This window comes from Shewanella psychrophila (genome assembly GCF_002005305.1).
Taxonomy (GTDB): Bacteria; Pseudomonadota; Gammaproteobacteria; order Enterobacterales; family Shewanellaceae; genus Shewanella; species Shewanella psychrophila.
Window position 1 is genome coordinate 1,960,830 of sequence record NZ_CP014782.1, and the last position, 57,671, is coordinate 2,018,500.

32 protein-coding genes (2 of these 32 cut by a window edge) are annotated in these 57,671 nt (G+C 45.7%); 17 read left to right on the forward strand and 15 right to left on the reverse strand.

Annotated elements, in window-relative coordinates:
* The 6 genes from sps_RS08650 to sps_RS08675 form a co-directional block, all read left to right on the forward strand.
* Window positions 1-1,728: the end of a non-ribosomal peptide synthetase gene (locus sps_RS08650; RefSeq protein ID WP_077752162.1), read on the forward strand. Its footprint begins 4,443 nt before the window's first position; the window shows 1,728 of its 6,171 coding nt (coding positions 4,444-6,171); the start codon falls outside the window, past its left edge; its stop codon occupies window positions 1,726-1,728.
* 62 nt (window positions 1,729-1,790) lie between these two features.
* The gene (locus sps_RS08655) at window positions 1,791-13,688 is read left to right on the forward strand and encodes a hybrid non-ribosomal peptide synthetase/type I polyketide synthase (protein WP_077752163.1); all 11,898 of its coding nucleotides are present in this window, start codon (window positions 1,791-1,793) and stop codon (window positions 13,686-13,688) included.
* Window positions 13,681-14,775 carry a Gfo/Idh/MocA family oxidoreductase gene (locus sps_RS08660; protein WP_077752164.1) on the forward strand — a complete coding sequence of 365 codons (1,095 nt, stop codon included), beginning with the start codon at window positions 13,681-13,683 and terminating at the stop codon, window positions 14,773-14,775. The genes sps_RS08655 and sps_RS08660 overlap by 8 nt, the downstream gene beginning before the upstream one ends.
* A complete protein-coding gene (locus tag sps_RS08665) occupies window positions 14,775-15,641 on the forward strand; it encodes a thioesterase II family protein (RefSeq protein WP_077752165.1) in 867 nt (288 codons plus the stop codon). Before sps_RS08660 ends, sps_RS08665 begins: the two co-directional genes overlap by 1 nt.
* The gene (locus tag sps_RS08670) at window positions 15,634-17,052 is read left to right on the forward strand and encodes a salicylate synthase (protein ID WP_077752166.1); all 1,419 of its coding nucleotides are present in this window, start codon (window positions 15,634-15,636) and stop codon (window positions 17,050-17,052) included. Before sps_RS08665 ends, sps_RS08670 begins: the two co-directional genes overlap by 8 nt.
* Window positions 17,049-18,707, forward strand: coding sequence for a (2,3-dihydroxybenzoyl)adenylate synthase (locus sps_RS08675; RefSeq protein ID WP_077752167.1), 1,659 nt, complete (start codon window positions 17,049-17,051; stop codon window positions 18,705-18,707). The genes sps_RS08670 and sps_RS08675 overlap by 4 nt, the downstream gene beginning before the upstream one ends.
* 111 nt (window positions 18,708-18,818) lie before the next feature.
* Here sps_RS08675 and sps_RS08680 read toward each other — a convergent pair whose 3' ends face one another.
* From sps_RS08680 to fabB, 4 genes are all read right to left on the reverse strand, one after another.
* Window positions 18,819-20,498 carry an ABC transporter ATP-binding protein gene (locus sps_RS08680; protein ID WP_237158099.1) on the reverse strand — a complete coding sequence of 560 codons (1,680 nt, stop codon included), beginning with the start codon at window positions 20,496-20,498 and terminating at the stop codon, window positions 18,819-18,821.
* 1 nt (window position 20,499) lies between these two features.
* Window positions 20,500-22,152: an ATP-binding cassette domain-containing protein gene (locus tag sps_RS08685; RefSeq protein WP_077752169.1), complete on the reverse strand. Its 1,653-nt coding sequence runs from the start codon at window positions 22,150-22,152 to the stop codon at window positions 20,500-20,502.
* A gap of 685 nt (window positions 22,153-22,837) precedes the next feature.
* Window positions 22,838-25,129, reverse strand: a complete 2,292-nt coding sequence (locus sps_RS08690) for a peptidase U32 family protein (protein ID WP_077752170.1) — start codon at window positions 25,127-25,129, stop codon at window positions 22,838-22,840.
* Between the two features lie 336 nt (window positions 25,130-25,465).
* Window positions 25,466-26,677: a beta-ketoacyl-ACP synthase I gene (fabB, locus tag sps_RS08695; RefSeq protein ID WP_077752171.1), complete on the reverse strand. Its 1,212-nt coding sequence runs from the start codon at window positions 26,675-26,677 to the stop codon at window positions 25,466-25,468.
* A gap of 222 nt (window positions 26,678-26,899) precedes the next feature.
* Between fabB and mnmC1 the strand changes: the two genes are divergently transcribed.
* Complete coding sequence (gene mnmC1, locus sps_RS08700; protein WP_077755610.1) at window positions 26,900-28,891, forward strand: FAD-dependent 5-carboxymethylaminomethyl-2-thiouridine(34) oxidoreductase MnmC1; 1,992 nt, start codon at window positions 26,900-26,902, stop codon at window positions 28,889-28,891.
* An 86-nt stretch (window positions 28,892-28,977) separates the two neighbouring features.
* Here mnmC1 and sps_RS08705 read toward each other — a convergent pair whose 3' ends face one another.
* Complete coding sequence (locus sps_RS08705) at window positions 28,978-30,252, reverse strand: sensor histidine kinase (protein WP_237158034.1); 1,275 nt, start codon at window positions 30,250-30,252, stop codon at window positions 28,978-28,980.
* A 39-nt stretch (window positions 30,253-30,291) separates the two neighbouring features.
* Window positions 30,292-30,957, reverse strand: a complete 666-nt coding sequence (locus tag sps_RS08710; protein WP_077752172.1) for a response regulator transcription factor — start codon at window positions 30,955-30,957, stop codon at window positions 30,292-30,294.
* 92 nt (window positions 30,958-31,049) lie between these two features.
* On the opposite strand from sps_RS08710, the gene sps_RS08715 reads away from it, so the two are divergent.
* Entirely contained in the window at window positions 31,050-32,333 is a 1,284-nt protein-coding gene (locus sps_RS08715; protein WP_077752173.1) for a DUF5666 domain-containing protein, read from the forward strand.
* Window positions 32,334-32,559: 226 nt separating this feature from the next.
* Here sps_RS08715 and sps_RS08720 read toward each other — a convergent pair whose 3' ends face one another.
* The 6 genes from sps_RS08720 to prmB all read right to left on the reverse strand — a co-directional run bounded on the left by sps_RS08720 (window position 32,560) and on the right by prmB (window position 38,247).
* Window positions 32,560-33,111, reverse strand: a complete 552-nt coding sequence (locus sps_RS08720; protein ID WP_077752174.1) for an RNA methyltransferase — start codon at window positions 33,109-33,111, stop codon at window positions 32,560-32,562.
* Window positions 33,108-33,377, reverse strand: coding sequence for a YfcL family protein (locus sps_RS08725; protein ID WP_077752175.1), 270 nt, complete (start codon window positions 33,375-33,377; stop codon window positions 33,108-33,110). Before sps_RS08725 ends, sps_RS08720 begins: the two co-directional genes overlap by 4 nt.
* Before the next feature lie 74 nt (window positions 33,378-33,451).
* The gene (locus sps_RS08730; RefSeq protein WP_077752176.1) at window positions 33,452-34,576 is read right to left on the reverse strand and encodes an ATP-NAD kinase family protein; all 1,125 of its coding nucleotides are present in this window, start codon (window positions 34,574-34,576) and stop codon (window positions 33,452-33,454) included.
* Window positions 34,577-34,691: 115 nt separating this feature from the next.
* A complete protein-coding gene (locus sps_RS08735; protein WP_077752177.1) occupies window positions 34,692-35,864 on the reverse strand; it encodes an MFS transporter in 1,173 nt (390 codons plus the stop codon).
* Between the two features lie 188 nt (window positions 35,865-36,052).
* Window positions 36,053-37,147, reverse strand: a complete 1,095-nt coding sequence (gene aroC, locus sps_RS08740; RefSeq protein WP_077752178.1) for a chorismate synthase — start codon at window positions 37,145-37,147, stop codon at window positions 36,053-36,055.
* Window positions 37,148-37,302: 155 nt separating this feature from the next.
* Window positions 37,303-38,247 carry a 50S ribosomal protein L3 N(5)-glutamine methyltransferase gene (gene prmB / locus sps_RS08745; RefSeq protein ID WP_077752179.1) on the reverse strand — a complete coding sequence of 315 codons (945 nt, stop codon included), beginning with the start codon at window positions 38,245-38,247 and terminating at the stop codon, window positions 37,303-37,305.
* Window positions 38,248-38,414: 167 nt separating this feature from the next.
* Here prmB and smrB point away from each other — a divergent pair, with 167 nt between their 5' ends.
* Window positions 38,415-38,945: an endonuclease SmrB gene (smrB, locus tag sps_RS08750; protein ID WP_077752180.1), complete on the forward strand. Its 531-nt coding sequence runs from the start codon at window positions 38,415-38,417 to the stop codon at window positions 38,943-38,945.
* 132 nt (window positions 38,946-39,077) lie between these two features.
* Here the strand turns inward: smrB and sixA are convergent, their stop codons facing one another.
* Complete coding sequence (gene sixA, locus sps_RS08755) at window positions 39,078-39,548, reverse strand: phosphohistidine phosphatase SixA (protein WP_077755612.1); 471 nt, start codon at window positions 39,546-39,548, stop codon at window positions 39,078-39,080.
* 297 nt (window positions 39,549-39,845) lie between these two features.
* On the opposite strand from sixA, the gene sps_RS08760 reads away from it, so the two are divergent.
* From sps_RS08760 to sps_RS08770, 3 genes are all read left to right on the forward strand, one after another.
* On the forward strand, window positions 39,846-42,635 hold the full coding sequence (locus sps_RS08760) for an insulinase family protein (protein WP_077752181.1): 2,790 nt from the start codon (window positions 39,846-39,848) through the stop codon (window positions 42,633-42,635).
* Window positions 42,636-43,077: 442 nt separating this feature from the next.
* The gene (locus tag sps_RS08765; protein ID WP_237158035.1) at window positions 43,078-47,388 is read left to right on the forward strand and encodes an EAL domain-containing protein; all 4,311 of its coding nucleotides are present in this window, start codon (window positions 43,078-43,080) and stop codon (window positions 47,386-47,388) included.
* Between the two features lie 146 nt (window positions 47,389-47,534).
* The gene (locus tag sps_RS08770; RefSeq protein ID WP_077752183.1) at window positions 47,535-48,095 is read left to right on the forward strand and encodes a hypothetical protein; all 561 of its coding nucleotides are present in this window, start codon (window positions 47,535-47,537) and stop codon (window positions 48,093-48,095) included.
* A gap of 810 nt (window positions 48,096-48,905) precedes the next feature.
* On the opposite strand, the gene fadJ is transcribed toward sps_RS08770, so the two are convergent.
* Both fadJ and fadI read right to left on the reverse strand, forming a co-directional pair.
* A complete protein-coding gene (gene fadJ / locus sps_RS08780; RefSeq protein WP_077752185.1) occupies window positions 48,906-51,032 on the reverse strand; it encodes a fatty acid oxidation complex subunit alpha FadJ in 2,127 nt (708 codons plus the stop codon).
* A 5-nt stretch (window positions 51,033-51,037) separates the two neighbouring features.
* Window positions 51,038-52,348: an acetyl-CoA C-acyltransferase FadI gene (fadI, locus tag sps_RS08785; RefSeq protein ID WP_077752186.1), complete on the reverse strand. Its 1,311-nt coding sequence runs from the start codon at window positions 52,346-52,348 to the stop codon at window positions 51,038-51,040.
* Window positions 52,349-52,766: 418 nt separating this feature from the next.
* Between fadI and sps_RS08790 the strand changes: the two genes are divergently transcribed.
* The 5 genes in view from sps_RS08790 to sps_RS08810 are tightly spaced (at most 2 nt apart) and all read left to right on the forward strand, a layout consistent with a single transcriptional unit that may run on beyond the window.
* The gene (locus tag sps_RS08790) at window positions 52,767-53,723 is read left to right on the forward strand and encodes an AAA family ATPase (protein ID WP_077755613.1); all 957 of its coding nucleotides are present in this window, start codon (window positions 52,767-52,769) and stop codon (window positions 53,721-53,723) included.
* Window positions 53,724-54,653: a DUF58 domain-containing protein gene (locus sps_RS08795; RefSeq protein WP_077752187.1), complete on the forward strand. Its 930-nt coding sequence runs from the start codon at window positions 53,724-53,726 to the stop codon at window positions 54,651-54,653.
* Window positions 54,653-55,177 carry a DUF4381 domain-containing protein gene (locus sps_RS08800; protein WP_077752188.1) on the forward strand — a complete coding sequence of 175 codons (525 nt, stop codon included), beginning with the start codon at window positions 54,653-54,655 and terminating at the stop codon, window positions 55,175-55,177. Before sps_RS08795 ends, sps_RS08800 begins: the two co-directional genes overlap by 1 nt.
* The gene (locus tag sps_RS08805; RefSeq protein WP_077752189.1) at window positions 55,171-56,175 is read left to right on the forward strand and encodes a vWA domain-containing protein; all 1,005 of its coding nucleotides are present in this window, start codon (window positions 55,171-55,173) and stop codon (window positions 56,173-56,175) included. Before sps_RS08800 ends, sps_RS08805 begins: the two co-directional genes overlap by 7 nt.
* Before the next feature lie 2 nt (window positions 56,176-56,177).
* Window positions 56,178-57,671, forward strand: the 5' portion of a protein-coding gene (locus tag sps_RS08810; RefSeq protein WP_077752190.1) for a vWA domain-containing protein. The gene runs 447 nt beyond the window's last position; the window shows 1,494 of its 1,941 coding nt (coding positions 1-1,494); the start codon lies at window positions 56,178-56,180; the stop codon falls past the right edge of the window.

A 57,671-nucleotide genomic window follows, 5' to 3' on the forward strand; every position in this document is an offset into this window, starting at 1 on the left:
CATCAGCTTGATAACAAGGCGCTCATCGCACGATCAAAAGATCGCTACCTGCCATTTCCATTGACCGAGGTTCAACAAGCCTATTGGATTGGACGCCAAAAAGGTTTTGCTCTGGGTGAAACCAGCTCTCAATTTTTTATTGAGTTTCGCGTGCAAGGGCTCGATGTGCACCGTTTCAATCAAGCAATGGATAAGCTGATTGAACGTCATGATATGCTAAGAGCCGTGGTTCGTAACCATCAACAACAGGTGCTGAGAGATGTGCCCTCATTCTCGCTTCGTTGTCATATGTTTGATGATCTCGATTGTGCAAAAGCCGATGACATTCGCAACGAACTCTCGCATCAGGTTAAAAACCCGGCCTACTGGCCGCTATTCAGTATCGAAGCCATTAAAGATACGGCCCATGAGACCCGCTTGTTTGTCAGCTTGGACAATATGATGCTCGACGGACTCAGCATGCAAATTTTCTTGTCTGAGCTGGAAACCTTCTATCAAGACCCGCTGGCACAACTTCCTGAGTTGGACATCAGCTTCAGGGATTATATCAAGCACCAAAAAGACCATGAACACTCAAATAAACACGCGCAAAAAGAGGGGAAAACATATTGGAAAAACCAGCTGGCCACGCTACCACCAGCGCCCAATCTCCCCATCCAGTCAGACCCGGCTGAATTGAGCAAGCCGAAATTCATCCGTTCGGCAGACACATTGTCACCAACACTGTGGCGCGCGCTCAAAGAGATGGCTGCGAGGCATCAGATCACTCCCTCGGCTATATTGATGTGCGCGTATGCCTCCACGCTGTCAGCATGGAGTGACAAGCAATCGCTGACCCTCAACCTCACCTTATTCGATAGACAAGAGATACACCCGCAGATCAATCAGGTAATGGGGGATTTTACCACTTTGCTCCTGCTCGCTTGGCACCCGGAAAACAGCTGGTTATCTAGCCTTAAGCGTCTACAAGGGCAGCTGGTGCAAGACTTAAAACACCGTGACGTCTCTGCGGTTTGGGTCATGCGCGAACTGGCGCGTCAACAAAACATAGCAAACACGTCAATGCCCGTGGTCTTCACCAGTGCGCTCGGCACTTCCGACGGCGATTTTATTGCCGATTCAGCTTGGTTTAAACCCGCTTGGGGCATTTCGCAAACGCCACAGGTTTGGTTAGACCATCAAGTCTACGAGTCATCTGGCTATCTCTGCTTAAACTGGGATGCCGTTGAAACACTGCTGCCACAACCACTATTGGATCAGATGTTCGGACAATATATCCAGCTACTAAAAACGCTGGCAGCTAATCCAGAATGCTGGCAAATGCCAGTGGAACAACTGATTGTGGCAGACAAGAACCTAACCCGTTTTGCCCCAGAGCCGACTCCGCCGGCATTCAGTCCAATGTGGGCGGGAGGAACTCATTGCGACCCAGCTACCGTCAACCAAATACGCGAAACATTTAACCAGCTCCTAAGCACCCCCATAGGAGAAAAAGACAACTTCTTCGATGCCGGTGCCAGCTCATTACAGCTTATTCAGTTACATGGGGCACTGCATAAAAAAGGGATGAATATTTCAGTCACAGATTTATTCGCCTATCCCTCGCCCGAGTCCCTTGCTGCAGCAGTGTCTGGTGCGGCCAAAACGTCACAACCTGATCACACGTTACAGGCAAGGCAGCAACGACAAGCCAATCGAAAAATAAGCCGCCGTCAACGAGTGAAGTAATTACAGACAGCATAAGCCGAGGGAGTTGTTATTCATCGGCGCAGAGCTCCAGAGGATTCAAAATGGAAGATTTAGCAAACATGTACGGCCACAGTGACCCAATTGCCGTAATTGGACTGGCGTGTCGATTTCCCAAAGCACCCGATGTGGAAACGTTCTGGCACAATCTGATGAATGGCATCACTGGTCAGTCATACTTTTCAGAGCAAGAGCTCAATGCCTCGGGTATCTCACCGAGCGTTTATCAGCGTAAAAATTTTGTGCCTAGCGGTGCTGTGATAGAGAAACCTGAGTACTTTGATGCAGGATTATTCGGTTATTCGCCTAAAGAGGCGCGTTCTATCGACCCACAGCAAAGGCTATTTTTACAAAATGTTTGGCATGCGCTGGAACATTCTGGCCATGCACCCACAGGGATCAAGGTAAAAACGGGCATATTTGGTTCAATCCGTACCAGTACCTACCCATCATTTAACGACTTCGATGTCACGCAAGTTGGTCAGGTTAAAGGCTTGCAGGCATTGATAGGTAACGACAAAGATTATCTTGCCACCCGGGTCGCGCATAAATTCAACCTGACAGGCCCCGCATTCACCGTTCAGACTGCGTGCTCTAGCTCTCTGGTTGCCGTTCACTTAGCGTGCGAAAGCTTACGTTCCGGCGAATGCAACATGGCCATCGCTGGCGGCGTTGCGGTGTCATTCCCACAAATATCAGGGTACGAGTATCAACCGGGAATGATCTTTTCATCCGATGGCTTATGCCGCCCATTCGATGCTAATGCCGATGGCACATTCGGCGGACACGGTGTCGGCAGTGTGGTGTTGAAGCGATTGGAAGACGCTTTGCAAGATGGCGACAACGTCCTTGCAGTGCTGCGTGGTAGTGCCATCAACAACGATGGTCAAGACAAAGTAGGATTCACGGCACCGTCTGTGAGTGGTCAGACACGGGTACTCTTAGAGGCCATCCATCTCGCTGACATTCAAGCAGACGATGTGGAGATGATCGAGGCACATGGCACAGGCACTAAGCTTGGCGATCCAATAGAGGTCACGGCAATCAAACAGGCTTACCAGCGTAATTCTCAGGTAAAAACCTGCTATTTGGGCTCAGTTAAAAGTAGCTTGGGTCATCTGGACACTGCGGCTGGCATAGCCTCTCTAATCAAAACCGTGCTCGCTGTATCTCGGGGGAAAATTCCTGCTTCTCTCAATATCACCCAAACAAACCCCGCCTTGCAACTCGATGATTCTAGTTTCAAGCTGGCCAAGGAGACGATCGATTGGCATAGCGAAACACGAACCGCCGCAGTCTCTTCATTTGGGATCGGCGGGACAAACTGCCACATGCTGGTGCAATCAGTCCCCAAGCGAGCGCAACTTGTGACCAACGGAACGACCTCGGCCTCAGATTTGAGTTTATTTATATCAGCAAATAGTGAAGCCTCATTACGAGATTTAGCTAAGGGTTACGGCAGCCTGTTGAAAAACAATGAGCACTTTGATGATGTAGCCTATTCAGCGTTAACCTCGCGGTCCACGGATTTGCCTTATCGACTGGCCGTGAACAACACCGCATCAGCAGCAGAAGCACTGATCCGGTTTGCCAAATCAGGACAAACATCGCCCAATTTGAACTGGAATCAGAAGCAAAAGTCGACCAAAGTCACCTGGTGTTTCACCGGCCAAGGGAGTCAATTCCCAGGGATGGGGCATGAACTCTACCTTGTTTGCCCGACATTCAAAGCCAGCATAGATACCAGCCAGACTTATTGCCAACGCGTTGGGGAGGCGCCGCTAACAGAGGTCATGTTTGGTGAACTAACGCACCTTCTTACCCGTACCGATCATGCTCAGCTGGCTATCGTGGCATTCGAAATCGCTATGGCCGCTCATTGGCAAGCCAAAGGGTTCGAGCCCAATATGGTCATGGGGCATTCCGTCGGTGAATTCGCGGCATGTGTCGTAGGCGGGTATCTCAGTCACCAGCAAGCCATTGAATTAGTCGCCGAGCGCGGGCGATTAATGCATGAATGTGCCCAACAAGAAAAAGGCGTCATGCTGGCAGTCTTCACCAGCGAAATAGAAACCCAATCCATCTCTGCCTTGGATGAACTTGATCTCGCCGCCCGCAATGGCTGCCAACATAGGGTGTTTTCTGGCAGCGCCGCTGCGGTAGAACGCGCAACAACAGCACTTGACGCCAACGGCATCAATTTCAGAACACTTGATGTGCCATGCGCGGCCCACTCCAGATTGTTGGATGATATGCTGATACCCTTCTCAGACTTTGCTGCAGACATCTCGGCTTCGGCAGGCGCTATCCCGCTGATCTCATCACTGACCGGAAAACTGCTTACGTCAGAAAACGCACTAACCAACCATTACTGGGCACAACATGTTCGCCAACCCGTGCAATTTAAACACGCGGTAGAGTCGGCGATTTCCCAAGGCTGTACCGTATTCCTAGAGATGGGCCCCACTCCCCACCTCACAGCCATCAGCCAACGAGAACACTGGCAACAAGACATTCGTTGGCAAGGCACGCACCAACACATGATGACAGCAGAAAAATCAAAGGCTGCCGTGCTGAGTACATTGTACGTCGCAGGGATGGATACCGACTGGCCATCACAGTTCAACACGATTGGCCATCAGTGCGAGCTGCCACTCTACGCCTTCGACGAACAAAAATATTGGTACCAAGCCGAGACAATCAATCCCGTTAACCACAACAAAGACAGCGAACTCACTCGAATTAATGAGCCGGAATCTGCCGCAGCAGGATACGAATTAATGCGCTGCAGCGCGATTGAAAATTTTGTTAAATCTTGTATTTCAAGCCATCGTTTTACGCTCAAAACGGTAATTCTAGGGGGGAGACTCCTGCCTCGTTATCGCCAAATAGTACTCGCGTTGCTAGATGTGCTTATCGACAACGGCTACTACAGCAACAATGGTAAGTGGTTTGTGCGCACCAATAAGCCACTTCCCCCAACAGACACCGCAGCCGAATGGTTAAGAGAACAGATACTGAAAATACCGAGTACCCCCCCTATTTCAATGACTGAAATCCGGTGCCTCATTCAAGCCTCGACCACATTAAAAGATAAATTAAGCAGTCTTGAACATATTCCAGCTCATGGTCACAACCACGTCGAAGAAGCCAATATTCTGCTGCACAATCCCCTGGGGGTAGCCAAAACGCAAGGTCGAAAACATGAACCTCAGCACACTGTAAATGATGGCCTTACCTATCAGGACTGGTCATCTCTGCCCCACCAGCAAGACTTGTTCGCTCTGATATCCCAGCAGCTCCCAGCCTTTACGCAAGAGAACAACGCCGAATGGGAAATATCGGTTTCAACTACGTTTTCACCCAATGAAGTCACTCAAGTCGCAGTCAACCGAATCTCTGGCATGTGGGGGCAGGCAAAATACCACCTACGAGCCAAATCAGCAAAAGGGGTCTGGCAATGGCTGGGCGACGCCTATACTAAAGATTTTAATTCATCAGTTGCCCTTAAGTTGTTGCCTTCTCCGCACAATCACTACGAGTGGCAATGGCAACGAATCGCCCCTTACACAGACAGCCAATCACAGACGATAAGCCCCCTTGATATTGAACAAGCGCTGTTAACCACAGGTGAAGTGCACCGTCTGAATTCACATCAAAGCTTGGTCACCTTGCCACAGGGCAGCTTAAGTCATGTCACGGCGCAAATGGCCAAAGCACTGAGTCGTGACTTTGACACGCTTTATGTACTCACCTCTGACACCATGCCTGTTAATTCAGGCGATGATATTCAACCAGAAAAATTTGCCTTGATGTCACTATTGAGAGTTGCACGGGCCGAGTACCCCACAAAGAAAATCTACTTGCTAGACGTCGATAACCACCATCCCGAGTTTATCTCAAGCGCCATTAAGCAAGCTCCTTTTAGCCTTTGTACTGAGCTTGCGTGTAGAGAAGACCACTATTTCTGTCCCAAAATCCTACCAGCAAAGGCATCAGACAGCATGATCCCTCAGCAATGGTTTACCACCCAAGGATGGCACTTAGTCACTGGTGGAATGGGCGGCATAGGACGCTTGGTCGTCAAATGGCTAGCCAGTTCAGGGGCCAAAAACATCGCCGTGTTGGGGCGAAGAGAGCACCCAGATTGGCCAGAATTTTGCTTACAAATGGCGACATTGGGCTGCACTGTCGACACCTTGATATGTGACATGTCGCAACAAGGCCAACTCGAACTCGTGCTAAGCCGTTGGCAGACCGAACTGCCGATCATTGGTGCTATTCATGCCGCAGGCACATCGGCACACGGTTTATTGGCGACGTGGGATCAGTCTGCAACAGAGGCATTGCTGCAAACGAAAGCCATGTCATTCACGGCATTGCATCAATGGTTAGAAGCACAAAATGCTCAGTACCTTATTGGATTTTCCTCAGCCGCCTCTTTAGGCGCACAGGGACAAGGTACCTATGCGGTTGCCAATGCCTATCTTGAGGGTTATACCCTCAGTAAGAAGGCAGCAAGCCACTGCCGCCTCATGAGCATTGGCTGGGGTGCCTGGGACAACATTGGCATGACAAGCAGCCAGAGACTGCTCGACAAGCTGAGCAAAGACGGCATGCACACTATAAGCCTGCAAGAAGGGTTATGGCACCTGAGCCAATGTTTCTTAAATGGCCAGTCAAATCCGCTAGCGATGAACATCGAAAACCTGCATCCAAATTTCTGCCGCTACTTCGCTGACAGTATCGCTCCCGCAATCCAAGTCGCGACATCGATAGTCCCCTCTACAGTTGCTGACAAAAACAATAACACGGCAACATCAGAGGTATCAGACTTACCGCTTTGGCTGGTTAATAGAGTGTGCTACCAACTTGGTATTGCTGAATCGACCACGGTCAGCGACGCTCAGGATCTGCTGCAATTAGGCATGGACTCGTTACAATTTATTGAGCTGAGCGCCGCAATTCAGAAGCAATTTGGCATTAAGATCAATGCAGATGAAGCTTACCAAGACCTATCCGTTGCTGGCTTGGCTTCACTCATCAATGAAAGGATGCGAAACGACGCTAGATCTGTGCCTGTTTTACGGTTCAAGATAGAAAAGCAAGATAAGCACCTGCCATTCCCGCTAACGCCAATACAGCATGCCTATTGGATTGGTAGAGAGTCTTGGATTAAATACGGCGGCATCGCCTGCCACGTCGTATTTGAGTGGGACAAAAATCTTAACCAATTCGATCCCGAGAAGTTTGAGAATGCATGGAATGCGTTGATTGAACGCCACGATATGCTAAGAATGACGATAACAGCCAACGGTGAACAAATCATTCAGGCTAACGTGCCGCATTTCACCATCTCCGAAACCAGTGTCAGTTCGCTACCGAAAAATGAACAGCGCTACGCACTCGATGCGATCCGACATTCAATGAGCCACGACGTTCGCCCCGCAGATGTATGGCCCTTGTTTGACTTACGATTCACCCGTATGTCAGACACAAAAATCAGACTTCATATGAATCTTGACCTGCTACAGTTTGATGTTCAGAGTTTCAAGATCATGATGGATGATCTGACGACCGCATATCAAGGCCTTGCTTTACCTGAGATGCCACTCACTTTTCGTGATTACGTGATGCACGAACAAAAGCTAAGGCAACAAGCAGACTGGCAAGCCTCATGGGATTATTGGCAACAGACTATTCCAAACCTGCCAACAGCCCCAAGGTTACCGTTGAACCCCAATTATGATAGCGAAAGCCCCCAATTCATCACACTTGAAGGCAAGCTGGATTCGACTCAGTGGCAAGGACTCAAGTCCCAGTGGCAGCAGTGGGGAGTGACCCCGTCAGCCGGTCTGTTGACCCTCTTTGCACACACACTCGCTAAATGGACCTCGTCATCAGATTTTACCTTAAACATGACCTTCTTCAACCGTCAGCCATTCCATGAAGATGTTGAGGGCATCATAGGTGATTTTACCTCCGTACTGCTGATGGACTTTATGCTGTCAGCGCCGTCCAGCTTGAAGCAACATATGTCTGAAACACAGGAAAAGCTTTGGAAAAGGCTGGGACACAGCCAGGTCAATGGTGTAGAAGTGATCCGCGAACTGGCTAAACACCTTAAGGCCTCAGGCAAAATAAGCGAACGAGAAGCGACGTTACCGCTGACCCCAGTGGTATTCACCAGCATGCTTGGCATGTCTATGGATGGGATGGACATAAAACAAGCCATGACCAGTCTGCTTGGCGATCCCGTTTACGTACTGAGCCAGACGCCACAAGTCTGGCTCGATCACCAAATAATGGAGGTCGACGGCGATCTCGTCTTCAATTGGTACTGCATGGAAGACGTGTTGGAACATGATGTGTTACACACCATGTTCGCCGACTATAACCAACAATTGACAGACGTGGCTGCAAATCAGTTATCGATGGGAAAAATCGTTTTATCCCCACAAACTAAAACGACACTAAGCCCCTCGCCCCTTTTACAGGCAATTACCCTACCGGAAATCACCGAAGAAACAGCCAAGGAGGTCACCGACGCGTGGATGAATATCGAACATCAAGCGCTGGTAGGGATCTGGAACACACTGCAAAACCATCAGCTATTTACAGTAGCAGGCAAACACTACTCACTCGAACACATTTATGCACAGTTAAATGTTGCGACTAAACACCACAAACTGATTGTTCTTTGGCTTGATCAACTCAGCCGCGAAGGCATGCTAACCCAAGATAATCACGGCTACCTATTTGGCGGCCAATTCCCCCCGCCACCGACAGCATCAATTCCACCGGCTAACTGGTGTCAGCGTTTGTCGCAGTATTTAAACGAAAGCATACGGGCTCACCCCGCATTGCTTGATGGCAGTAAGTCAGCATTAGAAATTTTGTTCAAAGACAGCGAAGTCACCGATTGCCTATATAGCTCCAACCCTTCGCTGCACATTCTGAACCAAAGTGCAGCCGAGACCATTAAGGCGATTGGCGGCGAATACCGACAAGGAATAAATGTACTGGAAGTGGGCGCTGGTACCGCCTCGACATCACAAGCGGTGCTGAACATCGCTTCAAATACCATCAAACACTACCAGTTCACCGATATCTCATTGGTGTTCCTACAAGAAGCTAAACAAACATTATCTGCCTATTCTCAAGTCCACTATGAGTTGTTCGACATCAACCTACCCGCCAGTGCAAGTGTGAAAGTGAAAGCAGGCTATCAGGTTATTCTTGCGGTCAACGTGCTTCACGATGCCACAGATTTGCCTAAAACGCTGAGGCAACTGCATGGGTTACTGGCTCACGGGGGGCAGTTGATCTTTATTGAAGCCACGGATCAATTTAGCCCAATGCAGTTGGCGACGGTGGGCTTTATTGAAGGGATTAATGCCTTCAATGATTTTAGGCAGCAGCAGAAAAGCGCGATGCTCAACTTGCCAGCTTGGTTAGCATTATTGTCAGAAAACGGATTCGTCCCCCAACTGGTCTACCCCAACACTGAGCATTCAGTGCTACGCCAACACTTGGTCGTAGCCAACAGCACCTCGGTGATCCAGCCTGAGCTTACCGCCACAGCTGATACCCTTGAACATGATATTCAAAGCCCAACTCTGGCGCTAAAAACCAATCCAGGCACGGCAGTAACTGTCGCGCAAGTGTGGTCTAAGATGCTCGACCGTGAGGTTGGGCAACAATGTGATTTCTTCCAGATTGGCGGTGACAGTTTGATGGCCACTAAGATGATTGTCGAGCTGAATCAGCAAGGTTTCATCCACGCTAGCTTACAACTGATATTCGAACATCCTGTGTTGGCTGATTTCTGTCTTGCTATCAACCCGACCACAGCTGAATCAGTCTCTATTGAGCCAGAGCTAGGCGGCTCAATAGAGACTGACATAGACACAGCGCCACACGATAACGAATACGCATTAACCCCACTGCAACATGCTTACTGGCTTGGAGAAAGTGATCTGTTTTCACTTGGAAATGGCATTGCCCATTTTTACGCGGAACTGGAGATCAAACACCTTGATCGTGAGCGATTGACTCTGGCATGGAATCAGCTGATCCGCAGCCACGATCAGTTACGTGGTGTCATTGATAACGGGAAATACTGTATCAGTAAAGACGTGCCTTACTATCAGCCGCAATATGTCGATCTCACCGCCATGGATAAAGCCAGAAAAGATCACTTTATCGGTGAAGCGAGAGGCCAGATCGTGGCTCAAGGGGTCCCGACCGACCAATGGCCGCTGTTCGATATCAACATATTGCAAACCGACATTGACACCTCACTGGTGCATTTGGTTGTGGATCTCGTCGTGGCAGACGGCAAAAGCCTAGGCACCTTATTCCAACAATTACAATCTCTGTATGAAGACCTATCTTCAGCTTTACCTGTCCCTCACATGACCGCCGCCGCGTATCTCCGTGAGTTGGAAAAAACCAAAGCCTCTGAGGGCTATCAACGCGCGCAGCAATATTGGTCACAAAGGATCCCAACCTTGCCCGAAGCCCCCACGCTTCCACTTGCTGACAGCCGAGATGAAGACTTATCTCAATGCGTGCTTACTCATCGCATTAGTCAACAAGAATGGGCTCAGATCCAAAGTACTGCATTGACCAATAATGTCCTGCCCTCCATGGCCATGCTCACGGCATTCTGTCTGGTGTTGAAAACATGGAGTGAGACTAAACACTTCTCGATCAACATTCTTCACAGCAATCGTCAGCCTATGCAGTCAGAGACGGTAGTGGGTAACCTGTCAACCACCTCAATGTTGGAAGTCGATGCCAAGGAAGATATGAACTTGAGTACTTTCGCTCATCAACTCCAACAGCGTATGACAGAAGACTTAGCCCACGCCAGTTTTGATGGTCAGCAGGTGCTAACGGAAAAAAACCGCCAAAATCGAAACTTCAGCGCAGGCATGCCAATAGTGTTTAACGACACGGTATCAATAGGTCAGAACAAGCCACTGACTATCGGTAAATTAAGGAGTTTTGGCGCACAAACACCACATGTTTATCTGGACTGCATGCTGATCGCCTCAGTGTGCGGTGGTATCGACATCAAATGGACGATTCAGGAGCATCACCTGAAACCTGGTGTATTCGATGCCATGTTTGAGGTTTATGTACAAACAGTACGTTCATTGCCATCAGCTAACTGGAATAGTCCCCTATGCCCACCCATGTCGATATCGCAAGTTACATCACGCCAGTTTGCGAATGCAACCAAAGCAGCGCTGACTTTAAAGACCAACAATGGCGGAGGTAAACCCGTCCAGACACTGTGCGACATGATCCAAAATGGGGTGACAGATTACCCTGATGATGTCGCCATCCAACAAGGTGATGTCGCACTGACTTACGCGCAAGTTTGGCGTTCATCCAACGCGTTGGCAGCGCAGATCTTAGCCTGCGAAGACGATCGCCCTTTGATCGCCATCGTGATGCATAAGGGCTGGGAACAAATCATCTCTGCCATTGCCATTTTGCTGGCAGGTAAAGCCTATATGCCTGTGGATGCGTCGTATCCAAGCAAGCGAATTGCGGAGTTATTGGTACAGAGTGATGTCTGCACTGTGATCACCCAACACCATGTTCCCACGCCCTCCGCTTGCTACCAAACTCTGGTACCCAGTCTGGATGCAAAAGCCCCCGGTGGCTTTACTGCTCCAACGATAGATCCAAGTGATATGGCTTACGTCATCTTTACCTCAGGATCGACGGGCAGGCCAAAAGGGGTCGTCATGGATCATCAAGCTGTCGTCAACTCTTTGCTGGATATCAACGCTCGAATTGGCCTCAATAACCACGACAAGGTCCTGGCTATCTCTGCGCTTAATTTCGATTTATCGGTCTTCGATATCTTCTCGACACTGAGCCAAGGGGCAAGGTTAGTCATACCCGAAATATCACCGGCGCAAGATCCAGAAGCCCTGGTTAGATTGGCAGCAAGCGCAGGGATCACCGTGTGGAACAGTGTCCCAGCCTTTGCTCAGTTGCTTGCCGATTGCCTGGAACACAACCAATCCAAGCTACCACAGCTACGCCACATCATGATGAGCGGAGACTGGATCCCCGTCAGTTTACCCGATCGTTTATTCAAAGTGACCCCAAACGCACAGCAGCTCAGCCTTGGTGGTGCGACAGAAGTGGCGATCTGGTCCATCAGCTACCCAATCAATAAAAGCTATGCCAACTGCACGAGTATTCCCTATGGCAAACCCTTATCCAACCAAAGGCTCTATATTCTGGATAAGGCATTTGCCCCCTGCCCAGACTGGGTTGCCGGCGAGCTTTACATCGGCGGTGATGGGCTGGCAATAGGCTACTGGCAAGATACTGACAAAACAGACGCTGCCTTCATCACACATCCACATAGCGGTATTCGTTTGTACAAAACCGGGGATTGGGGTCGCTACCAACTCGATGGCAACATTGAGTTTCTCGGCAGAAATGATCAACAGGTTAAGGTAAATGGATATCGTATTGAGCTCGGAGAGATCGAAACGGTGTTGCGTCAGTGTCCAGCCGAAAACCTGGGGACTCGCGTGCAGGATGCGATGGTCAAATCGATGACTCACCCCAGTGGTGGCATCAGGTTGATTGCCTATGTGGTGTATGGGAACAATGCCGCGGATAATAACCAGCATCTGCTTGATTATGTGCGAGGTGTCTTACCGCAATACATGTGCCCTTCGCAGATAGTCGCACTAGATAGCCTACCGCTGACGGCCAACGGTAAAGTAGATCGTAACGCCCTACCATCCCCACACTTTACCCCAAAGACCCATTTATTGCGTCAGCCTTCCTCGAACACCGAGCTTAGGCTGGCACAGATATGGGCTGAATGCCTGAACGTAGAGAGTATTCCGGCCAATCAAAGCTTCTTCGATCTCGGCGGAAACTCCCTGATCGCGGTACATCTCATCAATCAGATCAACACCCAACTCGATGTCTCACTCACCGCAGGACAACTGCAAGCAAACGACACCATTGAGCGCCTCGCCACATTGACCGAATCTCAAGATTCGACGGCAGAGCAAGTGCCCATCCTCCTCACTCCACACTGCAGCGATAAACACCACAACACCTTGTTCATTATTCACCCTATCGGGGGACACTTACTGAGCTATCAGCGTCTCGCAAGCCAACTTAACAATGTCACGCTATATGGGCTTCAATATCCTGAACACAAGCTAACGAATCACGAGCCTGATATTCAGGCGTTGGCGCGCGACTATTTACGTATGATCCAAACGATTCAGCCACAAGGTCCATATCAGCTTGCTGGTTGGTCATTTGGTGGCGTAGTGGCCTATGAACTGGCGCATCAGATGAGCGCGCAGGGCCATGAGGTAACCAACTGCCTACTCATTGACAGCTACAAGCCGAGCATGAATGAAGCCTCACCATTAGACGATTCAACGATTCGTCAGCACTTTTATGCCGATTGTGTCGGCAGATTTCCAGAGCTGGCCGAAGCTGAAGTGCCAGATTTCAGCCAAGATGCCATTTTCTTCTCTTCAATGGCTACCGCATTCGACACGACAACATCTTCTGGCCTGCTAGACATTGCCATCATTACCAGTTTGTTGAGTATTTACCGCCGAAACCTGCGTGCCATGCTCAGCTATTCCCCCCCCATGATGAACCAGTTATCCGTGACGCTCTTTGCCGCAGCACAACCCAGCCATTTGGACTTCATGAGCTATCAACATCCTGAGATAGCCAATCGAGCTTGTCATGGCTGGCAGGACTGCTGCGCGCCGCGGGTGAACCTTATACCGGGAGACCACTACACCATGCTGCAAGATCCAAATGTCGCGTCACTTGCCCAAGAAATCTCTCAGTTGCTGGCGCGCCCTCAACAACAGATTGACTCAATTCAGAATAGCTCCAAGGAAGTGTTAGAACATGAATAAACCTAAAAAAGTCGTCATCGCCGGCACTAAATTTGGCGAGCTTTACCTCAATGCTTTTATCGAGTCTCACCCAGATTTGGCGCTGGCGGGTATCATTTCCCAAGGTAGCCAACGCTCACAGACATTGGCAGACGCCTTTGGCGTCCCTTTGTTTCTGGATGTCAGCCAATTGCCTCAAGATATCGATATTGCTTGCGTTGTCATCAGAGCCTCGAGTATCGGCGGCGCTGGCAACCTATTAGTCGAAGACCTTTTACAACGTAAGATCCACGTCATTCAAGAACATCCCGTCTCTGTCAATGAGCTGAACCGTCATCAATCCCTTGCTCAGCAGCACGGTGTTCATTATCGAATAAACAGTTTTTATGCCTCATCTGCAGCAGGAAAAACCCTGATCGCGGGTGCACAACACCTCAGTAGCCAAAAACTAAAGGATGCGAGTTACGGCAACCTCACCACCAGTCGTCAACTCCTGTATTCCACATTAGATCTGTTACTGCAATCTCTGGGAGAAAGTACCAAACTACAGCCCACCTTGCTGGGTAAACAGAAACAATTCGACATCATTAACCTACACTCAGCGCAAGGTGATTATCTATTGCAATTGCAAAACTATCTCGACCCTCGAGATCCAGATATGCACAGCTTAGCCATGCACCGCATCATGCTGGGTTGGAACAATGGCTATCTAGCACTCGCAGACAGTTATGGTCCTGTGACTTGGACGCCGGTTCTCCATGCTGATAACCACCAAAGCGACAACCACAGCTTGTACCAAATCGTTTCAAAACCTGAAGGTCATTACCTTAACCAACCCACAACTCAAACTCTATGTGACAACCAAAGTCAGGTAAAAGATACCTTTGAGAGCCTAGGCCCGGACGGTGTGCTGTTTACCCTTGAGCAATTTTCTCGGGTGATAGATGGCCAAGCGTGTGAGGCTGGATTCACCCTCGCGCACCAATTAAACGTCGCGCAACTTTGGGAACACATTCTGGCAATTTCTGGACAACCACAAGAGCAAGCCATATCACCCGCAATCCGCATCAAGATGCCATTGGCTGAGCCAATAAGAGGACAAGTATAATGGAGCAGGTATTCAAAACCTTACATAAAAGTAGCAATCGGCCAGAGCATATTTGGGTGATTTTCCCCTTTGCCGGAGGCAGCCTGAGCGCATTCAAAAGTTGGACGTCTCTGGGAGATGGCCTACTGCCAAACAATACGCTTATTTTACTCGCAACCTACCCAGGTCGCGATAACCGTATGCGCGAGCGACCACATCAACACATTTCGGATTTAGCCGATAATCTGTTTGACGCGTTAATTAACCTGATTTCCCATAGCGACTTACTCGCCAATGCCACTCTCCGCCTGTGTGGTCATAGCATGGGCGCCCAGGTCGCCTTTGAAGTTTGCAAGCAATTGGAGGAGCACTATGGTTGTGCCACCCCAATCACCCAATTGGTGTTATCAGGGTGCCACGCACCACATCTAAAAAGTCGAAGAACACTCAGCCACTTACACAATGACGACTTCATCGATCAATTAATTGAAATCGGCAGCGGAAGCGCTGTCCTCAAACAACACCCCGAACTTTTACCAGTGTTTCTCCCCATGTTAAGAGCCGATTTTCTTGCCACCGAAAACTATTACAGTGCGCTTGAAAACGCCCCTGAACTGGAGTACACCCCATGCACGTTAGTGTTTGGAGAAAGCGACCCAGAAGCTTGGAGTTCAGAGGTACAAGAGTGGCATGAATGGTTTAACCCTGCTTTACGCACACATGCCCGGGTAGTCGGAATACCCGGCGACCATTTTTATATCACCACATCCCCCGCGACGTTTATTCAACATGTCATCGAACAGACGGAAAGTACCACCTTAGTTCGCTCCACCCCAAAGCAAGCAAACAGCGCAAACCCTGCCAGATCCGGAGAGCAACATGGCTAATCACCACGAACAAACCTACAAAACATTCACACTAGCACACCAATGCCAACCCATTTTACTGGCAACTGAGCTGACTAGCTTAGCATTTTGCAAGGATTACCTCGTCTATGAACACCATGACGAATGGGCCATAGGCATCAACAAACTAACCCAACTAACTGTCAGTAGCTGCGGTGAAATTACTGATTTTAATGGCAACAAGCATAGAGTCAAGACCACCGAAATTTGCCAGGCGATTCATCAAGCAACCCAAACGTTAAACATAAAAGATTGGCGGTTGTTTGGGCGCGCAGATTTCGAGTTTTGCCGCTTTTCTCACAACCTAAAGCAGCAGGAAACCAGCCGCGAACTGCTGGAATTGTTTGTGCCGGAAACGGATATACGGATCACAAAAAAGCGCATTGTCATTCGCACAATGGACGATACTGTACTGCCACAAATCCAAAGTATTATTGCTGACTGCACCAATAACACGACCGTCACAGAGTACAGTCACACCGCCCTGACCCAAGACGACATTCTTCATGCTCAGGCAGTCAAACAGCACTTTCAGGAAAGCGTGCGCTCAGCTGTCGAGGAGATAAAGGAACACAAATACAACAAGGTCATTTTGTCCCGGGTCGCGATACTTCCTGCTAATATTGACTCGAAAAAAAGCTTCATCGAAGGGCGTAGGAAAAATACACCTGCCCGTTCATTTATGTTGAAACTCGGTGAAATTGCAGCCTTTGGTTTTTCTCCTGAAACGGTATTAGAAGTAGATGAACACGGCAACCTCAGCACCCAGCCCCTTGCGGGCACTCGCGCATTGCCTGATGATCCGCAAGCCGCCATTCTACTTAGAAACGAATTGCTGACAGATCCGAAAGAGATTGCCGAACATGCGGCCTCAGTCAAACTCGCGGTCGAGGAGTTAACCCTGATTTGTCCCTCTTCGACAGTGAACGTAGCAGAATTTATGCAGGTATCAGAACGAGGCAGCGTTCAGCACCTTGCTTCTCGTGTCACTGGCACCTTGTCAGAGGGGAAATCCGCCTGGGATGCCTTCAATGTCCTGTTTCCCTCAATTACTGCATCGGGGATCCCAAAGCGAGAAGCCATTGATGCGATTGCCAGGTTCGAACTTTTACCCCGGGGCTTATACAGCGGCAGCGTTCTTGTTACCGACCACAATGGTTACTTCGACGCGGCACTCGTACTGAGGACGGCCTACAAGCACCAGTCAGTTTCTTTACTACAAGCTGGCGCTGGTATTATAGGCTTATCAACCCCCGAAAGAGAGTGGGAAGAAACCGGTGAAAAGATGGCCTGTGTACTCGATCATTTAGTATTTGAAAAAGAACAAGAAAAGCACCACCTTGCCACCGATACCGTGCCCGTTGATAGCATCCTTTGCGAGGAAAAGTCATGAACTCGATATCTGATATCTTAAGTGCAGTGGATGATTTACTGCATGGATTTGAGCCTTCCCCCCCATCTCTGGCACGCTGCTACACCGAAGCACAGATTTGGGATAACGCCCCCCTTTGGGCAATATTAAGCCAAGGGGCACAACATCATGCAGACAAAGTGGCGATTAAAGATGCAGTACGTGAGCTGACCTACCGTCAGTTACTCGAGCAAGCCGATGGGATCGCCAAGCGCTTCCAAGAAGATGGATTGGTCATGGGCGATCGCGTGGTCATTCAACTGAGCAACACGTGTTACTTTGCCATCGCCTTTTTTGCCGCTCAGCGAGCAGGGCTGGTCCCCGTAATGGCACTGCCAGCTCATGGGCTCGCAGAAATAAGCCATTTTTTCGCAGTCTCTCAGGCCAAAGGATACATCTGTGAACGTATCCTAGAGTCACCTGAGTCTTTGGAAATTGCGGACACACTGAGCATGAGCGACAATTCGTTGACTCATATTTATGCCATCAAGCATCACGGCAAATATCTCGCCTTTCACCCCTCATCTCAACCCGGCTTTACTCCGCCAAAGGTAATCCCTGAACATCCGGCATTATTTTTGGTATCCGGTGGAACCACTGGGCTCCCCAAACTTATCCCACGTACGCACAACGATTATCTGTTCAACATTCGAAGTTGCGTCGAAGTTAGCGATATCACGGCAAACGACATCTACCTCGCGGTTTTGCCCGCCGCACACAACTTTACACTGGGTTGCCCTGGCCTATTAGGCGCATTATCAAAGGGGGGACAAGTGATCTTTTCGACCCAAGCGGGGCCTGATCATTGTTTCGATTTAATTGAAAACCACTCGATCACAGCGACAGCGCTTGTGCCTGCATTGGCTCAGTTGTGGACCGAAGCGAGCGAGTGGGAGACGGCAGACCTGTCCAGTCTCAGATTGATGCAAGTCGGTGGTTCAAAGCTGGCTTATAGCGACGCATTAGCGATTCAAACCGCCTTTCCTAAGGTATTGCAGCAAGTTTTCGGCATGGCAGAAGGCTTAATCGCTTGCACCCGATTAGGCGACGCGCCGGCAATCATCGCGGCCAAACAAGGTTGCCCGGTCAGCAAGTGGGATGAAATCCGAATCGTCGATAACGCAGGAAATCCAGTAGCCATCGGCGAAGAAGGCGAACTGCTTACCCGTGGCCCTTATACGCTTCGCGGCTATTATCGAGCACCGAAACACAATCAAGTTACATTCACCGATGACGGTTTTTACCGAAGTGGAGACAAAGTGAGAATGGATGAAGATCGATATATCACGGTCACTGGCCGGATAAAAGATGTAATTAACCGTGCGGGGGAAAGCATTGCCACCGATGAGATTGAAGCGCATCTACTCTGCCACCCAGAGATAGCTCAGGTTGCCGTCGTTCCTGTTGCCGATACTCATTTGGGCGAACGTATCGGCGTAGCTTTAGTCTGTAAAGGCGAGCCTTTGACGCTGCAGAACATTCGCCATTTTCTGAAATCTAAAAATCTCGCTGCATTTAAAATGCCAGACGAATTGCACCTCGTGCACTCCCTTCCTAAAACCGCGGTCGGGAAAATAGACAAAAAAAGCGTACCGGGCCCTAATGGAAAACCTTGGATGCTCAACACGTATCGTTAATCTATAGCCCTAGGTAATAAAAAGAGCCTAGCTTGCAAGCTAGGCTCTTTTTATTGATATATACAGCAAGCTAAATGCTTTAAGTTTGATATAGCCACATATACACTCCTGTTATGCCACCTGACCCGCTTGCCATAATTGACGGTAACCAGAATGGGTTATCACCAATTCATGGTGATAACCCATTCCAATGATCTGCCCACTCTCCATAAAGTAAATCCTATCTGTATCTCGAATGGTATCTAACCGATGCGCCACAGAGATCACCGTTTTACCTTTAGATAGCTTTTCAATCGAATCCAACACTTGCGCTTGTGTACGATAATCCAGTGCTGAAGTAATTTCATCCAATAATAACACTGGTGCATCATGAAGTAAGGCGCGGGCAATAGACAACCTTTGACGCTCTCCACCAGATAGTTGATTGCCGTTCTCCCCAATCAATGTGTCTATACCCTCTGGCAATTTGGCAATAAGAGGGCTTAATCCGGCCGCCTCAACAGCCTCAAAAAGCGTTTTTTCCACAGCTTCTGGCTTGGCTAATAGTAAGTTATCCCGCAGGCTGCCGCCAAGTAACTGAACATCTTGAGTCACGTAAGAGATATGGCGATACCACTGCCGAGTCCCTATTTCATCGAAGGATTTCTTGCCCAACGACAGCCTGCCTTTACTGGGTATATGAAAGGCGGCGATTAAATCCAACAAGGTTGACTTTCCAGATCCACTTTTACCGACCAGTGTAATATGCTCACCCTGCGCAATATCAAGATTGATGCCCTTTAGCACCGTCGTATTATCTATGGTTAGGTCAACATTGGTCAAAGAGAGGTTAAATGTACAAGGCTTAGTGCCTTCCTCCTGCTGTTGAGGCATTTGAGTAAGCTGCTGTAAACGGCTGGCGGCTTTGAGCATATACCTGAGTAATGCCGCGTAAACGGTCATTCGTGCCAATGGCCGAATACAAGCAACTGTCGCAATGATCACGATGAGAAATTGGGGAAGACTTAACAAGCCTTCATTGATAAACCAGAGACAAAGCGCCAGATTGAGCACTAACGCAAGCTCTAGGATTAGCGTAGCCATGAGTACCCCCATCCCGCCGGCCCACTCTAAACCCAGCCCATCATGCCTTTGTTGCTCAATTTTATCGCATAATGGCTTAGCCAATTTGTGGCTTTGAGCAAACCCACGCAACATAGGTAAGCAATCAATATACTCAAGCAGCTGGTTGGCACTCTCCATATTGGAATGATGATAATGATCCGCTTGGTCGCTAAATTTTTTCTCTGCCATAATTAAGGCACCGATCGCCAGGAGAAAGACACTTAGCATCGCCAGCGCTATCTGAGGTTGAATCCAGAACAACATCGTCATCATGGAGATAGGAATAACCCAAGCTGCGACAAAATCTGCCAATATATGACTAAAAATGTCTTCAAATTGCTTCAGATCTGATGTGAGCAACTTCATCTTCTCCCCCAAGCCCTTGCCTTTTAAACAGGCAAGTGGTTGACGACGGATATCGGTTAACAGTTGGCTGCGCAGGTGATGAGTGATCTCATATGCGCCCAAAAAGCTTTGCTTAGCACTTTGACCTAACACCCACTGCAGGACAATAACTGAGAAAGCTAAGAGAAGCATATGGCTAACAGACAAGGTATAAAGGGAAAGTATGAAAGCAAATAGCATCAACCAAATGGCGAGAGGCATGATTTCAGTGGCTATTTTTCCTGATAAGCCAAACCAGAATTGGCGAGTTTGCGCACCACTATGAACAAATAATTGTCTCATTTTATCCAAGGGACACCTCCTCAACATTGCCTGCGATAATATTCAAACGCACATCAACCTGCTTAACTTGCCGAGGGCGATGACTAATAATCAACTGGATCTGATTAGGGGAATATTGGCGCAGCCCGGCTAATACCGTTTGTTCCGATAATTGATCTAAGTGTGCAGTCGCTTCATCTAAGATCAGAATGGGCGTTTTGGCCAACGCCGCTCTCAAGATAGCCAAACGTTGCATTTCGCCGCCACTGAAGCATCGACTCACTTCTCCAACATCACAACTCAGCAGTTCCGGAAGATCAGCAACTAAGTCCTTAAGACCCAATAAATCCAATAAAGACCATATTTCATCATCTTTAATCACCCGTTTAGCAAGTGCCAAATTATCACGCAACGTCCCAGAGAAAAATGTGACCTCTTGATCCACCACTGCAATATAACGGCTTCGGCTTTCATCATCTAAATCCGTGACAAAACCTTTATTGATTTTCCAACCACCATGTTTTGGAGTTAGCGATCCGGAAAGTGTCGATAAAAGTGTACTTTTCCCGGCACCAGAGTCCCCCTCAATAAGCACTCTTTGCCCAGGCAAAAAGGAGAGATTCACGTTTTCAAATACCCGTGACGCGCCGCGAGTGACCATCAAGTTTTCGCAAGATAGTTGTTGTAAATCTTGGTCATAAACCACTTCGCTCTGCTCTTTGGCATGACAAAAAGGTAATATGCGATCGATAGAGACAATTGATTGTTGAATTTGTGAAAACACCTGAGTCAGATCCAACCAAGGCTTAAGAATACCTGCGCTAATACAAACCACCATCATGAGGTCAACCAACGTCAGTTGCCCCATATTATTCAGCGCAATGGCAACCGGTACCACCAAGATCAAGGATATTTGAGCCAGTGTCACAAAAGTTACCCATGCCCCCACCATTTTCTTGGTATAGCCCGATACCATCGTATTGTGTGAATGGATTGTGCGACTGAGCTCGAGATAAGAGTTCGCATCAACGGCAAACAGTTTCATGACGCCAATACTACGAAGAAACTCCAATTGAGCTTGGTGCATATTCGACACAATTTGGGTATATTTCTCTTGGCGTGTTGCGAAGCCACGCATCATCAAAAACTGAGCACTCAACGCCAAAGGCAATGGTGCCAGCGCAATAAGCGCTATCCGCCAATCAATATAAAAAAGGAACACTGTCATAAAGAATGGCATCAAGACCCCGTTGATAATATCGGTGCCATGATGGGCAATGAGCGGCTCTAAACTCTGACAATCATCTGAAATGCGTTTTTCAATATCGCCCCTTTTCAGACTTCGCAGCTTGTCTATCTTCATATCCGCCAAAGCAAGCACCATATGTTGCCTTATTTTTTGAATAATGTGATAGGCAGCCAAATGGGCATACCACACAGCCAACGTATACAAAGCATAACGGGCCATCAAGGCTGCTGCCATGACAACTAGATACTCATAGGGAGATTGTTGGTCATAGATAGCCTGAACAAAAAAGTATAGGCATAACCAAGGCACCATTTCGACCATACTGCACAGGACTGCACACCCGATTGAGAGCCGTACTCTGCGCAGCTCCCATGACAGCATAGCCTTGAATGCTGTCATGCGGCTCATATCATTTGAAAGCAACATAAATACTCCACAAAAATAGGAATCATTTTCGCTTTCTTGGTGACGGATAACTAACGAGATCAGGCATTAATGTAATGCTATCGGGCATTATTTACCGAACTCGTTTATTGAGCTCAGTTACAAAGATAGGCTTTCAGCTAAGTGCCACCAGATTTTAGATCTACAATCTGGCAGCACTCGTTAAGTATCGACTATTTTCCGATGACATATTTATCGCTGGGTTCAGCATTAAGCCCCAGAAATAGAAAGTGAGCATTAAAAAAGGCGATGGAAATTAGATGATTAGTATACTTTCAGTAAGTTAAAAAATTAAACTCGGATTCAAGTTTAACCGTTATCTTTTAAAGATAACCAGAGAGCCCTAGGATACAGTTTTACTTTTTTAGCATGATGAACATCATCGACTTTTTATTTTCATTATCACTGTTTTGCCTCGTAAGTAATATTAATTTGGCAGCTAAAATGGCTTTTGGTAATAGGTACAAATGCCCTACCTGAAAATATCATTCAGATAAGCACCGTGGCTTTCTTTTTAGTTCTCTTAGCTCTTTTAAGTCATAATTGAGAACTAAAACTTCAATCGAAGAGACAAATACTCAGGTATGAATGTGGCTGGGCCATCAGTGACAAGATGAGGTATCACGAAGTGATACTCTTCGAACGTACCAGCTTGTTATCCCATAAATTACAAGCCATTGTGGTACTGCAACACCGTCGATTTCGGCACCATATTGTCTAGGCTTGTGACCACATTAGATTGGCCGCTGAGGAGTAACTCAAACTGTTGGATTAGCTGCACCTTATCAGGTGATGGCTTATTTCCGGCGCCAATATTGGTTAAATCAATCATGAAGCCATCAAAAAGATGAGCCAGATCCTCAATGATCTCAGTATTTAAGAATTGGTCTTGATTATAAATACTTGGATAGCCTGCTTTTTGCTTATCGATAGCAAACTCATCACCTTTAAGGTTGGTGATGCTGGTCGATTTATCGCAAGACAGCATACAACCATTGTCGATACGCGGCTTTTCACAACCCACACTTTGCTGGAAGAAGCACTGTCTGCTCGCCATAAGCAAAATAGGATGATAGATGCTGTATAGCATTTTGAAATTTGCAGGTCGTGCAATATGTTTAATTTGATTCTGATTGATTTCGTTAGAAATGAAGGCGCCGTGACAATCAAACTGCTCTTGCATGGCCAATAATGCATAAGAATTGGTGGTGTTTAAAAACGGACCCGCAATCCATTTAATCCCGAGCTCAAAGGCACGATTGGCGATACCGGTATTATTGGTGACAATAAGCTCAGGTTGCACTTGCTCTAAAATATTCAGCGCGGCATCAAAATCTTTACCTATCAGCACTGATGAGAACCAAGGGATTAGACGCGGGTTTTGTTTGAAAAAATCAACATACTTAGTACAGCCGCGCTTATAGGCATCGGGTAACTTAAAGTAAATGTCCGCATCGGTAAAATCGGCAAGGGCGATATCAGCCTCATCGCAGATCAAGATAGACAGTTTAGGTCTGTGTGTTTCAGGCTTGGGATACCTCGCCAGTTTAGGTAATTCAACGGCTGGTAACACGGGGGTTTCATGGTTAAGTTGCAATAGCACTTGCTTCTTTAATCTCGTCAGCTCCTTAAAAGGAATGCTAAGGCCGGCAGCTAAATCATCAGTGACGAACTGCTGTAGGTCGAACTCTGCATTATTTAAACTCTTAAATCGCTTCTCAATCGCACTGTCATCAATGCTGGCATCATCACTAATCGTCAGCAGACTAGGAGACTGCACAGTAAAGGTTTTATCCTCTAACTGAGTTTGGCCAACAATAAAGTCTTGAGTGCTCACGGTAATTGATAACGGCTGGCCCAATTGACCCGAAAAAGCCAATGCCAGTGGCAGTTTATCTATACTTAGATGCTTAATTTTATCGTTGACAGACGCTTGAATCTGGCTCTTTTCTACCTGTAATTCTTGCTCCGCATCATGAATTTGTACTACCGAAATAGACTTAAAACCATTATGAGTGAGCTTGTCTCTAAGGTGGTTTTTCGAGTTATCACGGGGATTATCGATAAACATCGACTGATTCAAGTCCCCCTTTAGAAAGGAATTGGTCAGATCGCGGTTGAATACCTTATAGAGGCGTTCACCATCTTCAAGCAGCTCTCCAGTAGCGAGAAAGCCATCAATCTGCTTACGAAAGCTGTCTATTACTGTATGGACGTAACTTGCGCCCTTTATACGGCCCTCTACCTTAAACGAATGAACACCAGCTTCTATCAATGCAGGCAGATCGAAAAACGCCGAGTTATCTTTGATATTGAGCGGAAAATTATGACCTGACTCAGTGATTTCATACTCTTCACGGCAAGCTTGACTACAACGGCCGCGGTTACCTGAATTACCCACACTGGCTGATGTGGAATAACATAATCCTGAGAACGCAATACATAAGGAACCATGTACAAACACCTCAGTGGTGATATTGTTTTCACGACCCGTCGCGGTTAATGCAGCAATCTCACGTAAATTAAGCTCTCTCGACAAATTAACTCGTGAGGCGCCTAACTTCTTCAAGAAAGGAATTTGACCAACATTATGGGTTGTTAGCTGGGTCGATGCGTGAATGTCTAATGTTGGAAAATGTTTTGTGAGTAAATGGAACATACCAATATCTTGCACAATCACACCGTCTAATGTGGTATTAACCAACTTACTTAGTAGCTTGGCCAGTGACTTAAACTCATTTTCTAAAATAACAATATTCAATGTAAGAAATATCTGACATTGATACTGGTGTGCTAGACGAATGATACCAACAAGTTCCTCAAAGGAAATATTAGCAGCACGGTTACGAGCATTGAAAGTATCTAAGCCACAATATACGGCGTCGGCTCCGGCAATAATCGCCGCTTTTATCGCATCAACATCCCCGCCTGGTGCTAATAATTCAATCTTTGGATCCATGGTTACAACTTGTTGGTAGACATTTTATGGGGGGATGGTACCCGTATAGTTTGCTAATGAATATCGTTAAAGTAAATTATCTGCAATTGTTAGTGATAACTGAAGCAAAACTCACGCGACAGGCAGTACAGTAGAAACATCCAAGGTATTTCGATCTTGTACTCTCTAGACAATAAAGCTCAATAAAACAACAGAAGATACTGCTACTAACTAGTTATCCATGCCAAATTGACATAAGTGTTCCAGACACAAAAAAGGGAGCCTAGGCTCCCTTCGTTATGTTTAGCACTTTAGCGATAAAGTACCTCACATTTTACGTAACTTTCAGGTTGAAGGTTACTTATACTTTCTCATGACCAAGGTTGCATTCGTGCCACCGAAACCGAAACTGTTACTCATAACAGTATTGAGTTCAGCCTTCTGGTATTCAGTCACCACAGGCATGCCTTCGGCTTTCTCGTCCAGGTTATCAATATTGATACTCGGCGCGATAAAGCTGTTTTCCATCATGATCAAGCTGTAAATTGCTTCGTGAGCACCGGCTGCGCCGAGTGCATGACCCGTCAGAGACTTGGTCGATGCGATGGCTGGCAAGTTATCACCGAAGGTTTCACGTAGCGCTTCAAGCTCACGCATGTCACCGACAGGCGTCGATGTACCGTGAGTGTTGATGTAATCAATAGGCGTATCGACATCGGCAAGGGCCATTTGCATACAACGTACTGCGCCTTCTCCCGATGGAGCAACCATGTCATAGCCATCTGATGATGCGCCATAACCGATGATTTCTGCGTAAATTTTCGCGCCACGTGCTAACGCGTGCTCAAGCTCTTCAACAACCACGATTCCGCCGCCACCTGAGATAACGAAACCATCACGGTCTGCATCATAGGTACGAGACGCTTTTTCAGGCGTATCATTGTACTTGGTAGACAGTGCTCCCATGGCATCGAAGCCCATAGTCAGAGTCCAATCAACCTCTTCAGCGCCACCAGCGAAGACCATATCTTGCTTACCCATCTGAATAAGCTCTGCGGCATGGCCAATACAGTGAGCACTGGTTGCACAGGCAGAACTGATTGAATAGTTCATGCCTTTAATCTTAAACGGCGTCGCTAAGCAAGCACTCGCAGTGCTAGACATGATGCGCGGTACTATATACGGACCTACACGCTTAACGCCTTTCTCGCGTAATACATCTGCGGCTTGTACCTGGTTAGCCGATGACGCGCCACCTGTTCCGGCTATGATACCGACACGAGGATCTGAATACTGCTCTTCAATTAAACCAGCATCTTTGATGGCTTCAGCCATTGCAACATAGGCATAGGCCGCGGCTTTGCCCATAAAGCGTAGTGCTTTACGGTCAATATGTTCTTTCGGGTCTAACGTGATATCGCCCCAAACATGGCTGCGAAGTTTCATTTCTTCAAACTGAGCAGAGTGGGTAATACCACTTCGGCCAGCTTTCAGGGACTCAGTGACTTCTTGCTTATTGTTACCAATACTTGAAACTACGCCAAGTCCGGTGATCACGACTCTTTTCATTATTTCTTTCCATTTAGTACATTTAGTACTTTCAGTACCAATTTTGCTGCGGCAATAATATCGCTTTTAGCACAATTAAGTGGTCAGCTTTCCATAAACACGGGTAAAATAATGCCTAAAGTGAGACACAGAGTAAATTCATTGACCCAAGAACATGAAGAAAAAACACTAAATAGCCGTATTTATAGTCATTTTAACTCTTTTCTTACACAATTAGCTAAAATGTATCCTGAAAAAAATAAGTTATCGATAGGGCAAATTGGACTCTGTGATGCACAGCAACTGATATCGGTCATCTTACTGCAACAAAAATCCATGGCGGATACTCGCTTGCATATGCAGATTTTCGAATCTGACTTATCGGCCGTTGAGCGCATAAATCTCGAACTCACAGCACTTCAAACTCAGCATAGAGAGTGCAAAGAACTGGCCCATACCGATTCAGTTCTAGACTCTGAATTAAACCTACAAGCCAGCTCAGGTTCATTCGCTGACAAGCAAGCTGCAATTGAGCAGCTTATCGATTCAAAGCTAGTTGCAATACCGGGCTGCCAGAGACTAGTTTTAAATCAAGGGCACTGCCTCATCGACCTCTATCTCGGTGATATACACTCAAGTTTAAGCAACACGCTTGCCCCCGCTGATTCGGCATCTTATATCGATGCATGGGTTCACACGTCAGATTCACATGGACTGAATGAAGCGCAATTATGGCAAATGGCAAAGCTCAGCAGCCAGACAGCCCTGCTATCTAGCGTGCACATGAATGAGCAACAAGCTAACTTCGCCCAAATAGCGGGTTTTTCCCTAGCAAACTCATTTTTTAATGACTCAACATCAGAAAAGAGCCCTCAGCCCCCAACACCGACTCTGTTAAGTGATGAGATTTCTCAGCAAGAGCGACGGGCGGTAAGGCAAGCTCAGGCCGATACGTTTCAGCACTATCCTCAGTTACCAGCAAAAGAGGGCGCTATTGCCGTCATAGGTGGTGGCATTGCCAGCACTCATCTTGCACTTTCCCTTGCAGAGCGAAATAAAACCGTGCGGATTTTTTGCCAGGATGAAAGCTTTAGCCAACAGGCTTCGGGAAATAAACAAGGCGCGGTCTATCCCCTACTCACCCCAGATAATGGCACCCTTAGCCAATATTTTCAGCAAGGCTTGCTGTTTAGCCGAAGACGATTAACCAGCCTGCTCAGAGAAGGCTTTAACATAGCGAGTGAACTGTGCGGTGTGTTGCATACGGGCCACGATGAACGCAGCTGTGGCAGAATCAACCGAATAATCTCGGCGCAAGCCTGGCCGAAAGACATCGCCCACAGTGTCTCCGCCAAAGAAGCCACTGCTCTCGCAGGCATAGAGGTCGATAAAGAAGGTGTTTTTTACCCGTTAGGGGGCTGGATAAGTCCGCCGGAATTTACCCAGGCGGCATTCGACAAGGCTGCCCAAATTGCCGATGTCAGCGCCTTGTTTAACTGTAATATTACCCGTATCGAGCAAAGCCAAGGTCAATGGTACCTGTATCAGGACTCAGACTCTCATTCGAATGAGGTTAAGCATGGTCCCTTCAGCACTTTAGTGCTGGCCAATGGCCATGGGTTGACTCAGTTTGAACAAAGCAAACTCCTTCCGGCAACCGGATTCAGAGGTCAAGTAAGTCATATCCCAGCCCGCAACGAGTTGGCAAAGCTCACTACGGTTTTGTGTTCCCACGGTTACCTGACACCCAGCAATAACCAGCTTCATTGCACCGGTGCCAGTTATGTTAAAGACCCAGCTCACCTGGATTATTGTCCTAACGAGCAGCTGGATAACCTTAAAAAGATGCAGCACAGCTTTGAAAACAAGTCATGGGTCGAAGATATCGATATCACGGGACACAGTGCCAGAGTCGGCGTGCGTATGGTCACTCGGGATCATGCACCCATGCTGGGCTGCGCACCCGATACCGATGTAATGCTAGAGAATTACCAGCTCCATCAACATACTAAGGCCAGTATCAAGTTCTGGAAAGATAATCCGGCCCCAATTCATGATGGCCTGTTTATTTTAGGTGGCCTAGGTTCGAGGGGAATAACAACAGGACCACTCGCTGCCGAAGCCCTCGCCGCTCAGCTGTGCGGAGAGATAATACCACTGGATATGGCTACATTAGCCCTACTTAATCCCAATCGAATGTGGATGCGTAAACTGATTAAAGGTAAGGCATTGTAGTCAATTTACAAACTCTAAGCTCTAAACCAGAATGCTAAGCCAGAAGCACCAAGCGCTCTGGCTTAGTCTTATAAAGAATCCAATTCTTATGGTGAATCCGATTCTGTAGAAAAGTCTATTCGCGCAATAAATTCACTCTCATCATTATTTAATTCGACGCCCCAATTCATTCGCTCACAGATCCGCTCAATGATAACTAAGCCACAGCCATAACCTTCATTATAAATATCATAACCATCATGACGGTTGACCACCTGCAACTGAGTGCCTGCTAACTGAATATCGATATCGCCGACACTGTAACTAAAGGCATTTTTAATCAAGTTATTGATGACCACTGTGATAAAACTCTCTGGAGCATATACACTCAAAGCTCCCTCAATCGACAGTTGATAGCTAGCACTATTTTTAGAAAACAGCAGACTCAGCTCATCGAGTTGCCGTATCAGAATCAGCTCTAGCTGGCTCTCTTTTATATGCTTAGGTTCTATATCTTTGCGACCAAGCAGCAAAAATGTCTCAGTAAGCAGCTCCATTTCATTGCTGGCTCGCTCAAGACGCTTGATGGCTTTAACGGCTACATGAGGTAAATCAGGCACTTTATTCAGTAACTCGGTAGAGCCTTTTATCACCATGATAGGCGTTCTTAATTCATGGGATGCAAAACGGCTGAACTCTTTTTCACGCTTAAAGAAGTTACTGATATCGATTTTACTCTCGAGTAGCGTGGTCTCAATCTCACGGGTTTCTCTAAACTGGGTCTCTATATCGAATAGGGGGTTGTCCGGGGACATTTGACTAATTTTATCTTGGATCTTAGATAGGGGGCGCGAGATTGTCCGCACAAAATAGATCCCATACAAGACCATAGACAAGGTTAAGAATCCTCCCAAAATCATAGTCAGGTAGTGAAGACCAGATTCATATTCATCCAAGTAATCATCGGCATCATCCTGAAAGACAACATACATCAAGCCTTTACCGGAGGGATGTTCTGTAACAATAAAGTGTTTATCTTCAGTGCCGATAAGATGCTCATATAACCCAACCTTGGTGTAATTATTGAGCCAGTCTGGCATCGACGTTTCACTCCAATAGCTACTAAATTCTACCGAGTTAGGTAGAGGCGCCTGTGGGCCAAACTGCTGATAATCTCTTTCATATTGACTGGCCTCGGTATCAAGCCAGTGGTGTAAACTGATGACTTCTAATTGATCTTCGGCGATATAGATAAGTGACCAGAAAAGGCTGACGATCAAGAGTGTCATCAAGCCAAAGCTCCAGCGTATCTTGCGATAAAAGCTGGGATACTGATTGTGATTAGATCCAAGAATATTGAACATAGAGAGGTCACTTTCCATATAAGCGCTATAGCGATAAAACTAGGTTAGCCATGAGATTTATTTAATCCGATAGCCTTGGCCATGTAAGGTTTCAAGTCTGGACTCACTAAACCCTTTATTGAGCGCTGTCCTTAATCCATAGACATGACTTCGAAGTGCATCGCTATTTGGAGATTCGTCCCCCCACAGGGCCTCGGTGATCTCTTGACGACTGACATAACCTGGAGCATGCTTTAGCAGCAGCTTAAGTATTTTAAGTTGCGTTCTGCTTAATTTAACGACGACCTCACCCCGAATAACTTGGTTAGTGCGTATATCCATAACGATATCTGCATATTTAAGTTCACCGATATCTTTACGAGGACCACGATTTTCCAAGGCATGTAGCCGTAGACTCAGTTCTTGCATCGCAAAAGGTTTCAGCAGGTAATCATCTCCCCCAGCTTGGAAGGCCAAGATCTTATCTTCCAGATGGTCTTTAGCCGTGAGAAATAAAATAGGTGTACTGCAAAATAGCTCTTGTCTCAGCTTTTTCACCGTGCTGATCCCATCAAGTTTAGGCATCATAATATCCATTATAATCACATCATAATGGTTTTCAGCGACTAAATGGATGGCACTCTCGCCGTGGTAGGCACAATCAATCACAATGCCTTCGAGTTCCAAATAATCCGCGATGGTTTCAGAGACACTAGGATTATCTTCGACAATTAATACTTTCATATTTTTTACGCTTTTCTTCACGAGTCCTTCACACTCACATCAATATGATGCTCAGCCTATCCTGTATTTTATTCATTAAGGTATGACAAGTAATGAAAAGCTCAAGTGTTAAATATTTCGTTTTAGCGGGTGTGCTCGCGACATTCGTTGCCGGCTGTGGCAGTTCTAGTAATGATACCGATGATACTAGCCCCGAGCCTAGCACAACTACTATTTTTGGACCCGTTGACAGCATATCTGTGGGTGAGCAAACAATTACTGTTAATGGCTATCAATTGGAAACAACTCAGGCATCCGTTAGCTATGAGGATAATATTCTCACAACAAGTGCAATAACCCAAGGCACGCAGGTTGAAATTGAAACATTGAATGCTTCAGCACAAGAGATTGAACTCGATCCTGCAGTCACAGGAATTGTAACGGCCATCCAAGCCGACCATATTGTGGTCAACGGTGAAGCATTCTATTTTGACCAGCTAAGCGATAATATCGCAATTGGCAGCTGGGTGATGATCTCTGCTAAGCAACAAAGTGATGCTAGCTGGTTAGTCTCTTCTATTGATAACCCGCTTGAATTAACGACTTCAGAAGTCGAAGGCCGAATTTCTTCCCTCAATATTGATGCCCATCAGTTCAATATAGGCACAATTATTGTCAATTATTCTAATGCCGAATTTGATGATAAAAATACACTTCAAGTTGGCCTATGGGTCGAAGTATTTGGTCAATATTCTAATCATATGTTAGATGCCATTGATATCGATATAGAAAATCAGCATGACTATCACGGTGCAGAAGTAGAAGGCACCGTCACTTGGGTCAATTCAGAACAGAGCCACTTTGAGCTTAATGGACACACTAAAATTAAGATTACGGCTGAAACGCGTTTCGAAGATGGCAGTCAGAGCGATCTTAGTATCGGTGATATCCTTAATGTTGACCTAATAGAAAAAAACCAAGCACTACTTGCCACAGAAATTGATTTTGAAAGCCAGCAAACGCCTGTTTCAAAGAGCTTCTCACTGGAGGGACTCGCTCAAATCGACGGTGAAACATTTATGATTAATCATATTGAGTTTGCCTTAGATGCCGGCACTTACTTCGATGATGGTTTAACCTTAGCCAGCTTGAATAACACTTGGGTTGAAATTGAAGGCATTGAATCAATCAGTCATCCTGACGACACGCTATGGCTAGTTAAAGAAGTAGATAAAGAACAACAAGAACAACACATAGATCTAGAGGGGCCAGTTGAAAATAACACGTTATGGAACTATGCATCGTCTGATAACTCCTTATCCCAGTTTAATGGACAATGGGTAGAAGTTGAATGTCAGCTTAATGGTGACGATTTGCTTGGATGCAAACGAGACTAATACCCAACATATCTAACCTGGAGATGGGTTACCGCCCAGGTTTTGTTATTTCTGCGTTTCGACTCCCGCCTGTATTAGGGCATTTGTTAAGAGAATTAGCCCAACTGAGATACACTGTTCTGACATTCCCCCAGTTAAATACCGAAGTATTTTGCCTCAACTGATCGAAGCTCTGGCCTCTATCCGCCGCCTTTGCCAATCATGAATAAGTTTACAATCGTCGTTGTTACTTTTGCCTGACTTTAACCCGATTATTATTATCACGGCTTTGCCTGATAAGCGCGTCATCGGCAATCTGCATATTAGTCTTGGCTAAACGGTCATAGAGTAAAACATTTACCGACGAAGCCAAATTCATGCAACCTATGGTGGGCACATAAACCACGGCGTCGGCTTCATCAATAAGGGCTTGATCTATGGTGCCGTCTTCCGGGCCAAACACATAGATGGCTTTATCCGGATGAACAAATTCAGGTAAAGGAATCGCGCCTTCGACTAAATCAACACAGATAAGCTTTACACCATCTGTCTGGGCCGATAAAAGATCGTCAATTGCAGTCAAGGGAATATGTTGCCCCACCCTCTTGGTATCAGTATTGTACTGCTCACCTCTATGTTTAGCAGCGAGCGCGTAACGTTTACCGGTATACAAGATCTCATTGGCCTGATAACAACCTGCGGCTCTCATCACACCGCCCACATTCGTCGGGCTTTTGGGATTAACTAACCCAATTTTAACTAGGCTTGTCCTGTCTACACTGCTGGCACAAGTTGTCACGCGCTGAGTCTTTCATTCAATTGTTGCCAAGCAGAAGCGACCAGAGCAAAATCCGTATCATCCAGCTCTTTTTTCGCCAGCTCAAGACACACATCCATTTTCTCACCAAGAGCATCGATGCCTTGCACAGTTTCTACTTCTAGCTGAGAGATAGCCACCGCGAAATGTCCTTGAAGGTAACCACTGGCAAATAGGGCATCTTCATCGCCTTTCGCTACGATATCGTCTATCCACTCATATAATGATGTTTCATACAGCTCTAACATGGTAACTCCGCTCTTTCTTTATCTATATATGCCGCTCACTGGCAGCAAAACTCAATTTTTAGGTGTTGAACCGATTAATTCAGATCGGGATTAGCCACCTGATACATGACGTAATCATGGTATCCCGTGATGACTCGATAATAGCCACATAGGTCTTTGTCTAATTCCGGGTCGCCACTATCCACAATTAAGGGGCGTCCTTCAAGTGCTTTTAACTTAGTTTTTGTCGACAAAATGATGATATTGTCTTTGCCGACACGTTTTATCAGCTCACTGGATAGCTGCTGGTTGCCTCGACCCAGAATATGCCCTTGTCCGCCGATCAGAGTGATCACTAACTTAACCGACTGTTCTTTAGTCATATCCAATAATTGACTCGCACTGAGATCGGCGCCAATCACTTGGTGATCCTGGAGCAGATCGACGCCCAACAAGGTATTTTCAACCTGTAACTCACTCATTACGGCGGCGACGGTACTGCCTGAGCCCATGATATACAGATCATCTTCCATATTCTCTATGACTTCAGCTGCGATATCGCTAAGCACCAAGTCATCGACTTCTATTCCGCCCATTTTTACTGCTTGAATAAACCTAGGTTCAGCGGGGACCAACATCTCACCATAGCATTTGGCTCTGACAGTGCCTTTTCTGAAGGCCACCTCATCGATATCCATCACATCGGCGCTCATCAGGCTAACCAGCTCACCATCAAGAAGCATCTTAACGACCATGCCTGATGCGTGTGGCGTAATGCCGTATACGCCTGAGTGGATCTTGACCCCTGCGGGAACACCGAGAACCGGCATGTTTTCATCGGCCACAGAATAAACATCCCGCGCAGTTCCATCACCACCAGCAAACAGCAGCAGATCTAACTCTTCATCTAAAAGATATTTAACCATGGCTTGGGTGTCTCTTGCTTCACTCTTACCGAAAACATGATGCACTACACGGACATCGAACCCCATATCTTTGGCCAAGGTTTCACCCATATCGCCGGAGGCTGTGATCACTTCAATCTTATCTTGATGGGGTAAGATCACGTCGAGTGCCTGTTGCATACGCAATTGCGCCTTAGGCTTAGCGCCGCGTGCCAACGCCTCTTCTGCCACACCATCACTGCCCTTGAGTGCTACACTGCCTCCAAGACCTGCGAAAGGGTTGATGATTAACCCCAGACGAAATCTAATTGCCATTTACTGTCCTTTAATATGTCTGATAAAACATGCAACTTGTAAAGCAGTTACACATAAGCCTGAAATACCCAAGTTAGGTCTTACGCAAGTCTTGAACTCTTTCGGCGCATTAGTTTTAAGCTGTGTGCTTATGGCCATCGACCTGCTTAGGTATAAAGTAAACGGCCAACATCGCGAGAAAAGCACATATTGCCGCGGCCAGCCAAGCTAAGTAAGCCCCTGAGCCGTCTCCCCAGATCATGCCACACAGCCAAGTACCCAGAGCCCCACCGACACCGAAGCTGAGACTAGCATATAAAGCTTGGCCTTTGCTTCTGTGACTCACATCGAAGCGACGATGAACAAATTGAATGGATGCAGCATGGACTAAACCGAAGGTAAAAGCATGCAGTAATTGACTGACGCCAAGCCAGATAAAGCTATCAACCAAATATGCCATTATCAGCCAACGGATAGCTGTAAGACCTAGGCTAGCTACCAACAACCTGTTGACGCCGAAGCGACCGATTAAACGCGGCGCTATCATAAACATCAATATTTCGGCCAGAACCCCCAACGCCACATAAATACCCGCGACCGCCTCTGTATAGCCAGATTGCTTAAGATAGAGTACGAAGAATCCATAAAATGGCCCCGCGCTCATTTGCAATAATATCGCCGAGATTAAAAACCAGATAATCCCTTTATCTAAGACTAGTTTAGGCGTGTCGCCTTTCGCCTTTACCACGGCTCTATCCGAGGGTAAAGGCAGTGCACAGAGCAGTAACCCGATGAATAACACCATGCCGACATAGGGTAAGATCTCTGTGCCCCAAAGGGAAATGCCGAAGCCCACACCCACCACAAAGACCAAATAGCCCAGACTACCAAAACTACGAATGGCGCCGTAACGGGAGGTATTTTCCCCTAAAGTTTCCAAGGTGATCACTTCCAGCTGTGCCAAGATGGCATTCCAAAAAAAAGTATAAACACACAAGCTAATGGCAAGATAGGTAAAACTGCCATCATAGAAAAAAGTAAGATAGCTCACCGCTGCCGCAGCGGCTCCCCACTTAACGAGCTGGGCGCGCATGCCTGTTCTATCGGCTACCATGGCCCAAACATTGGGCGCTATGATCCGCGTAGCCATTAAAATAGCCAACAGAAAGCCTATCTCCTGGGGATTAAAGCCACGATTTTCGAAGAAGACCCCAAGATATGGCACCATCACACCTAAGATGGCAAAGAAGAAAAAATAACAGGCGCTGATCCAGCGTAGTTGTGTACTGGCTTGAGATGTCTGATCCATGATGTCGCTTCTTATATAAAACAGCTGCCTGCGTATTTATCGCCGCAACAAGATAAGAGAAAAGGATGATACCGCTTGGTATTAGCCCAACCAGATTGGAATTTATTTTTTAAATAACAAAACAAAAGAGGCGCCTCCGAATACTAAAGAGGCGCCTCTGGATTTATTTAGCACGCATCAACTTTTGATTAACGCATACCAATATGAGGTGTTGTGCTGTGCACATCCATATTTTGCGCCCTGTGTCTCAACAGGTGATCCATCAATACAATGGCAAGCATAGCTTCTGCAATAGGAACCGCGCGAATGCCAACACAGGGATCATGGCGGCCTTTAGTTATCACCTCGGCAGTCTCACCTTGAGCATTCATGCTCTCGCCAGGAATGCTAATGCTCGACGTCGGCTTCATGGCAATATGGGCCACTATGGGTTGCCCCGATGAAATGCCGCCTAAAATTCCGCCGGCATGGTTTGAAGCAAAGCCTTCGGGGGACATGAGATCCCTATGCTCTGAACCTTTCTGATTTACCACTTCGAAACCATCGCCAATTTCGACACCTTTAACCGCATTGATGCCCATTAGTGCATGGGCAATCTCGGCATCGAGTCTATCGAAAACGGGCTCACCGAGTCCTACGGGGACACCTGTGGCGACAACAGAGACTTTGGCACCGATAGAGTCACCACTCTTTTTGAGGTCGCGCATATACTCATCGAGCGCCTCAAGTTTAGACGCATCGGGGAAGAAGAAAGCATTTTTCTCAATCTGACTAAAGTCGATTGTTTCGGCCTTAATGGGGCCAAGCTGAGACAAGTATCCATTGATCTCAATACCATGAACTTGTTTCAGGTATTTCTTAGCAACCGCACCTGCAGCCACACGCATGGCCGTTTCTCTTGCGGATGCACGCCCGCCACCGCGATAATCACGTAAGCCGTATTTCTGCTGGTAGGTGTAATCTGCATGTCCAGGACGGAACAAGTCTTTGATATTGGAGTAATCTTTACTACGCTGATCGGTATTCTCAATCATCAGACCAATCGAGGTACCTGTGGTTTTACCTTCGAATACACCAGATAAAATACGAACCTCATCGGCCTCACGTCTTGCTGTGGTATAGCGAGAAGTCCCGGGACGACGTCGGTCTAGATCATGTTGCATATCAGCTTCATTGAGCTCGAGTCCCGGTGGGACACCGTCGATAATACAACCTAATGCGACACCATGGCTTTCACCAAATGTTGTCACCACAAAATTTTGTCCAATACTGTTTCCCGACATCCGCTCTATTAACCTCTGACTGTTTTAAATACTCTGAATTTGCACACAGGCCGAGATTAGCTTAAATGAGCGGCAAGTGACAAGCTTAAATAAGGACTAACTTATTCGTTAGCCTTTTTTATCACCAGCGCCCATTGAGACTCGTTGAGCCGCGATTATTCGCTGTCTTTGAAGATGGCGAACAGTGATTCATTTTCAACTAGCTGCTCTCGGGTCAAAACAAACACACCGTCACCGCCATTTTCGAATGCCACCCAAGTGAACGGAACATCAGGGAACTGCTCCGTCAGGTGAACCATAGAGTTACCTACTTCAACGACCAGTAAACCATCTGTCGTCATGTAGTCGGCAGCATTTGCCAGAATACGCTTAGTCAAATCTAAGCCGTCACGACCAGAAGCCAAACCAATCTCTGGTTCGTGCTGGTACTCATCGGGCATGTCACCGATATCTTCGGCATCTACATATGGTGGGTTAGACACGATTAGGTCGTAATGTGGGCCCTTAGGTATCGCAGAAAATATATCCGATTCGATAGGGAATACTCTATCCATAACCCCAAGATTCTCGATATTTATCTGTGCGACATCGAGGGCATCGGCGCTGATATCTAAGGCATCAACTTCAGCCTCATCGAACTCATAGGCACACGCGATAGCGATACAAGCACTGCCAGTACATAAGTCCAGTACGCGATTAACTGGCTTATTATAAAGCCAAGGGCTGAAACGATTGGCAATCATCTCGGCAATCGGAGAGCGTGGCACCAATACACGTTCATCGACAAAAAACTCAAGTCCAGCAAACATGACCTTGTTGGTCAAATAAGGAACCGGCAGGCGCTCTCTTACACGACGAATAATAAGCTCAACAATTTTATGCTTCTCACTGCTGGTGAGATTAGAGTGGATCACTTGCTGACCTAACTCTTCAGGCAAATGAAGGGCATGAAAAACTAAGGCGATGGCTTCATCCCAAGCATTATCGGTTCCGTGACCATAATAAATGTTTGCATCATTAAAACGGCTCACGCCCCAACGTAGCATATCACCTATGGTTCGTAGCTCGGTTACGGCTTCATCTACAAAAATCTTATCCAAAACTCACTCCAGCATGATTATTCCGCTTCATTGTAACTGAACTCTATTCATATGGCATCGGATTCAATAAAATAGCACTATGAATAACACCGATCATCTTTATAATTTAGCGTTTATGCTGATTTATCAGCAACTGCTAACGATTTTAAGGTTTACAAAATAGACACATGAAAAATAAAGACACCTCTGATGAGCAAGATCTATTTTCATCTATGACTAAAGGGATCAAGCCCTTTAAGCAAGATAAGCGTCACTTCAGAGCTGAGCAGAAAGATAAGAAAGTGATCGAGGAGAAAACCCAGCAACTCCATGCCGACAGCTATTTCTCCGATACCTATCAACCTCACCTGCCCAGTGAAGGTCCGATGCGCTGGTCACGAGATGATATTGATAACTTTGAGCTGAAACGGCTTCGCCGGGGCGACTATCAACCTGACTTACTGCTGGATCTGCACGGTATGCGCCAGTCGGAAGCGAAACTTGAACTTGCGGCATTAATTCAAGCCTGTATTAAGCAGCAGAGTCACTGCTGCTGTGTCATGCACGGTCACGGCACTGGAGTCCTCAAGCAGAATATCCCCATGTGGTTAGCCCAGCATCCACATGTAATGGCCTTTCATAAGGCACCTAAAGAATGGGGAGGCGATGCAGCATTACTCGTGCTTGTCGATATTGGTGATCTGCCATATAGAAGGTAATGGTGCGAGGTGCGAGGTGCGAGCAGATTTAAATTCAAACAGAGAAAACAGTCAACATAACCACTGTTTTCTTGCTGAATAATCTTATTGGTTTTTAAATATATCTAACTAATAGCATGTAACGACTAGTATTTAACTAATGGTGTGGGGGGCATGTTGCCATACCAGAGTGGCACATTCGCTATGCTTGTCTATTAATGCTATTCCAGAGGTTGCAAAAAGAGGCGGCTCAATACCTGCAACCAATTCACTCACCATATAACCCAACAAGGGCATGTGAGCAATCACTAACACTTTGTCGGCTTTAAATTGCTCGGCATAAGCTAAGGTCAATTCTGCAGCAGTGCTAGGCCTTCCCGCTGGGACTAATTCATCGAGCACTAACCACTTTCTGGGCTCGGGGAAGTGTTTACTGACTTCCTGCCAACTTTGCTGTGCTCTCAAGTAGGGGCTGACAAGAACCAGATCAAACTCAAGCACCGTTTTAGCCAGCCAATTACTCATTAAAGAGGTGTGATACCGCCCTGTATCGGTTAACGTTCGTTCTCTGTCTGAGTGAGCTTGATAGCTCGCTTCACCATGACGCATTAAAAATAGCTGCATACCACTCTCGCTACTCATGTTTCTCGTTATATGCCAATTGTAGCCGCAAAAGTCATCGGCACAAACCCTATTTAAGTTATTAATTAGTCAAATAGACTTAGGATTTCTTTATCTTTCAAATTCGAGGCTATAAACGGATAATATTTAACCACTATAGAGACTTGCTAAAGAAGGATAAGGGGACCAATATGTATTACTCGCTTTTTATTTCAGATAAAATAGCTAGTATTTTTTTAATGATACCTCATAGTTAACTGTGTATATGAGCCTATTGATAAATCAGACGGAGCCTTCTACTTGTCAGAATCCTTGCAAATCATCAAAAGTCCCAATGATCTCCGTCGATATCAGCATTTAGTACTCGACAACGGTCTCTCCGTGCTCTTGGTTGAAGATATGGAAGCTAGCCAAGCCGCAGCATCTATGGTGGTCAATGTGGGCCACTTTGATGATCCTGTTGAGCGGCCAGGTATGGCACATTTTCTCGAACATATGCTTTTTCTGGGCACTGAGAAATTCCCTGATTCAGGCGAATACCACGCATTTATCAACCAACACGGCGGTAACAATAACGCCTGGACTGGCACTGAACACACTAATTTTTTCTTCAGTATTAATGCCGATGTTTTTGAAGAGTCCTTAGACAGATTCAGTCAATTTTTTATCGCGCCATTGTTTAACGAAGGGCTCGTCGATCGTGAGCGACATGCCATAGAATCAGAATTTAGTTTAAAGCTTAAAGATGACATTCGCAGAACCTACCAAGTGCAAAAAGAGACGGTCAACCCTGAGCATCCGTTTTCAAAATTTTCAGTGGGCAATTTGAAAACTCTTTCCGGTGAAGAATCCATTCTAAGAGAGGAGCTAGTCGAGTTTTATCACAGCCATTACAGCGCGAATATAATGACCCTATGTCTGGTGGGTCCAAGGCCGCTAGATGAACTTGAAGTACTGGCAGAGCAATATTTCAGCAAAGTAAACAATCACCAACTTGAGAAGCGCCACCCAGTGGTGCCTATTTATCAGAAAGAGCAACTGACATCCCAGCTGCATATCATCCCACTCAAAGAACAGAAACGTGTGGCGATAACGTTCAGCTTACCAGCCATAGATCCTTTCTATAAACACAAGCCACTGACCTTTATTAGCCATTTACTGGGCTACGAAGGTAATGGAAGCCTGCTCTCCTATCTTAAAGAGCAAGGCTTTGCGGTTAATCTATCTGCAGGTGGCGGAGTCAATGGTTATAACTTTAAAGATTACAACATCAGTATTCAGCTTACGGAGAAAGGACTCACTCACCTCGATACCGTTATTCGCTGCACGTTTGAATATATCGAACTTATTAAGACCCAAGGTTTAGAAGACTGGCGCTATCAAGAGCGGGCAAATCTGCTCAATCTGGCATTTAGGTATCAAGAGCAGATTCGGACATTAGACTTGGCCAGCCACCTCAGCATCAATATGCACCATTATGAGGTAGAGGATTTAGTTTATGGTGATTATAAAATGGACAGCCTTAACGTTGCCGAGACGTTAGGCTTACTGCAACAGATGACGCCTTCGAATATGCGCATCCAGATCATCGCACCCGAGTTAGATACCGAGCGACAAGCAGCCTGGTACCACACCCCATATCAAATAAAGCCCATTACAGATGAGAGACTCAAATCTTGGAGTCATATTCAGGTTCGGCCGGAGCTTAAGCTACCGGACGCAAATCCATTTATTATATCGGACTCCATTCCCCGACCTGAAAAGAGTCAAAATAAGACCCCAGTTATCGTTTCTCAAGAGGAAGGGTATCGGATCTGGCACCGTAAAGATGATGAGTTTAATGTCCCTAAGGGTCATATGTACCTCTCTCTTGATTCTGAACATGCCGCTTCATCTCCCAGAAATGCCGCGTTAACTAGGCTCTACGTTGAGATGTTACTGGGCTACCTGGTTGAATACACCTATCAAGCCGAAGTGGCAGGGTTAAGTTATAACATCTATCCTCACCAAGGTGGTATAACCTTGCATCTAACGGGTTTTACCGGTAAGCAGGAAGCCCTATTATCGCTACTGATCAATAAAGCCAGAGAAAGAAATTTTACTCAGAATCGATTTAATTCAATCAAACGACAGATTTTGAGGAATTGGTATAACCAAACCAGAGCTAAGCCAATCTCACAGATTTTCACCAGTTTAACAGTGACACTTCAAAAACGCAGTTATGAGCCATCACGCATGGCTGAAGAGTTAGAAGAGATCACCTTAGAAGATCTACATGAACACGTCAGAAAATTCTATGAGAAAATCCACCTCGAAGGCTTAGTCTACGGCGACTGGTTGGTTGAAGAAGTTGAAACATTGGGCAAGCGATTAGACCATATCCTCTCCTTGGTCTCATCGCCCAGTGAGGAATCTGAACGTGAGTTGGTTGACCTTTCGGGTAAGGGAACGGTTCTACGTGAAATTACCGCATCTCACCAAGACAGCAGCATCATCATCTACTATCAAGCTTCTCAATCGAATCCTGAGACAATGGCCCTGTTCAGTTTATTGAACCACACCATGTCTTCGACTTTCTTTCACGAACTCAGAACCAAGAGACAACTGGGCTATATGGTGGGCACAGGTTACTTACCACTGAATCGCTATCCAGGTATCATATTTTATATCCAGTCACCAACATCGAGCCCTCTACAACTCTTAGAAGCCATCGACGAGTTTATTGCCGACTTTAACTACGCGGTTATGCAGATAACAAATCAGCAGTGGGAGCTCACTAAACAAGGGCTTATCAACCAAGTGATGGAACATGATGCCAACCTAAAGACTCGAGGCCAACGCTATTGGTCTAGTATTGGCAATAAGGATTATGACTTTAATCAAAGAGAGTTGGTCGTGCAAGAGATTGAAAAGCTGACTCGCTCTGACGTGATCAAGTTTATGATGCAGAGCATGCGTAACAAACTCTGTGACCGCTTGGTACTATTCACCACAGGTGATAATCACAGACATGAGGAACGTCTAAGCTCGGATAACATGATCACAGATCTACGTAGCTTTAAGCTTCAAGCGAATAAATTTAAATACTAACCTCTTAAAATTAGTCACTTGGCTTGGATACAACTCTTAGAATTACTCGCTTAGCATTAGCCACGTAGAGTAAGCTACTGAGAATGCACGGATCGACTTTGACTTGTGATAGAAATGAATCTTTCACATTCAGAGTCGTGAATTAATCCGGCCTCTCCAACTGTGAATGCAGCATTAATCAACAAATCAAAGAAGTCACAAAAATACTCATATTTCAGTCAAATAACCTAAGTCTGAAGGGTTGTTTAGTTTTTATGGTTAAACGAAGGAGATTATTAGGTGTAAAACAACAGGCAAGCATCAATCAATAATGATTATCACTAAACAAATTCCCTTCAAATTTTGACAAAGTCTTCACTTTCTGAAAAAGTGAGGTTAAATCCCTGTTGCCTAAGCATTACTGGCTAAGAATCAAACTAAAAAAATGATGCCAAACGCGATTATGAAAACAATCATCACTCTCCTACTGGCCCTCTGTCTTTTCGGCCAGGCACAAGCTATTGATCAGCCATCTGAAATTTTTGACGAAACACATATTGAAAATAATCAAACTTCTATTTTACTTAATTCCGAGTCATATAATGTTCCGGAGGGGCTTTCACAAAGTACGATTACGTCAATTATTGAAGACTCCGAGGGTTATATTTGGATTGGCACTCTCAACGGTTTAAACCGTTTTGATGGAAAAGAATTTAAGCATTACTTTGCTGACAAGTCTTCAGGGTTACCCAGTTCATTCATCAGAAGTCTACTCTATACTGACGATGGCTCCATATTTGTCGGGACAGATAAAGGATTAGCAATATACGATCCTAAACTCCAAAATTTTAAGACTCAAATATTTAATTCAGAACACTTAAAAAAACCTATTTGGAGTATTTCTGGAACAAAAGATTTCTTAATTGTCGGCACAGACAATGGAATTCACCTTTTAAAAGATTTAAAAATAATTGAATCAAACTTCCATAGTGAATTACGTGAATCAAAGCAAGTAATAATAAATAACAATGATATTTACGTCAGAAATTATCACAAAGATCTTTACGGAATAACAAAGGGCAATTTCAATACTAAACCAAAAAAAATATCAGGAAACGTAAATGATATAATAAAAGTAAAAGACAAGCTATCCTATTCTAAAGCAGGAACGATTACAAATAAAACACCTGATTCTTTGGTAACAAACAAAATAATTCACGACAAGCTATTCAAAAAAGACAATGAGACATACTCAATAAGTCAGGGGGTTATATTTAAAATTGACAATGATATTCCCGTTGCTGTTGGGAAAATAAAGGGATATGAATCTGGATCACAAATATCAACAATATTCGCAAATAATAGAGCATATTACATTGGTTTTTTAAATGAAGGGTTAAAGATAGTTAGTAACTCTAGTAACCTTATTAAAAGCATTACTCCACCCAATAAAAACACATGGCATTTTGAGAAAGTTAATACAGATGAAATACTTATATCATCTGACGATAAAACAATAAAATTATATAATGAGAACTTAAAGCTTATAGCGAGTTATAATACTGGTGTAGAAGGCTTTAAAAATTCATTAATTATAAATAACAATTTATATGTGGGAAGTTACGAAGGTTTAGTCAGCATCCCCTTAAACACATCAACATCCAACCAAAAGTCTCTATCTCAGGAAACCATTACGTACCTAACGTATGTTGAAGATACTCTTTACGCGGGAACGGCCTCAGGAAACGTCTTGCTTTTCAGAGAAAATATACTGATAGATAAAATAAAAACAAATGTAGATGAACCAATACTCGGTCTTCTAATAAAAGAACAAAAAAAGTTTTATATCGCGAGTCAAAGTGGGTTTTATCTTTACAGAAATGAACAACTAATAAAACTTTATGATGAACTGACATATAGCTTGGCTTTACATGAAAATGGTGTTTTATTTGGTACTTCCACCTCAATAATGCTCTTAAACACCACATCTAATACTATTTCAAAAGTATTTAGTAATAATAGAGAAATTTATTCAATATTTCATTCTAAAAATATCACTATCGCATCCTCACTTAGCGAAATAATTTACATAAAAAACAAAAAAGAGTACATTTTTACGACAATGTATGGCAGTCAACATGAGTACAACACTCCAAGTGGCATTGAAGTAAACAATGATACTTTCCTTTTTGGAGGTATAGATGGTGTAAGTATTGTTTCATTAAAAACTTTGAATACTTATATCGAACACCCAATAAAGCCTAGATCCACTATTGATTCTTTTTTAATATTTAACAATCCAGTACACATTGGAAGTAAGTATTTACCTTATTCAGCTTCAAAAATAGAAAAGCTAAAACTCAACTATTCAGATTACCCATTCACCTTCAGGTTTAGTAGTCCCAATTCTAGCTTCAATAACATTGAATATTTTTACCAGATGTATGGTCTGTCAGATGATTGGATATCAACAAAAGACATAGACTCTGCGACTTATACCAACCTTTCTCCAGGAGAATACACTTTCAACGTATTTTCTGTGGATAAATTGACTAATAGTAAAGGCCCAACAAAAAGTATTACGATTGAAATAACTCCACCGTGGTGGCTATCCAAGCAAGCTAAATTTATCTACTTCATGCTTTCACTGATTATTTCAGGAGTGATCGTTAAAGGAGTTCTTAGACGAAGAGAAGTCCAGAACCAAATAGCTAAATCTGAAGAGCGCCTCAAGTTATCACTCTGGGGTAGTGGTGATGAGATGTGGGATTGGGATATTGAAACCGGACAGATATACCGATCCAATATCTGGGGATCACTTGAATTTCCACGAGATGGTCAAAGATCAGGAGAAACGGGTGAAGAAAGTAATATTCACCCTATGGATCAGGAGCGCGTAAGTACGGCGCTTAATGACCACTTCTATGGTAAATCAGATCACTTCGAAGCCGCTTACCGAGTAAAAGGAAAATCCGATGAGTGGGTTTGGATATTAGATAGGGCTAAAATTGTCGAAAGAGATGAGAAAGATAACCCGCTTCGAATGACGGGTACTATCAAGAACATCAACAACTTTAAAAATGCCGAAGAACAGTTAAGACTTTTTGAGCGTGCTATCGCCAATATTTCAGAAGGCATGTTTATTCTAGACTGTGATTTTAGATTTGTAGAAGTGAATGAAGCCTGTTGTGAACTGTGTTTAAAAACCAGAGATAAATTTATTGGCGAGCAATTCAACTTCGACCTTTACCCAGATAGTTACTCAGAACAGATCCGTACAATATTAAATCAACAAGGTAGATGGAGTAATGATGTCGAATCGGCTAAGGGAGATGGTTCCAGCTTTTTAATGGAACTTACTGTCGATGCTATCTATGATGAACTGGGACAACTATCTCATTACGTCGGCGTATTTTCAGATATTTCCCGTCGTAAACAACAAGAAGAAGAGCTTAGAAAACTAACCAACAACGATCTACTAACTAACCTACCCAATCGTTCAAGTTTGATGGTCACCTTAGGTAACCTGGTAAAACGTGATAGCCACCATACACTCATGGTGCTCGACCTTGATAACTTCAAGAAGATCAATGATTCCTTAGGTCATCAAATCGGTGATGAGCTATTGATAAAAGTTGCTAAACGCATTGAAGCTGCTGTCCCCTACCACACCAGTATTTACCGTCTCGGTGGTGATGAATTCGCTATTCTCGTCGACGATAATCCTGATATAGGCTCCAGTGCCGTTATTGCTAATAGTGTAATCGAAGCCTTCGTAACACCATTTGAATTGACCTCAGACAAGGTCGTAGTTGGCATGAGTATCGGTATCGTACTCTATCCTGAAGATGACCAAAATGAGCAGGCATTACTGCGAAAAGCCGATATAGCCATGTACCACGCCAAATCCGGGGGAGGAAATCGCTATCAGTTCTACTCAGAATCACTGAATCGTAACGCAATTAGACAGCTGGAAGTGGAAAACCTGATCAGACAAGGTATCAAGGAAGATCTGTTTGAAGTTTACTATCAACCTAAGATTGCTCTTAAGAGTGGCAAGATGGCAGGTATGGAGGCTTTAGTCAGGCTCAATCACCCAGTACATGGTCTCATCCCCCCTAGTGAGTTTATTCCATTAGCCGAAGAGAATGGTCTGATCGTCGAAATTGGTGACATAGTCATGAAGAAAGCCTGCTTTGCGGCACAAAAATGGCGGAGTCAAGGAATCTTCAATGGACGCGTAGCAGTCAATTTATCTTCATATCAATTCGCTCTACCCGATCTACAGCAGCGTATAGAGTCAATTTTACGTCTAACTCAGCTCCCTGCAGCAAATTTAGAGCTAGAAATCACCGAAGGTACCGTCATTAAAGAGCCAGAAAAAGCAATTAAGGTGATGCAACAGCTCTCTAAGATGGGAGTAAGCCTAGCTTTAGACGATTTTGGTACTGGTTACTCCTCACTCTCCTATCTGAAACGCTTCCCAATTCATACGTTGAAGATAGATAAAGCCTTTGTGGACGATATTGATAAATCTGATCGTGATCTTAAAATGGTCGACTCTATTATTACTATCGCCCACAACATGGGGCTCTCAGTTGTCGGAGAAGGTGTAGAAGACGCCTCACAGCTCAGCATACTAAAAGCGCTTAACTGTGAGGAAATACAAGGATTTATATTCAGCAAGCCCGTTACGGAATCTCAGTTCACCGAATTATTACACAAAGAATTCATCGAACCTGACTTAGTACAAAATGGAAAAAAGGCAATATAAAACCAACAAAATAAGCGATTAGTTTTAGGAAAACGATAAAACTGGCATAACAACTGCAAATATTCTCTCAAGTGTCAAGAAATATGACACACCTACTGACTAGATACTTCAAGCTTTGAAGTATCAGAACTTGAGAGAAGAATATAATGATTAAATTATTAGCAACGACTATCGCCCTTGTGTTATCAACTTCTACAATGGCATTTGAAACTCCTGCAATTAACTCTAATCAAGCACTCCTCTCGAGCACACCAAATGTTCAATTAGAACTAGCTGGCTCTCCGCACATTAAGTTTAAGCCTTTTGAACTCGCTGGCTCGCCACACATCAAGTTCAAGCCTGTTGAACTCGCTGGCTCTCCACACATTAAGTTCAAGCCTGTTGAACTCGCTGGCTCTCCACACATCAAGTTCAAGCCTGTTGAACTCGCTGGCTCTCCACACATCAAGTTCAAGCCTGTTGAACTCGCTGGCTCGCCACACATCAAGTTCAAGCCTGTTGAACTCGCTGGCTCGCCACACATCAAGTTCAAGCCTGTTGAACTCGCTGGTTCTCCGCACATTAAGTTTAAGCCCGTAGAACTCGCTGGCTCTCCACATATCAAGTTCAAGCCTGTTCTACTCGCTGGTTCTCCGCACATTAAGTTTAAGCCCGTAGAACTCGCTGGTTCTCCACATATCAAATTCACCAATCAAGAAATCGCTTAAGGTCTAAGGAGAATTATTATGTTTGATTCAATAAAAAAAGCACTAGGCCTAACTCACAAGCCAGCACGTATTAAGGTACAACTTCCTGAAGGGCTGAGCCATTTAGAAGTTATCCCAGCTAAAGTCTGGTGGAAGTAAACTAGCATTGAGCCTGAGCTGAATAAAATAGCTTGTGGAACAAATACGAAAAAGGAGCCTAAGGTTCCTTTTTCGTTTGTTATGTGGGGCTTTATAACTATATACAGCTACAACTTCCGCATCGGAAATAGCAAGCAAAACCAAACAGGAAATTATAGTCTTAATGACCCTGAAGCCTTACCGACTGAACGTCGCCAAGCATAATGTTTATGAGTATTAAATAGGGGATAAGCTACAGGGCCAATCAAGAATCCCAGCAAGATCCAGCGCTTGACGCCCAGTCCTGCTCGAAAAGCCAAATTTCCCATAATGATACTCGATAGAAAAAGCACACAAATAAGGGTTATGACACTTCCTACATTTGAAAATTCTAGCACTGTTCTACCACCTCATATCAAAGCAGAGACGAATAACACCTCTTGATAACTACCGAGTTTAAGGCCATTCATAGCTTTCAGCCCAGAGAGATAATTAAATATCCATTAGACATAATAATACCTCTATCGATATCAACTATACTTTGGTTTTCATCTATTTTGACCGTAATAAGCTGGCACATTGTACAAAAAACAACAAGGTAAGTGAATAAAAATCAGGCTGGGATTTTCCTTAGAAACAAAAAATGCGGCATTATGTTGCCGCATTGTTAAGTTCAGAGGGGTTGTATTTAGGTTAATCGAAAAAATGCTGATTGCTCTCAGCCATCTCTTTTAACTTTTCACAAGGTGCAAACCTGTCGCCATGCTTAGCTTGATATTTCTCTAGCTTAGCAACTAAAACGCCAGCACCTAGTGTATCAATATAGTGGAATGGGCCACCCAGGAATGGTGGGAAACCAATACCGAAGATAGCACCAATATCACCATCACGAGGTGATGCAATGATCCCCTCTTCCAAGCAACGTACAGCCTCATTGAGCATCTGAACAACACATCGTTGTGCGACTTCAGAAACTTCTGCATTCACGCCAGGTTTCAGGCCAAGTACTTGATATACACTCTCATCAACTTGCTTACCTTTCTTCTTGGCTTTACTAGCGTACAGATAGAAACCTTTACCATTCTTACGACCCTTTCTATCATCCCTAAGCAACTTATCAAATGCTGCAGGAGCCTTAAATCGCTCACCTAATTCAGCTTCCAATATAGGAGAAATCTTAGCACCTACATCGATACCGACTTCATCGAGCAGTGTCATAGGACCAACAGGGAAACCAAACTTAACCAGTGCCTTATCTAAATGTTCAACACTCTGACCTTCAAGTAGCAATTGCGCTGCTTCATTCATATAGAGCGCTAGAATACGGTTAACGTAGAAACCGGCACCGTCCTGTACGACGATTGGTGTTTTCCCCTGCTTGCGGGCAAAAGCAACCGTAGTCGCAATGGTCTCTGGCGAAGTTTTCTTATGAGCGATGACTTCAACCAGAGGCATTTTCTCAACAGGAGAAAAGTAATGTAGACCGATGACATTTTCAGGACGGGAGGCCGCTTCTGCAATCTGTGAAATAGGCAGTGAAGAGGTATTTGAAGCGAAAATGGTGTTCTCACCACACTCACGTTCAACATCTTTTACCATTTGATGCTTAAGGTTCAAGTCTTCAAACACCGCCTCAACCACGATATCGGCATCTTTAATACCTTTATATTCTGTGGTTGTGGTCATTAGCGACATGATATTGTCTCTAGCCGATGGCGTCATATGGCGACGCTTTACTCCTTTATCGAGCAGCTTATAAGCATAAGAGAGTGCATTGCTAAGGCCCTGCTCGCTGATATCTTTCACTCGCGCAGGGATCTTGGCTTTGGTGGTCGTTACAGACGCAATACCGCCACCCATCAAGCCGCCACCGAGTACCATTGCCTTGTTAACCTTACGTGGCTCAACATCACCAGCGCCAGTCTCTTTCTTCATTTCGGTCGTGGCAAAGAAGATACTTCTTAATGCAGCCGACTCTTTCGACATAACCAGCTCGGCAAAATGACTTGCTTCCACTTCGAGTCCTTTGGTTTTCCCCTTAGCCATACCTTGACGCACACTGTCGATGATCTTGGCTGGCGCAGGATAATTACCCTGAGTCTTCTTTTGAACTTGCTTACCCGCTTGATCAAAAATGATATTTCGGCCAACAGAAGTGCCTTCGAGTAACTTGTTAACCACAGACTTCTTCACCTTCTTAGGTGAACGTTTTCCTTTAAGCGCCATTTCAACGGCGGTGGCCAACAGTATCGACTCAGGTACGACATCGTCCACCAGACCCATCTTCAACGCTTGCTTAGGACGGATCTGCTTACCCGTCAGCATCATATCTAACGCCGTAGTAATACCAACGAGTCTAGGTAATCTTTGGGTTCCGCCGCCACCTGGTAACAGGCCTAGCTGAACCTCAGGCACGCCCATCATGGTCTTTGAGTTTTGGCTACATACGCGCTGATGACAAGCCAATGCCAGTTCCAGACCACCGCCAAGACACACACCATCTATCGCCGCAACAACTGGGATAGACAAAGCTTCTAGCTCGTTAAAGACAATATGGCCTTGCTGTGACAGCGCCTTAGCGTCTGCCACCGAAGTACAGGCATCCAACATGGAGATATCAGCACCAGCAACGAAACAATCTTTCTTGCCAGAGGCTAACACCAGGCCCTTAATACTGGTATCGGCTTTAATTTCTGCCAATACTTCAGTGATCTCGGGACCAAACTCGGTGCGCAAGGTATTCATGGTTTCGCCAGGTACATCTATCGTCAATACGGCTATGCCATCTTCACGGCGAACTAAATTAAACGTCTTTTCCATAAGAATTACTCCACTTCCACTATCATTGCTGCACCCAAACCACCAGCCGCACAGGCCGTTGTAAGTCCAGTACCACCACCTCGACGTTTTAGCTCACGACAGACTTGGGTGATTAATCGAGTGCCCGTTGCGGCAAAAGGATGACCATAAGCGAGTGAACCACCTAACACATTAAATTTGCTCATATCTATTTCACCAATGGCTCGATTTCTGCCTAGCTTTTCTTCAGCAAACTTTTTCGAGGCAAACATCTGCATATTGGCAAGGGTTTGAGCGGCAAAGGCTTCATGCATCTCAATAAGCGTCAAATCTTCTAGCTCCATACCCGCACGTTGCAGTGCAAGAGGTGTCGCGTAGGATGGACCCATTAGCATGTCTTCCCACACATCGATGGCGCTAAAGGCATAACTCTTGATATAGCCAATAGGATCATAGCCAAGCGCTTTAGCACGGCTCTCACTCATCATTAACACCGCCGAAGCACCATCAGTTAACGGCGTACTGGTAGCTGCGGTAACTGTGCCATGCTTGCGATCGAATGCAGGTCTTAGTTTGGCGTAGGATTCCACACTAGAGTTTTCACGGATATTATTATCGCGGTCGATAAACCCCTTGTAAGGAGGAACATGAGCCGCCATGACTTCATCTCTAAGGTGACCCGCATTCCAGGTCTCTGTGGCAAGTGTATGGGAGCGGTGTGCTAAGGCATCTTGATCGGCGCGGCTAATGTTATAAGTCTTGGCCATCTGTTCCGCAGTTTGGCCCATGGAAATACCGGTAGAAAACTCGGCAACAGCTGGCGGAACAGGGAGCAAATCTTTAATCCCTAAGCGCCTGAAGATAGCCAGCTTTTGACTGAAAGAGCGAGCCTTATTCAAATCGACTAATGCATGAGCCAGTTTCTTCGATACTCCAATAGGGAGAACCGAAGATGAATCTGCACCACCGGCGATACCAATATCGATATTACCCGTCATAATTGATTCAGCAACATTCACCGTAGACTGAAAACTGGTGGCACATGCACGGCTAACACTATAGGCATCAGTGCTCACGTTCATTCCTGTACCCAGTACAATTTCTCGGGCAATATTAGGCGCCGCAGGCATCTGAACCACTTGTCCATAAACAAGCTGCTCTATCTCCTTAGGATCAAGCTCAGAACGAGACAGCATCTCGTTGACGACCATCTTACCCATGTCCAGTGCCGATACACCGTGAAACGCCGTAGCTTGTTTAGCAAATGGAGTTCTTAAACCCGTTACTATTGCAATACGATCGCCCTTGGCGTTCGTTACCTGTTGTCTGTGACTCATTTGCCGCCCTCTTCTTATACGCCTAGCCGATATTTGGCTGTTGACGCTATTATTTCCTTGCCGCTTTTTAATCTGTCTGACTCTACTGCATATAACAGGTCTGACCATTAAAGTGTGATCCGATTCTAACTTCTTACAGGAAAGTTTTAAACACCTGTTTGGTTTTTAGTCTAAAAAATATCATAAAAACCTTTATTAACAATGTTTAATGAAGTTTATTTTGATTTCCCTTGTCCTATATATGCATATTACAAATATCTAAATGTAGTTAAAGCGACAATGAAGCATATAACTAAGTCGTACAATTAATATGGCTTTTATACATTAATGGTAAATTGGCACTAGCCAAACCCTATGTGAATTTTTTACCATGTCGTTGGTCTATAACCTAACTTATGAAAACAAACCGAGTAGCATCATGCCTTTGAGTCGATTTCACGCATTACGCGAATACCTTAACCAGGTCATTTTAGGACAACCCGTCCTAACAGAGAACTTACTAATAGCCTTGATCGCCGATGGACATTTACTCGTCGAAGGCCCCCCAGGCCTTGCGAAAACCCGAGCGGTAAAAGCCCTATGTGACGGTGTCGAAGGTGACTTCCACCGAATTCAATTTACCCCAGATCTGTTACCAGCCGATTTAACCGGAACCGATATTTATCGGGCTCAGACGGCCACATTTGAATTTGAAGCCGGGCCTATTTTTCACAACCTTATCTTAGCCGATGAGATCAACCGAGCCCCCGCCAAGGTTCAGTCGGCTTTGCTCGAAGCGATGGCCGAAGGTCAAGTTACCGTAGGTAAGAATAGCTATAAATTACCAGAACTGTTTCTGGTTATGGCGACGCAAAATCCTCTCGAAAACGAAGGGACTTACCCGCTACCCGAAGCTCAACTCGATCGCTTCCTTATGCATCTCAACCTGGATTATCCGAGCGCAGAAACTGAGTTCGAGATCATGCGAATGTCCCGTAAAGAAGCCTTAAAGCAAGCCGCGCCCACTGTAGAACCTATCATTCAAAAAGATATTTTCGAAGCCCGCGAAGAGTCGCTGGAACTTTACCTCGCCGAGCCATTAGAAAAATACATCGTCGACATAGTGATGGCGACCAGACAGCCACAACGCTACAGCGATGAACTGGCCAGCTGGCTTGAATACGGTGTCAGCCCTCGAGCAACACTGGCAATGGAGCGATGTGCCCGAGCCAGAGCCTGGTTACAGGAACGTGACTTTGTCTCGCCGGAAGATATTCAGGCCGTTGCCCCCAACGTATTAAGACACAGGTTACTGCTGAGTTACCAGGCTCAAGCCGAAGGCGTCACTAGCGACCGAGTGATCGATCATATCTTGTCTCAAGTTGCGGTGCCTTAAGTGTCTGAAATCGTCCTCCCTCTTTTTGCCGACGGGGTAAACCTGAATCCAAAAGAGCTGTTAGCATGCCAAAATATCGCCAGAGCGCTTCCTGAGAAACGCTCTAAAGCCCGTGCAAGTCTAGCCGGACATAGAGCCAGCCAGATTAAAGGCCGGGGAATGGAATTCGCCGAAGTACGCCAATACCAACCCGGTGATGATGTCAGAACCATAGACTGGCGTGTCACGGCCCGTACGGGTAAGGCACATACTAAGCTTTTCGTTGAAGAACGAGAGCGGCCGATACTGATTCTGCTCGATCTCAGTCACAGCCTCTATTTTGGTTCCAGCTTATTGCTACAATCGGTACAGGCTGCGCATCTGGCATCCACTCTGGGCTGGAGTGCTATTCTGCACAGCGACAGGTTAGGTGCATTGATCGCCACAGAGGATGAGCATATTGAACTCAAACCAAGAAGCCGTCAGAAAGGCATCTTACAGCTCATCTCCGCCATCGAATCTGTGCATAAGCAACAGCTGGCTCGACTGCCAACACATCAGGCTGAACCTGAGCATATGTTCCGTGCCTGTCAAAGACTCAGACGCATCGCTAAACCTGGTTCATTGATCTGGATAATCAGCGATGGCAGCAATTTCAATGAATCTTGTCTTGCTCCTCTGTCAGATCTAAAACGCCATTGCGATATGGGGGCCTTCTTAATCACAGATCCCCTGAGGCAAGGCAAACTAAAGCTACCGAAACAGTTTCAACTGCCAGTAAAAGATGGCAACAAGGAACTGACCCTCGACCGGGCGGGCTACAATACCTGGCTGCAAAAACAACTTCAGAGCCAAGCACAGTTTACTCAAATGATGCAAAAATTAAATGTTCACACACGCACTTTAGATGCGGGCATGACCCTTAACGATCAACTTGGAGCGTTAAGATAATGCAGACCACAGCCAATCCTGCACTAGCCGCATTAAAAGACATTCATACGCCCGAGGCCATCAGTAATCTCCCCATAGCGGTAGGTTACTGGCTGGTTCTTGCATTGATATTAATCGCTGTCACTGTGCTATTTTTCAAACTCAAACGAGTAAGGCGCCATAGGGCTCCCAAACGTGAAGTCTTATTGGCCGTCGCATCATTGGACACCTCAAGCGAGCAGCATGCAGCTGATATCCCCGTTCAGATAAACACCTTAATCAAACGCGCAGCCATGAGTTACCTCTCCAGAGAACAAGTTGCGGGTCTTCAAGGCGATCATTGGCATCAATGGATGGCACTGCAAGTTAAGCGCTCTAATCCGCGTCTAAAGCTTCTACTGGACAGGCGTTACCAGAGAGAAGGTCTGACTCCAAAAGAAGCCGAAGAGCTAAAAACATTAGCCTCCGATTGGCTTAAGCAAGCTTTACCATTGAAAAAAGATGCTCAAAAACTCAGTACTAGTAACAAGGAGGCACAATGCTGACTCTTGCATGGGCCTGGTTGCTCTTACTGTTACCCCTGCCGCTCATCTTCAGAAAACAGCAGCAAGAAGTCGAGATCAGTGGTCACCTTCATCTGCCCGGTATCGCTGAAAATGGGGCTGAACAAATTCAGCAACAATCACATTCCCGTAAATCATACTGGCTAGTCTGGATCCTCTTAGTGATTGCCGTTGCGCGCCCCTTATGGATGGGTGATTCTATCGAACTGCCAAGCAAGGGACGAGATCTTATGATGGCGGTAGACCTTTCCGGCAGCATGCAGATTGAAGACATGGTGCTCAACGGACAAACCGTTGACCGCTTTACCATGATACAAGATGTTGTCGGTGATTTTATCGAGCGTCGAAAAGGAGACAAGTTAGGTCTTATTCTGTTCGCAGATCACGCATACTTGCAGGCTCCACTGACCCAAGATAGGCGTTCTGTCGCGCAATTCCTAAAGGAAGCTCAAATAGGATTAGTCGGCAAACAAACCGCTATAGGTGAAGCAATAGCCTTAGCAGTTAAGCGTTTCGACTTGGTCGACAAGAGTAATCGAATTTTAGTGCTACTCACCGATGGCTCCAACAATTCAGGCTCTATCTCTCCCGATCAAGCCGCCGCTATCGCCGCTAAGCGTGGGGTGAAAATCTACGCCATCGGCGTCGGGGCAGATGTTATGGAAAGACGCTCGATATTCGGTACAGAAAGAGTTAACCCCTCCATGGATCTCGATGAGGCGCAACTAAGCTCCCTGGCAAAGACCACTGGTGGTCTGTATTTCAGGGCTAGAAGTTCTCAGGATCTAGAGCAGATCTATCAGGAGATAGACAAACTAGAGCCCATTAGCCGAGATCAACTCAGCTATCGACCACAATCAGAACTCTTTTATCTGCCATTGGCTGCCGCCTTGTTAATCACTATCTTAATGGCACTATCTCAACTCCCCCTCTTTAATCGACCCGTACAATGGTTAACGGCCCGTCGAGGAGACAGATAAACATGCATTTTCTACGACCTGAGTGGTTTTTCGCTCTATTGCCCCTAATTTTGCTCATTTTATTGCTGTGGCGCAGTGAACGAAAAAATTCGACATGGAATCGTTACATAGCCCCCCATCTAGCGACACTTTTAGTCACACAAACTAATGAGATAAAACGCAGTAAGTTATGGTATCTCGGATTAGCTTGGCTCGTGGCCGTGCTTGCCTTATCGGGACCCGCTTTCACTAAACAGTCTCTGCCGGTATTCGAAGCGGCTCAGGGCAGAGTGATCGTCATGGATATGTCTCTGTCTATGTACGCTACGGATCTGTCTCCCAATAGATTGTCACAAGCCAAGTTTAAAGCCACCGACCTTATCGGTGAACTTAAAGAGGGTGAGACCGGGCTTATCGCCTATGCTGGAGATGCATTTACCATCAGTCCCTTGACGCGAGATAGAGCTACCTTACTCAACTTACTGCCAACCTTATCACCGGATATCATGCCGGTTCGAGGCTCTAACTTAGTGGCAGCCCTAGAACAAGGAAAAAACTTACTCGCTCAAGGCGGGCACATACGCGGCGACATTTTACTTCTCACAGATGGCGTATCGACTACGCAGATGCGTGAAGCAAAGGCTGTCTTGAATAACACCCAATATCGATTAGCCATCATGGCTTTTGGCAGCGAGCAAGGCTCACCCATTCGCCTGCCAGATGGGCAGCTGCTCAGGGATAATGCCGACCAAGTTGTCGTCGCGAAGACGAACTACTCGTTGCTCAATGAGCTGGCACAAGCTTCAGATGGTGTATTAATTCCCTATAGAAGTGATGGTCAAGATCTCAAACAGATGCAAACCTGGTTATCGACAACTGGCGACACTAAGGCGACCGAACTCGATGGTGAGATCTGGCAAGATGCAGGCCCCTATATCGCGCTCTTACTCCTGCTTCCAGTATTGTTCAGTTTTAGGCACGGGTTAGTTGTAGCCCTTGCTCTCTTTATCATCTACATTCCAAATCCGGTTCATGCATCAACCTGGGACGACCTTTGGCAGACTCAAGATCAACAGGGAATGCAAGCCTATCAGACTGAAGATTATCAGCAGGCGTCAGAATCCTTTAAATCTCCTCAATGGCAAGCCAGCGCCCTATATAAGGCCGGAAAGTATGATGAGGCTCTGTCACTGTTCGAACAAGATAATTCCGCTAGCGGCTTGTACAATCAAGGCAACACCTTGATGCAGAAAAATAAATACGATGAGGCAATAAAACGTTATCAAGATGCATTAGCACAAGCACCTGAGTTAACAGCGGCAAAAGACAACCTCGAACTTGCCAAGAAATTAGAGCAACAGAAACAAGGTAGCCCAGATCAGGATAAGTCAGATCAAGACAAGTCGAAGCAAGACGATAAACAACAAAAACCTGATCCACAAGAAGACTCTGAGGGCGATGCCGACAAGGATTCAGAAAAAGATAAGCAGAAAAAACCAGATCAAGATGAGCAATCT

What these genes read in the sequence shown, in the direction of transcription:
- sps_RS08670 (WP_077752166.1), top strand. Translation starts at nt 15,634, where the DNA reads ATGGCTAATCACCACGAACAAACCTACAAAACATTCACACTAGCACAC.
- sps_RS08655 (WP_077752163.1), top strand. Translation starts at nt 1,791, where the DNA reads ATGGAAGATTTAGCAAACATGTACGGCCACAGTGACCCAATTGCCGTA.
- sps_RS08685 (WP_077752169.1), bottom strand. Translation starts at nt 22,152, where the DNA reads ATGTTGCTTTCAAATGATATGAGCCGCATGACAGCATTCAAGGCTATG.
- sps_RS08730 (WP_077752176.1), bottom strand. Translation starts at nt 34,576, where the DNA reads ATGGCAATTAGATTTCGTCTGGGGTTAATCATCAACCCTTTCGCAGGT.
- mnmC1 (WP_077755610.1), top strand. Translation starts at nt 26,900, where the DNA reads ATGTATCCTGAAAAAAATAAGTTATCGATAGGGCAAATTGGACTCTGT.
- sps_RS08715 (WP_077752173.1), top strand. Translation starts at nt 31,050, where the DNA reads ATGAAAAGCTCAAGTGTTAAATATTTCGTTTTAGCGGGTGTGCTCGCG.
- fadI (WP_077752186.1), bottom strand. Translation starts at nt 52,348, where the DNA reads ATGAGTCACAGACAACAGGTAACGAACGCCAAGGGCGATCGTATTGCA.
- sps_RS08680 (WP_237158099.1), bottom strand. Translation starts at nt 20,498, where the DNA reads ATGAGACAATTATTTGTTCATAGTGGTGCGCAAACTCGCCAATTCTGG.
- sps_RS08800 (WP_077752188.1), top strand. Translation starts at nt 54,653, where the DNA reads ATGCAGACCACAGCCAATCCTGCACTAGCCGCATTAAAAGACATTCAT.
- sps_RS08710 (WP_077752172.1), bottom strand. Translation starts at nt 30,957, where the DNA reads ATGAAAGTATTAATTGTCGAAGATAATCCTAGTGTCTCTGAAACCATC.
- sps_RS08660 (WP_077752164.1), top strand. Translation starts at nt 13,681, where the DNA reads ATGAATAAACCTAAAAAAGTCGTCATCGCCGGCACTAAATTTGGCGAG.
- fabB (WP_077752171.1), bottom strand. Translation starts at nt 26,677, where the DNA reads ATGAAAAGAGTCGTGATCACCGGACTTGGCGTAGTTTCAAGTATTGGT.
- aroC (WP_077752178.1), bottom strand. Translation starts at nt 37,147, where the DNA reads ATGTCGGGAAACAGTATTGGACAAAATTTTGTGGTGACAACATTTGGT.
- sixA (WP_077755612.1), bottom strand. Translation starts at nt 39,548, where the DNA reads ATGCAGCTATTTTTAATGCGTCATGGTGAAGCGAGCTATCAAGCTCAC.
- smrB (WP_077752180.1), top strand. Translation starts at nt 38,415, where the DNA reads ATGAAAAATAAAGACACCTCTGATGAGCAAGATCTATTTTCATCTATG.
- sps_RS08725 (WP_077752175.1), bottom strand. Translation starts at nt 33,377, where the DNA reads ATGTTAGAGCTGTATGAAACATCATTATATGAGTGGATAGACGATATC.
- sps_RS08805 (WP_077752189.1), top strand. Translation starts at nt 55,171, where the DNA reads ATGCTGACTCTTGCATGGGCCTGGTTGCTCTTACTGTTACCCCTGCCG.
- sps_RS08790 (WP_077755613.1), top strand. Translation starts at nt 52,767, where the DNA reads ATGCCTTTGAGTCGATTTCACGCATTACGCGAATACCTTAACCAGGTC.
- sps_RS08770 (WP_077752183.1), top strand. Translation starts at nt 47,535, where the DNA reads ATGATTAAATTATTAGCAACGACTATCGCCCTTGTGTTATCAACTTCT.
- sps_RS08690 (WP_077752170.1), bottom strand. Translation starts at nt 25,129, where the DNA reads ATGGATCCAAAGATTGAATTATTAGCACCAGGCGGGGATGTTGATGCG.
- sps_RS08735 (WP_077752177.1), bottom strand. Translation starts at nt 35,864, where the DNA reads ATGGATCAGACATCTCAAGCCAGTACACAACTACGCTGGATCAGCGCC.
- sps_RS08665 (WP_077752165.1), top strand. Translation starts at nt 14,775, where the DNA reads ATGGAGCAGGTATTCAAAACCTTACATAAAAGTAGCAATCGGCCAGAG.
- sps_RS08705 (WP_237158034.1), bottom strand. Translation starts at nt 30,252, where the DNA reads ATGGAAAGTGACCTCTCTATGTTCAATATTCTTGGATCTAATCACAAT.
- sps_RS08675 (WP_077752167.1), top strand. Translation starts at nt 17,049, where the DNA reads ATGAACTCGATATCTGATATCTTAAGTGCAGTGGATGATTTACTGCAT.
- sps_RS08765 (WP_237158035.1), top strand. Translation starts at nt 43,078, where the DNA reads ATGAAAACAATCATCACTCTCCTACTGGCCCTCTGTCTTTTCGGCCAG.
- fadJ (WP_077752185.1), bottom strand. Translation starts at nt 51,032, where the DNA reads ATGGAAAAGACGTTTAATTTAGTTCGCCGTGAAGATGGCATAGCCGTA.